At 42.6% G+C, this 57,671-nt stretch carries 45 protein-coding genes, 4 tRNA genes and 1 pseudogene (1 of these 50 running past the window's edge); 27 read left to right on the top strand and 23 right to left on the bottom strand.

Translation table 11 applies throughout. From position 1 onward, the window contains the following. From ACQKCP_RS06355 to cysM, 4 genes are all read right to left on the bottom strand, one after another. Window positions 1–134 carry the beginning of a RelA/SpoT family protein gene (locus ACQKCP_RS06355; protein WP_427611708.1) on the bottom strand. Its footprint begins 2,404 nt before the window's first position, so the window shows 134 of its 2,538 coding nt (coding positions 1–134); it begins with the start codon at window positions 132–134; its stop codon lies beyond the left edge, outside the window. A 422-nt stretch (window positions 135–556) separates the two neighbouring features. After that, window positions 557–2,128: a 23S rRNA (uracil(1939)-C(5))-methyltransferase RlmD gene (gene rlmD / locus ACQKCP_RS06350; protein ID WP_427611707.1), complete on the bottom strand. Its 1,572-nt coding sequence runs from the start codon at window positions 2,126–2,128 to the stop codon at window positions 557–559. A gap of 62 nt (window positions 2,129–2,190) precedes the next feature. Continuing rightward, complete coding sequence (locus ACQKCP_RS06345; RefSeq protein ID WP_427611706.1) at window positions 2,191–3,015, bottom strand: 3'-5' exonuclease; 825 nt, start codon at window positions 3,013–3,015, stop codon at window positions 2,191–2,193. Window positions 3,016–3,163: 148 nt separating this feature from the next. Next, on the bottom strand, window positions 3,164–4,135 hold the full coding sequence (cysM, locus tag ACQKCP_RS06340; RefSeq protein WP_427611705.1) for a cysteine synthase CysM: 972 nt from the start codon (window positions 4,133–4,135) through the stop codon (window positions 3,164–3,166). 591 nt (window positions 4,136–4,726) lie between these two features. Between cysM and ACQKCP_RS06335 the strand changes: the two genes are divergently transcribed. The 10 genes from ACQKCP_RS06335 to tsf all read left to right on the top strand — a co-directional run bounded on the left by ACQKCP_RS06335 (window position 4,727) and on the right by tsf (window position 18,317). After that, entirely contained in the window at window positions 4,727–8,344 is a 3,618-nt protein-coding gene (locus ACQKCP_RS06335; protein WP_427611704.1) for an ATP-binding protein, read from the top strand. Between the two features lie 223 nt (window positions 8,345–8,567). Next, complete coding sequence (locus ACQKCP_RS06330; protein ID WP_134292623.1) at window positions 8,568–9,380, top strand: crotonase/enoyl-CoA hydratase family protein; 813 nt, start codon at window positions 8,568–8,570, stop codon at window positions 9,378–9,380. Between the two features lie 355 nt (window positions 9,381–9,735). After that, the gene (locus tag ACQKCP_RS06325) at window positions 9,736–10,995 is read left to right on the top strand and encodes a multidrug effflux MFS transporter (protein ID WP_191114724.1); all 1,260 of its coding nucleotides are present in this window, start codon (window positions 9,736–9,738) and stop codon (window positions 10,993–10,995) included. 357 nt (window positions 10,996–11,352) lie between these two features. Then, entirely contained in the window at window positions 11,353–12,222 is an 870-nt protein-coding gene (locus ACQKCP_RS06320) for a substrate-binding periplasmic protein (protein WP_427611703.1), read from the top strand. A gap of 12 nt (window positions 12,223–12,234) precedes the next feature. Further along, window positions 12,235–14,415: an ATP-binding protein gene (locus tag ACQKCP_RS06315; RefSeq protein ID WP_427611702.1), complete on the top strand. Its 2,181-nt coding sequence runs from the start codon at window positions 12,235–12,237 to the stop codon at window positions 14,413–14,415. A gap of 61 nt (window positions 14,416–14,476) precedes the next feature. Next, entirely contained in the window at window positions 14,477–14,839 is a 363-nt protein-coding gene (locus tag ACQKCP_RS06310; RefSeq protein ID WP_057758425.1) for a response regulator, read from the top strand. Window positions 14,840–14,869: 30 nt separating this feature from the next. Then, window positions 14,870–15,319 carry a chemotaxis protein CheX gene (locus ACQKCP_RS06305; protein WP_057758427.1) on the top strand — a complete coding sequence of 150 codons (450 nt, stop codon included), beginning with the start codon at window positions 14,870–14,872 and terminating at the stop codon, window positions 15,317–15,319. A 35-nt stretch (window positions 15,320–15,354) separates the two neighbouring features. Beyond that, window positions 15,355–15,804 (top strand): chemotaxis protein CheX, encoded by a 450-nt coding sequence (locus tag ACQKCP_RS06300; RefSeq protein WP_057758429.1) that lies wholly within the window; start codon window positions 15,355–15,357, stop codon window positions 15,802–15,804. A 465-nt stretch (window positions 15,805–16,269) separates the two neighbouring features. After that, on the top strand, window positions 16,270–17,061 hold the full coding sequence (gene rpsB / locus ACQKCP_RS06295; protein WP_057758431.1) for a 30S ribosomal protein S2: 792 nt from the start codon (window positions 16,270–16,272) through the stop codon (window positions 17,059–17,061). 374 nt (window positions 17,062–17,435) lie between these two features. Further along, a complete protein-coding gene (tsf, locus tag ACQKCP_RS06290) occupies window positions 17,436–18,317 on the top strand; it encodes a translation elongation factor Ts (RefSeq protein WP_057758434.1) in 882 nt (293 codons plus the stop codon). Between the two features lie 171 nt (window positions 18,318–18,488). On the opposite strand, the gene ACQKCP_RS06285 is transcribed toward tsf, so the two are convergent. The 4 genes from ACQKCP_RS06285 to hflX all read right to left on the bottom strand — a co-directional run bounded on the left by ACQKCP_RS06285 (window position 18,489) and on the right by hflX (window position 22,726). Further along, window positions 18,489–19,295, bottom strand: coding sequence for a lytic transglycosylase domain-containing protein (locus ACQKCP_RS06285; RefSeq protein ID WP_165597959.1), 807 nt, complete (start codon window positions 19,293–19,295; stop codon window positions 18,489–18,491). A 486-nt stretch (window positions 19,296–19,781) separates the two neighbouring features. After that, window positions 19,782–20,471, bottom strand: coding sequence for an LrgB family protein (locus tag ACQKCP_RS06280; protein WP_427611701.1), 690 nt, complete (start codon window positions 20,469–20,471; stop codon window positions 19,782–19,784). 16 nt (window positions 20,472–20,487) lie between these two features. Then, window positions 20,488–20,922 (bottom strand): CidA/LrgA family protein, encoded by a 435-nt coding sequence (locus ACQKCP_RS06275; RefSeq protein ID WP_427611700.1) that lies wholly within the window; start codon window positions 20,920–20,922, stop codon window positions 20,488–20,490. 376 nt (window positions 20,923–21,298) lie between these two features. After that, the gene (gene hflX / locus ACQKCP_RS06270; protein ID WP_057758442.1) at window positions 21,299–22,726 is read right to left on the bottom strand and encodes a ribosome rescue GTPase HflX; all 1,428 of its coding nucleotides are present in this window, start codon (window positions 22,724–22,726) and stop codon (window positions 21,299–21,301) included. A 306-nt stretch (window positions 22,727–23,032) separates the two neighbouring features. Between hflX and ACQKCP_RS06265 the strand changes: the two genes are divergently transcribed. Next, window positions 23,033–23,833 (top strand): lysophospholipid acyltransferase family protein, encoded by an 801-nt coding sequence (locus ACQKCP_RS06265; RefSeq protein ID WP_057758444.1) that lies wholly within the window; start codon window positions 23,033–23,035, stop codon window positions 23,831–23,833. Window positions 23,834–24,006: 173 nt separating this feature from the next. Here ACQKCP_RS06265 and ACQKCP_RS06260 read toward each other — a convergent pair whose 3' ends face one another. Both ACQKCP_RS06260 and ACQKCP_RS06255 read right to left on the bottom strand, forming a co-directional pair. Then, the gene (locus ACQKCP_RS06260) at window positions 24,007–25,047 is read right to left on the bottom strand and encodes an aldo/keto reductase (protein WP_427611699.1); all 1,041 of its coding nucleotides are present in this window, start codon (window positions 25,045–25,047) and stop codon (window positions 24,007–24,009) included. A gap of 65 nt (window positions 25,048–25,112) precedes the next feature. Then, entirely contained in the window at window positions 25,113–25,610 is a 498-nt protein-coding gene (locus ACQKCP_RS06255) for an FKBP-type peptidyl-prolyl cis-trans isomerase (protein ID WP_057758447.1), read from the bottom strand. Between the two features lie 183 nt (window positions 25,611–25,793). Here ACQKCP_RS06255 and ACQKCP_RS06250 point away from each other — a divergent pair, with 183 nt between their 5' ends. Further along, on the top strand, window positions 25,794–26,462 hold the full coding sequence (locus tag ACQKCP_RS06250) for a DUF1294 domain-containing protein (RefSeq protein WP_427611698.1): 669 nt from the start codon (window positions 25,794–25,796) through the stop codon (window positions 26,460–26,462). A gap of 139 nt (window positions 26,463–26,601) precedes the next feature. Here the strand turns inward: ACQKCP_RS06250 and lspA are convergent, their stop codons facing one another. From lspA to ACQKCP_RS06230, 4 genes are all read right to left on the bottom strand, one after another. Beyond that, entirely contained in the window at window positions 26,602–27,246 is a 645-nt protein-coding gene (gene lspA, locus ACQKCP_RS06245; RefSeq protein WP_427611697.1) for a signal peptidase II, read from the bottom strand. Next, window positions 27,239–30,100, bottom strand: coding sequence for an isoleucine--tRNA ligase (gene ileS, locus ACQKCP_RS06240; protein ID WP_427611696.1), 2,862 nt, complete (start codon window positions 30,098–30,100; stop codon window positions 27,239–27,241). Before ileS ends, lspA begins: the two co-directional genes overlap by 8 nt. A gap of 450 nt (window positions 30,101–30,550) precedes the next feature. Further along, entirely contained in the window at window positions 30,551–31,090 is a 540-nt protein-coding gene (locus ACQKCP_RS06235) for a protein disulfide oxidoreductase (RefSeq protein ID WP_427611695.1), read from the bottom strand. A gap of 206 nt (window positions 31,091–31,296) precedes the next feature. After that, window positions 31,297–32,934 (bottom strand): carbon-nitrogen hydrolase family protein, encoded by a 1,638-nt coding sequence (locus ACQKCP_RS06230; RefSeq protein WP_102094613.1) that lies wholly within the window; start codon window positions 32,932–32,934, stop codon window positions 31,297–31,299. A 537-nt stretch (window positions 32,935–33,471) separates the two neighbouring features. Here ACQKCP_RS06230 and ACQKCP_RS06225 point away from each other — a divergent pair. Beyond that, window positions 33,472–34,101, top strand: coding sequence for a BLUF domain-containing protein (locus ACQKCP_RS06225; protein ID WP_114701153.1), 630 nt, complete (start codon window positions 33,472–33,474; stop codon window positions 34,099–34,101). An 89-nt stretch (window positions 34,102–34,190) separates the two neighbouring features. On the opposite strand, the gene ACQKCP_RS06220 is transcribed toward ACQKCP_RS06225, so the two are convergent. Then, window positions 34,191–35,627, bottom strand: coding sequence for an FAD-binding oxidoreductase (locus ACQKCP_RS06220; protein WP_427611694.1), 1,437 nt, complete (start codon window positions 35,625–35,627; stop codon window positions 34,191–34,193). A gap of 336 nt (window positions 35,628–35,963) precedes the next feature. Between ACQKCP_RS06220 and serA the strand changes: the two genes are divergently transcribed. Then, entirely contained in the window at window positions 35,964–37,190 is a 1,227-nt protein-coding gene (gene serA / locus ACQKCP_RS06215) for a phosphoglycerate dehydrogenase (protein ID WP_427611693.1), read from the top strand. Between the two features lie 149 nt (window positions 37,191–37,339). On the opposite strand, the gene ACQKCP_RS06210 is transcribed toward serA, so the two are convergent. After that, window positions 37,340–38,398, bottom strand: a complete 1,059-nt coding sequence (locus ACQKCP_RS06210) for a rhodanese-related sulfurtransferase (RefSeq protein WP_427611692.1) — start codon at window positions 38,396–38,398, stop codon at window positions 37,340–37,342. A gap of 326 nt (window positions 38,399–38,724) precedes the next feature. Between ACQKCP_RS06210 and ACQKCP_RS06205 the strand changes: the two genes are divergently transcribed. Continuing rightward, entirely contained in the window at window positions 38,725–39,123 is a 399-nt protein-coding gene (locus ACQKCP_RS06205; RefSeq protein WP_427611691.1) for a hypothetical protein, read from the top strand. 65 nt (window positions 39,124–39,188) lie between these two features. On the opposite strand, the gene ACQKCP_RS06200 is transcribed toward ACQKCP_RS06205, so the two are convergent. From ACQKCP_RS06200 to metX, 3 genes are all read right to left on the bottom strand, one after another. Beyond that, on the bottom strand, window positions 39,189–39,770 hold the full coding sequence (locus ACQKCP_RS06200) for a tetratricopeptide repeat protein (protein ID WP_057758462.1): 582 nt from the start codon (window positions 39,768–39,770) through the stop codon (window positions 39,189–39,191). A 413-nt stretch (window positions 39,771–40,183) separates the two neighbouring features. After that, a complete protein-coding gene (gene metW, locus ACQKCP_RS06195) occupies window positions 40,184–40,792 on the bottom strand; it encodes a methionine biosynthesis protein MetW (protein WP_057758464.1) in 609 nt (202 codons plus the stop codon). Beyond that, complete coding sequence (metX, locus tag ACQKCP_RS06190) at window positions 40,789–42,153, bottom strand: homoserine O-acetyltransferase MetX (protein WP_427612027.1); 1,365 nt, start codon at window positions 42,151–42,153, stop codon at window positions 40,789–40,791. Before metX ends, metW begins: the two co-directional genes overlap by 4 nt. 489 nt (window positions 42,154–42,642) lie before the next feature. Between metX and hemH the strand changes: the two genes are divergently transcribed. After that, window positions 42,643–43,662, top strand: coding sequence for a ferrochelatase (gene hemH, locus ACQKCP_RS06185; RefSeq protein ID WP_102090514.1), 1,020 nt, complete (start codon window positions 42,643–42,645; stop codon window positions 43,660–43,662). Window positions 43,663–43,775: 113 nt separating this feature from the next. Here hemH and ACQKCP_RS06180 read toward each other — a convergent pair whose 3' ends face one another. The 4 genes from ACQKCP_RS06180 to ACQKCP_RS06165 all read right to left on the bottom strand — a co-directional run bounded on the left by ACQKCP_RS06180 (window position 43,776) and on the right by ACQKCP_RS06165 (window position 48,938). Then, window positions 43,776–44,159, bottom strand: coding sequence for a hypothetical protein (locus tag ACQKCP_RS06180; protein WP_102094622.1), 384 nt, complete (start codon window positions 44,157–44,159; stop codon window positions 43,776–43,778). A 287-nt stretch (window positions 44,160–44,446) separates the two neighbouring features. After that, window positions 44,447–44,905 (bottom strand): hypothetical protein, encoded by a 459-nt coding sequence (locus tag ACQKCP_RS06175; RefSeq protein WP_290178122.1) that lies wholly within the window; start codon window positions 44,903–44,905, stop codon window positions 44,447–44,449. A 375-nt stretch (window positions 44,906–45,280) separates the two neighbouring features. After that, entirely contained in the window at window positions 45,281–48,259 is a 2,979-nt protein-coding gene (gene polA / locus ACQKCP_RS06170) for a DNA polymerase I (protein WP_427611690.1), read from the bottom strand. A gap of 265 nt (window positions 48,260–48,524) precedes the next feature. Then, window positions 48,525–48,938, bottom strand: coding sequence for an Ohr family peroxiredoxin (locus tag ACQKCP_RS06165; protein ID WP_057758473.1), 414 nt, complete (start codon window positions 48,936–48,938; stop codon window positions 48,525–48,527). Window positions 48,939–49,206: 268 nt separating this feature from the next. On the opposite strand from ACQKCP_RS06165, the gene ACQKCP_RS06160 reads away from it, so the two are divergent. The 11 genes and pseudogenes from ACQKCP_RS06160 to ACQKCP_RS06110 form a co-directional block, all read left to right on the top strand. Continuing rightward, complete coding sequence (locus tag ACQKCP_RS06160) at window positions 49,207–50,109, top strand: hypothetical protein (RefSeq protein WP_427611689.1); 903 nt, start codon at window positions 49,207–49,209, stop codon at window positions 50,107–50,109. Window positions 50,110–50,314: 205 nt separating this feature from the next. Beyond that, window positions 50,315–51,910 (top strand): peptide chain release factor 3, encoded by a 1,596-nt coding sequence (locus ACQKCP_RS06155; RefSeq protein WP_057758477.1) that lies wholly within the window; start codon window positions 50,315–50,317, stop codon window positions 51,908–51,910. 202 nt (window positions 51,911–52,112) lie between these two features. After that, a complete protein-coding gene (locus ACQKCP_RS06150) occupies window positions 52,113–52,964 on the top strand; it encodes an RsiV family protein (protein ID WP_427611688.1) in 852 nt (283 codons plus the stop codon). A gap of 157 nt (window positions 52,965–53,121) precedes the next feature. Continuing rightward, a complete protein-coding gene (locus ACQKCP_RS06145; protein WP_427611687.1) occupies window positions 53,122–54,366 on the top strand; it encodes an FHA domain-containing protein in 1,245 nt (414 codons plus the stop codon). 174 nt (window positions 54,367–54,540) lie between these two features. Then, window positions 54,541–56,037 (top strand): anthranilate synthase component I, encoded by a 1,497-nt coding sequence (gene trpE / locus ACQKCP_RS06140; protein ID WP_427611685.1) that lies wholly within the window; start codon window positions 54,541–54,543, stop codon window positions 56,035–56,037. A gap of 192 nt (window positions 56,038–56,229) precedes the next feature. Further along, window positions 56,230–56,305: transfer RNA gene (locus tag ACQKCP_RS06135), tRNA-Thr, on the top strand. Window positions 56,306–56,372: 67 nt separating this feature from the next. Next, a tRNA-Tyr gene (locus tag ACQKCP_RS06130) sits at window positions 56,373–56,456 on the top strand. 84 nt (window positions 56,457–56,540) lie between these two features. After that, window positions 56,541–56,614: transfer RNA gene (locus ACQKCP_RS06125), tRNA-Gly, on the top strand. A gap of 103 nt (window positions 56,615–56,717) precedes the next feature. Continuing rightward, window positions 56,718–56,792: transfer RNA gene (locus ACQKCP_RS06120), tRNA-Thr, on the top strand. A gap of 209 nt (window positions 56,793–57,001) precedes the next feature. Then, window positions 57,002–57,319 (top strand): DUF6122 family protein, encoded by a 318-nt coding sequence (locus ACQKCP_RS06115; RefSeq protein ID WP_427611684.1) that lies wholly within the window; start codon window positions 57,002–57,004, stop codon window positions 57,317–57,319. A gap of 278 nt (window positions 57,320–57,597) precedes the next feature. Continuing rightward, a pseudogene (locus ACQKCP_RS06110) lies at window positions 57,598–57,671 on the top strand (hypothetical protein); the annotation flags it as partial.

Genomic DNA, 57,671 nt, shown 5'->3' with positions numbered 1-57,671 from the left:
AGGGGGATTTGGGCATAGCTATTGGCTGACTGGTGAGAGCGTTGGCTCGCCACCAGTTGCGCCGCAAGTGTTGCACTATCGGCCTGCGTGGTCTGTCCATCCACCAGCGGTAATCCTTCACGAATTTTTACCATAGCCGACTCCTCTTAGCTATTTTGAATTGATTATAACCTCATCTACTATGCACACACTCTGAATTAACGATCCATAAAGTGTCAGCTATAAACCAATACAACTGCTAAAAATGTTATTTTTAGCAGCTATAAAATGCGCGTAAAATATATAAAGCTATGAGTGCAAATGCTTGCTATGTAGCGATTGGAAACATCATCAAAAACATAGGAAGATTGTTTACTATTATCTCATTTTAAAGTGACAAATCAAGCGAGCCTCTGTACGGCTGTGGTCAATTACGCTAAATAATGGCTATTTATTAGCACAAACTTATCAAAGCTTTGAGTTATCTTAGATAATTGTAATAATGCTTAATTGTCTCTTTAATCAGGTTAAACTATCAGTCGTTATTAACTATTAATCATTTTGAAGATTAATAGTGTTAAACCGCTACTTTTTCAAAGCGAGCGATAGATTCAACATGACCCGTATGGCAGAACATATCCATCACGCCAGCATGAGTCAGACGATAGCCTTGTTCTAACAATGCTTTTGTATCACGGGCAAGGGTGGCTGGATTACAAGAGACATAAACAATGCGTTCAGCATTAAATTTTGGCAAATATTGCATAATCTCCCAAGCACCAGAGCGCGGCGGATCAATCAACAGTGCATCAAAGCCTTGGTTGGCCCATGGCTTATCAGTACAGTCTTGAGTCAAATCTTGACTATAAAACTCAGTATTGTTGATACCGTTGCGACGGGCATTGTCAGCAGCACGTTCGGTCATGGCCTCACTGCCTTCGACACCGACTACTGAGCCTGTCTCACCAACGAGGCGCGCTAGTGGCAAGCTAAAGTTACCCAAACCACTGAATAAATCTAGTACGCGTTCACCTGCTTTTAAATCCAACAAGTCACAGGCAAGCTTGGTCATCTGACGGTTCACAGATAAATTTACTTGGGTAAAGTCAGTAGGGATAAATTCAAAAGTCAGATCATACTCTGGCAATTGATAATATAAACGACCAAATTGCTCGCTCAAATCATCAGTATCTGTCAACGCAATACGTTGGATGCTATCAACACCTTTCGACTGCAAATACAGCTGCCAATTACGCGCTGCGAAAAACACTTTTAGTTTGTCTATATCAGCGTCTGACAACGGTTCTAAGTTACGTACGATGAGCGCAACTGGCTGATTGCCATCAGGTAGTTCTGGCAGTTGCTCACCCATTGCAAGCTCAAGCTGGGCAATTTTGTCACGGCTCTCTAGGGTACTAATAAGCGTTTTTAGGTTTTCAATCTCGAAACCAATACGCGAATCTAAGATATGACATTCATTTAGCTCTGCCAAGAAGTTACTTGAACGCTCGCGGAAGCCGACAAGCGCAGTTTCTTTTTTGACGACATAGCGCACGCCCAAACGTGCTTTGGTACGATAGCCAAGACGATCACCGACCACAGGAGGGAGCCAATTGTCAGGTTCCGCGTTGGCTTGGTGCATTAGCATTTCAGCCAATACTGACTGCTTAAAGTTTATTTGTCCATCTGGCTGCCAGTGCTGCAAGTTACAACCACCGCAAGTACCGAAATGCGGGCAGGGTGGTACAGCACGTTCAGGGTTTGGGTTGGCAGTAATGCTAATGGCATCGCCTTCTTCAAAGCTAGCACGGCTGTTGGTTATTTTTACTAAAGCGCTTTCACCTGGTAGAGCAAAGCTAACAAAGATTTTTTTGCCATGTTTGTCTTCAGCATGACCTTCCGCAACATCAAAACCATTACCATAGACAGCAACACCGCGACCATCATGTGATAAGCCATCAATATTAAATGGAATTGGCTCTGCATCTTTTAGACGACGACGTGTCTTTGATGATGGCTTTGATTTTTTCTTACTCGGCGGAATGACAATCGTTTGGGTGTCGTTTGTTTGAGCTTCATTCGTTTGAGCATTACTGTTTTGCGCTGCCATATCAGATGCTGTAGATGTTTTTGAATCGGTGGGTTGCATAAACCTGCCTTAATAATAAATAACTAGAAGAGGGGAATAAAAAACTACTAATAATACGATTTCTATAATTTGGGTGCAGATGACCAGTCAGCGATAAACTCTTGATGTCGCGGACTACCGTCCGCTTGGGTATACTTTGCCAGATAGTCATAGCTCTGCTGCTGCCAAGCATCAAAATCTTGTGAAGACAACTGTCCTGTTAGACGTAACCAGCGTAAATAAATAAGCCAAGTGTTCATAACATCAGACTCACAGTATATAGATAGGGTCTGCCAGTCACTGCTACTAACAAGCGCGCCGACCATGCTGCCATCTACCTCAGTTTTACCAGGTAATCCGTACAGACTTGCGACGATATCCATCGCTTCACGGCGGCTAGCACCGTACTGGCTAAACCGATCCATTAAGTCTAGATGGCGCGTATGAAAGCGATTAACATAGTTATCAAAGCGCATGTTTTTAATACGCTCGCCTTCTTCGAACAGCCATGGTGCTGACAAATCATACTGCATGGCACGATATATCAGTACAGGTATGTCAAAGCCTGAGCCATTCCAACTAATAAGTTGCGGTAGTGTCTCAATGTCGTTAAAGGCTCTAAAGAATTTGGCTAGGATTTCTTTTTCACTAAATTTATCGGCAGTCAAAGAAAATAGCGATAACTTACCATCCTTGATATACAGAGCTGAGATACAGACGATGCGCTGTAGTGGCAAGCGCATGAAATCATGCCCTGCCTCTTGTGTACGTATCGCTGTCAGCGCACTTAACGCATCCGCATCATTAAGATCGGCCAATTGCGGATAGATACGGCGTGCTGCATCGACATCAGCGACAGTCTCGATATCGAAAACTAAGATAGGGTCGGATGGTAGCGCCTGTGACATAGATAATCCTGACTATTTATGAGCTTATAGTTAATTCATTATAAAAGAATAACAGCGTTAGCATTGCTTGAAGTATTACGTTTACATCTGCACTTGGTCGCTTTGCACTTCTTTTAAATTAACGATACTAAATGGTATTTCTTATGCATTAATTAACTTCTGCGCTGCTGTTATCCGTATTACTATCGTCAACGTTATATAAACCTGTTGACAAATAACGATCGCCACGATCGCAGACAATAAAGGCAATAACAGCATTAGGATTTGCTTTTGCCACTTGGGTCGCTGCCCATGCAGCTGCGCCCGAAGATACTCCCGCAAAAATACCTTCAGTTTTCGCTAATTTACGCATATAGACTTCAGCAATACGCTGATCGATATCCATCACTTCATCAATCAAATCTGCATCAAAAATACCTGGCATATAAGCAGCAGGCCAACGGCGAATGCCAGCAATAGAGGCTTCTTCGTCAGGCTGTAGGCCGATGATTTTGACGTCTGGATTTTGCTCTTTTAGGTAGCGTGATACACCGGTAATCGTACCTGTCGTGCCCATCGAGCTAATAAAATGCGTAATTTTACCTTCGGTCTGTGCCCATAGCTCAGGGCCTGTAGTCAGGTAATGTGCTTGGCTATTATCAGGATTATTAAACTGATCCAATACAACCCCTTTGCCATCTGCTTGCATCTGCAATGCCAAATCACGCGCAGCTTCCATACCTTCGTCTACTTCAATCAGCGTTGCGCCATAAGCAATCATGGCATCTTTACGCTCTTGGGTAGAGTTGGTCGGCATCAGCAATGTTATCGGGTAGCCACGCATCGCAGCGACCATGGCTAATGCAATACCAGTATTGCCACTAGTGGCTTCAATCAACATATCACCAGGCTTGATATCACCGCGTTGTTCTGCTTGATAAATCATATTAAAAGCAGGACGATCTTTTACGGAACCCGCTGGATTATTACCTTCAAGCTTAGCTAATACTGTGGCGCCATTGGCAATGTGCTCTTGCTCAGGCAGACGTTGAAGTTTTACCAGTGGCGTTTGACCAACGCAATCAGCGAGGGTAGTGATTTGAGTAATAAAGTTAGCATTTGACATGGCCGTAGTGGACATAAAGTATCCTTTTATATTTTTTAAATATGTTTTTAGTTGCTTGTTTTTGATGGAAGCGCTGTTTTTATTGTTTGATCATAATTTTAGACAGTCGCTTGGTATATAGGTTTACGGTGATAAGCGAGCTAAAAACGAAAGGCATTAGAGTGCGCTCTCATATGTTATGACTATGAGCGATATATTGTGGTAAATAAAAAGTGGCTTTATTATATCATTTTGTTTTCAGCTGCGCTTATCGCATCAAGGATTAATAGTCACTATATCAGGTCAATGTCAATGTTACGTTGAAGATTGCAAAAGTAGGACCATTGCTTAAAGCCATATTCTCTTTAACATAGAGTGGTTGGCACTTTAATTACAACGTTGTTCATCACATGGAATGCCTAACCAGAACTTATAGAATCCTGTTAAGATAATCTTGAGCTGTATAGTAGTTGCCTCGTCAAAATCAGTTACTTTATTAATGATTAATAACTTCATTAAGAGTAGCGTCTTACCCAGATGCTCTGATATGACGCGCTGTAAGTAACATTAACACTGACATCATTACGAAAATTCACGGCAAGAACCTTAGTAGAGAGTAGACCTAGCATGGCATATAAAAAACGTTTCGATACCAGTAGTGCTTATGGTCAGCTGATCATACTGGTGTTTTTGCCTATCTGTGTGTTGGCAGCAGTAGGCGGTATTTTGGTATTTCACGAAACCATGCGTGCGAGCGACTCGGAGCAAGAAGTATTGGCCGAAGCGGTACTTATTCGCTATACACCAGTCATAGCTGAACTGATTCCTGAGCTGCTAGAACAAGAGCGCCAACAAGTAGGGAGTAGTGCTGAGAGGACCCAGCAAGCGGCGATGACGACGCTAGAAGGTATCCAAGATAAGCTTGGACGTATGCAGTCCGAGCAGCATGTACAGCGCATTGCTATTATTAATGAAGGCAATCAAATACTGGCAACAGTCGGTTATGGTCTCAATGAAGAATGGCCTCTAATCAGTGATTCCGCAAGCTTTTTGTCACAACGTCCAACGCCTGTAGGCACAGCGTATGGCAGTGTATTGGGAGAGTTTGAAGGGCAGACATTGTGGTTGCTCGTCGATATGGATAATGAGCCGCTTTATATTGCACGCTACCGTATTGCGATGGCATTAGTGATTACAGGCTTGTTTACTATCTTGATTCTACTACTGAGCCTAAATATCTATTCGAAACGTTGGATTGCTCCTATTTATGAGCTGCGTTTGCAGTTGCAACGTACTCATGTCGATAATTTATACCAACCTGTACCAGTAGAGTCAGATGGTGAACTGAATTTATTACAGCAAGATCTAGTCAGAACATTGCGCCGCTTACATAGAAGCTTTCAAGAGCTCAAAGACCATGCCGAGCAGACTGAGGATGATTTACGTTTGGCATTTGATGAGATGGAGATGCAAAACATCTCTATTCGAAATGCACGCGATGCAGCGATTTCAACCAGCCAAGCAAAATCTGCGTTTTTAGCCAATATCAGTCATGAACTGCGTACACCATTGAACAGTATCGATGGTTTCATTAATTTGCTGGCACGTCACGGTGAGCTGAATCCTGAGCAGGACTTGTATGTACAGACCATACGTAAGTCATCAGCACATCTGCTCGCTTTGGTAAATGATGTCTTAGATTTTTCTAAGATTGAAGCAGGTAAGCTAGTGCTGGATCGCCATGAGTTTGACCTTTACGACACTATCTATGATGTGGTCGATATGTTATCTCCTGTCTCTGCGGAGAAGGGTTTGCGCATGGCGGTGCTTTTTTACAATGATGTGCCGATGCGTATCAATGGCGATGCGTTACGTCTTAAGCAAGTATTGACCAATATCGTTGGTAATGCCATTAAGTTTACCGATAGTGGTGATGTGGTGGTGCGTGTGAGCTTAGATGACCACCGTGATAATTATCTGATGATTAGCGTGCAAGATAGCGGAAAAGGTATTTCTCTGGCAGATCAAAAAATGCTGTTCCAAAGCTTTAGCCAAGGCGACCCATCAATCACACGTCAGTATGGCGGTACAGGGTTGGGTCTGGTTATCTCCAAACAGTTAACACGCTTGATGGGCGGTGATATTGGATTTCATGATAATGCTCAAGAGAATATTGCCAACCAAGGCGCGACTTTTTGGTTTCGCATGCCAGCCCATGTCGATGTGCTAGAGGCAGCCACAGGTCAAACGATTGAATTACCAGTATTAGCGCCACTGGCGAGCGAGACCGATGAATTTAATGTGTTGGTTTGGATCAATCATACCGCTTCGATACAAGTACTCAAGGCCAGCCTGCAATATTTACCGATTAAATTGACTCAAGCCAACTCATTACCGGGTGTACTTGAGTCATTAAAAGAGCATGGTAACTATTGGGATTGGGTCATCGTTGATGATGACACGCAAGACGATATGATGGCGCTTCTTAAGCAAATTCGTCTGCATTATCAAGGCAAGCTTGCTGTGTTTGGCTATCAAGTGGCGGCCGATCAAGCGCTACTCAACCGCTATCATGCCAACATACTGTATGAGCCATTAGACAAAAGACAGCTGTATGCAATGCTCGATACTCAAAGCCGTAGTACGCCGCAAAGCCTGCAAGAACCACGCTGGAAAGGGGTCACGGTACTGGCAGTTGACGACCATTTGCCTAATTTACTAGTGCTTGATGCTCTATTGAGCGAGCTAGGGATTCAGGTAGTCACTGCGAGCAGTGGGTTTGATGCTATCGAGATTATCAGTAAACAACAAACCAAAAACATCAAAACTGCCAAGAGTGATAAGCAAAGCCTATCGAATAAAACGCAACTCTCTAAAGCAGAAACGCGTGATGAGATAAACAAGAAAACAAACAGCGCGTTCTATCATGAGGACACGAGCGCTGACGATAAAGCAGCTACGCAAGACAAAGACAATATTGATTTGATATTTATGGATATTCAAATGCCACGTATGTCAGGACATGAGGCGGCCAAGCAGATTCGAAATATCGAAAATGCGGATAGTCGTATCCCTATTATTGCTCTGACAGCTCATGGGTTGGCAGATGAACGTGACAAACTTATAGCCAGCGGTATCAACGACTATGTCGGCAAACCTATTAGCCAACCTCAGTTATTGCAAGTGCTACAGAAATGGCTTGGTCGTAAGAGTACCGCACCACAATTGACCGCGCTGCCCGATACAGATTTGCAAAGCTTTGGCTTACAGCATCCTGATTTGCAGAGTGATAATGTACAAGATGCTAATGTACAAGGTGCTAACGTAAAGGATACCGACTCATCAGAGGCTGAACTAACTGCTATAGACTCGCTGCGCGGTTACTCAATCAATGACAATCATTTATCAAATGACTTGCTCTCTAACAATGTAAATGGGCAAGAGACTCAAGCCAGTTCAGACAGCCCAACCGCTACTTATCCAATAATAAGAGGAGACGGGGTAGATCGTAACAGTACTTCTGTCAGTAGCGAGCCGAAAATTACCCGTCCACTATCCCTGAAAAAAATTCGTGATGACTATCTGCGCGATAGCCAGCCTCGTGAAAACTATAGACGAGATACTGCGCGTGATATTCAGCCACGCTATGAGAGCTTACGTCTACAAAAACAAGGTCAGTCGCCACTACTACAATCACCAGAAAAATCTATCGACAACTCTCAAGATAAAAGCCCTCAAGACCAAAGCTTTCAAGATAGAACAGCTCACGATAATACGACTTTACATGAGCAAATTAATAATGACCTTAGTAACAACAATATCAGCAAAAGTGATACCTCAAACATTTTAGATTGGCAAGATGCGCTCACTCGTTCAGCGAACAAACCTGAATTGGCGGCCAAGCTTATTATCATGATGATCGATACTATCAATGATGAAAAACAGGCGCTTATTCAGGCATGGGAAGCTCATGATCGTAACATGTTGGCACAAATTGCCCATCGTATATTGGGCGGTAGTCGATATACGGGTGTACCACAATTGCGTCAGGCTAGCCAAGATTTGGAAGATAAGTGTCTGCTGAATGTACAGCATACGACACCTGTGCAATTTGCAATGATTGAGCCTTATTATGAGGCATTATTAACGGCGCTAGACAACTTGCAAAAGGTGGATTTATCTTCTTATCCGCAGCTTAATTATCATCGCTTGAGCGAAAATGACATGACGTGGAAAATGATATAAGTTGAATATGAGGAAAGAAGGTCAGAATCATTCAGATTCAGAGAGCGATAGGTAATTTTGTTGGATTTGCTTATCGCTATCAACTAAACACTCTATATCTGCTGTATATGAAACTGACAGTAGTATCGTGGCAGTCAGTTATTACTACGGTACAACAAAGACAAGCCTGCTAATATTGTGAATATCAGCACCATATTTATTTTATTCATTAATAAGGATTGTTATGAACGCGATTGCAAGTTACCAGTATGAGACCTTACAAGTTAGTATTACAGACAACATACTGACGGTTACCTTAAATCGTCCACATAAAAAAAATGCCATGAGCTTTCAGGTAATCAATGAGCTGATTAAGCTGGCAGGTCGTATTAGCAAGGACAGAACCATACGCGCAGTCATTCTAAATGGGGCAGAGGGGACGTTTTGTGCAGGGATCGACTTAGGGGACTTAAATCATCCAAAGAATACAGCATTTGCGCTTTGGGAGTTGATTAAGCCATGGCAAAGTGCGTTCCAACGGGTGTGCTTGGTATGGCGTGATCTACCAGTACCTGTCATAGCAGTATTGGAAGGGTATTGTATCGGCGCTGGGTTGCAGTTGGCGTTGGCTTGTGACATACGTGTCAGTCACCCTGATTGTCAGTTATCTATTATGGAAGCTAAGTGGGGCCTAGTGCCAGATATGGGACTGACCCAATCAGCATTTGGGGTTCTACGAGAAGATACTCTAAAAGAACTCGCCATGAGCGCTCGTATCATCGATGCTAATGAAGGCAAAGAGTTAGGCTTGATTAGTCATTGTAGTGAAGCGCCTCTTGAACAAGCACAAAAGCTTGCTGCCGAATTCGCAGAGCGCTCTCCTGATGCGGTACTAGCAAGTAAACGCGTGATAAATGCGATGTATGATCAACCTGCGAAGACTTTATATAAAGAAAAAGCATGGCAGCTTAAAATGATGCTTGGTCGTAATCGTAAGCTTGCCCTCAGAAAAGCAAAGCAGGCCAGCACCTTATTTGGCAAACGTCAATTCCGCTAAATTTTTGCTATCAGTAAATTTTCTAGTGTTATTTTCGTTTGATTCATTCTGATAAAAGAAATTGCTACCTAAGAAAACCAGACATATTTTGATAAATTACTTTGATGGGTTTTAATTGTTAACGGTTGTTTCACCATTATCTTACGGCCATTGAAATGTAAGCAGATAGCACGATATAGCATTGTCTGCTTGCACCGATGTGGGTAAAGATGCACTATTGTTGTTAAAGGTATCTATTTTGATTATTGGATAAGCCAGTAAAATGACAAAAGCCTACCTAACAACATGTGCAAGCAATTAAACGTCGAAAAATAAAATATTAAAAATAATAGCCACTATATAAAACGGTCTAAATATGTCTGCTTCAAAACCCTCCCTTCCAAACAAACCTATCGCTTCTGAGCGAGTGCGCTCTGCTGATTTGCCTGTTGCATGGATTATGATGCTTGGGCTGATGGTTGCGGTAGGCCCATTATCGATTGATATGTATCTGCCAGCATTGCCATCGATGGCCGATGATTTCGGTGTTTCAACGGCCTTTATGGCCAACTCCGTTCCTGCATACTTTTTAGGTTTGGTATTTGGGCAGCTATTTTACGGCCCATTCAGTGACCGTGTCGGCCGTGTCAAACCTTTATATATAGGTATGACGTTATACGTTATCGCTTCTATTCTTTGTGCGACTACTGATAATGAGTACGTGCTTTTTGCAGGCCGGACCTTACAAGCACTGGGCGCGTGCGTCGGTGCAGTAGTTACTCGTGCTGCAATTCGAGATCGCCTCACTGCCAAACAAACGGCAAAAGCTTTTTCCATCATGATTTTAGTGATGGGCTTAGCACCCATATTGGCACCATCGCTTGGCGCGCTATTCTTACAGTTTTTTGATTGGCACTCTATCTTTTGGTTCTTAGCTGCATTTGGCGCTCTAAACTTGCTACTGACTAAGTTTTTCTTTTTTGAAACTTTAACCGAGGAAAATCGTAACGTACGCCCTGCAAGAGAAGTGCTCAGTCAATATTGGGATTTATTAAAAGACCCGACTTTTAACTATCCAGCAATTGGTGGCGGATTGTTAATGGGAGCAATGTTTGTCTATATCAGCTCGGCTTCAGAGCTAATTATGGATACTTATGGCGTCTCAGCGACACATTTCGCTTGGTTATTCGGAATGAATGCGGCAGGTTTTGTAGGTTTGACTCAGCTGAACCAATGGCTTACCAATCGCTTTCGAATACTAAGTATTTTACGCTTTGGGGCAATGATGCAGGTTATCTCTGCGGGTTTGCTATTCGTGATTGGCTTGCTTTTAGGGACGGATGCTTGGTTACCACTAGTGCTGGCTTGTATTTTCTTTTGTATCGCAGGATTGGGTCTAACCCAGCCCAATGCTTCTGCAATTGCGCTCGCCTTTCAGAAACGCCGTGCTGGTATGGCAAGCGCACTACAAGGCTCGCTGATGTTTTCAGTCGGTATATTCGGCGGTTTATTATTGAACTTGTTTCCAGTCAACCCAGTTCTCAAAGTTGGTATTGCCCTATTCTCACTAATGAGTTTCGGTTCTTTCCTGATTTGGAAAATTGATCGTAATCTAAATTTGGACGATGCAGAGTAACAGCGTTTCTATTTTAAGTTAACTGTATTTTAAAAAGCACTCATGCGCTCACAGCGTATGAGTGCTTTTTTGTGCGTTTTATTTATTTTTATTCAAAGCCAAATTAAATTTTATAGGCGTTTTATATGATGGAATTTATTGATTATAAACGAGTATATGTTGTTCAGAATTATATGCATAATTTGATATATATAACTACTAGTAGATGATGACCAAACATAATTATTGCAATCGTAAAATTAGGTAAGTATTATCTAACGTAACTTTCTGTAAGTGAATATGTATAGACATTGCTTAACCTTGCTAGATTGTCAATTAATTAAAATGTAAAACAACGTTAGGTTTCAAGGATAGATTATGAAGCAGTTATATAGAGCGTTACCGATTTTGTTGAGTGTTGGCCTATTTGGCTGTAGTAATTCTGCTACTCAAGAAAATGCAAACGCACCAGTAAAGGAAAACACAGATAGCTTTGTAAGTAAGTTACCTGATACAGCGCCAACCATAAAGGTGGCTACAACAGGCACGATGCCACCGTTCTCGTTTCAAGATGACTATGGCAATATGCAAGGTATTGATATTGATTCAATTCGTGCTATCGGTGAAGAACAAGGTTTCAAAGTCGAGTTCTACAAGGAAACTTGGCAGAACATGTTTGACACAGTAGAGTCTGGTGGACGTGATCTAGCCATCTCAGGTATTTCTTATAAAGATGACCGCGCTGTCAAATATGGTCTTTCTGCTCCTTATTTCTTTAACCCATCATCAATTATGTACAAAAACACTGACTTGAAAATCAATCGTATAGACGATTTGCAAGGCATGCATGTTGCAGCAATGGAAGGCTCAAAGCAAGAAGACCAGCTCAGAGCGATGGGTAAATATAGCGAACTGACGACTCGAAGCACTGCTTATTTATTATTTGAAGATTTGATGCAGGACAAAGTCGATGTCATTTTGCATGACTTACCGATCCTACAGTTCACCGCGAAAAACCATCCAGAGTATGACGTTACTATCGTCGCTTATGAGGGCGAAGACAACCCATCAGCACAGCAGGTTATTTTGATGGCGAAAGGCAATAATGACTTAATTCGTAAAGTGGATGAAGGTATTGCAAAGCTCAAACAAAAAGGAACGTTTAAAGAGATTGAGAATCGTTGGTTAGGCGCAGCAGAGACTGCTGAAAAGAGTGATTCTGATACTAATACTAAGCAAGTGAACTAAGGAATTCTGAAGATGGCAACCGTACCTAATGTCGACAATAAGCGCTATCAAGGTCTGATTATTTCAATTGCACTATTTTTATCTCTAATCGGTGCTTTGCTAGCGTTCACGTTTTATACCTCAAACTTATTAGAAAGAAACACCGCTTTAATTGACCAAACCAACCAAGTTGCAAACAGTGCACAGGCGGTAATTAAAGATCTTTTCGACTTGGACAGCAGTTATGGTGAGGATACTAAGTCTCCACACATACAACGAGCATTAAGTCGTTTAGAGCAAAACACAACGTTGATTACCAACTCTATTGCAGCGATTGAGCAAGGTGGCACGATCACAGATGAAGAAGGTAATAGCTACGATTTACCAAAAATTGATAGCAACGCACAAACCAACATCGCCGCTGCCAATGAGCAATGGAAAGCGCTAGAGCCCAAAATTCAAGCATACTTAAAAGATGCTGATAACGTTATGGTGCCTTCTGCTGATGAATTGACTCAAGCAGTTGAGCAGGCTAAAACATCAAGTTTGTTTATTAACGATTCTTTAGATAGTCTGACAAAAGATGTATTTAATAGTGCAGAACGTCAAGCAACTACCATTCGTCTTATTCAGGTACTTGGTGTTGCCGCTATCTTTACCTACTTTCTAATCTTCGTATTCTTCTTTGTACGTCGTCTACGTGAGACGGATGCTGAAGCACTTGCCGCTCGCCAAGAAACGCAAGAAATTATGGAAACAGTGAATACGGGTCTTTTCCTACTGGATAAAGACTTGAATATTGGTCAACAGCATTCTCGAGCGCTGAACAATATCATCGGCTCTGATAGCTTGGCAGGGGAAAACTTTACCAATGTCTTGCGTGGTCGTATCTCTGATAAAGACCTCAAGACCACACAGCAATTCATTGAGCAGCTCTATAACCCTCGCGTTAAAGAAAAACTGGTAGATTCACTTAACCCGTTAAATAAGGTTATGCTGCATAACCTGTCTGAAGACAAGAGTCTTGATAATCGCTTCTTGGATTTTAAATTCTCACGTGTTTATGACAATAAAGACATTGCTCGTATTTTGGTCAACGTGAATGATGTATCAGATGCAGTCTACTTAGAACAGCGCCTAGAAAAAGAGCGTTCGCAAAACGATATGCAGATTGAGATGTTAACGACTATCTTGAATGTAAATCCGAAGATTATTAATGAGTTTATTGGTAATACCCAAGCGCATATCGAGAAGATTAATAACATCTTGAAAAATCCTGGTAGCTCACAATACGAGCTTGAAGGCAAATTAAAAGCTATTTATCGTGAAATGCATAGCTTAAAAGGTGAAGCATCAGCACTAAAACTACACAGCTTTACGAAGATTGCTTCTGATGCTGAAGACAAGTTACATGCATTGCAAAACCAAGGTCAGTTGTCTGGTAATGATTTCTTACCATTGGCAGTACATTTGGATGATTTGCTTAGCTTATCGAACACGATTGCGACGTTGGGTGAGCGTATCAACCGCTCAGCACCGACAGCAGCTAAGTCGTCAACCGTACAAGCGCCAATTGCTACTCAAAGTCCAGTAGCAGACCATGCAGCTAGCAATGCTGACTTTGATGGTGGGCTAGATATCGACTTAGACAATGAAGCAGATGACGATTTATTGTCTTTCTACAATGAATTTACAAAAGAGATTGCTGCAAGACAGGGCAAGCAAGTACAGCTAAAAAGTACGACGCTAACCCAAACCAGCATTCCGGAAAATCTGGCAAAGCCAATCAAAGAAATCAGTATTCAGTTGCTGCGTAATGCGGTAGTCCATGGTATCGAGTCGCCAAGTGTGCGTCATACTACTGGCAAAACTGACGTTGGGACTATTGACTTGGAAGTGCAAGACAACGGTTCAAACTTTATGCTGGTTGTGCAAGACGATGGACAAGGTATCAACTATGACAACATCCGTAATAAACTGATTGAAGAAGGTCGTTTCGGTACGGAAGAGGCAAATCAGCTTAGCAAAGGTGACTTGCTCAAACAGCTGTTCTCTTCTGGATTCTCTACCAAAGAGCATGCAGATGAAGACGGTGGTCGCGGTGTCGGACTTGATATCATCAAAGCAAAAGTAAAAGAGTATGATGGCAAGCTTAACGTAAATAGCGAACTAGGTCAGATGACACGGTTTGTCATTACTTTACCTAAAGCTTAATCAAAATAGTAATTATATTGTCAGGGACGACAAGCACTTCATTAAAGGTAGTAGATAAGTTATGCATAAGTTAATGATTGTTGATGATTCAAATATTATTAGAAACCGTATTCAGCGCGCATACGATTCAGGAAAATTCATGTTAGTTGCGACAGCGACTAGCGGTGTTCAAGCCATCGAAAAGTTCAATGTCCATCGTCCTGATGTGATCACTATGGACCTAACCATGCCACAAATGGATGGGCTAGAGTGTATTGAAAAAATCATCGCGATCGATCCTGAAGTACGCATTTTAGTGGTATCAGCGTTATCGGACAAAGCCACCGGCATTGAAGCACTGTCGTTAGGTGCTAGCGGATTTTTGTGCAAGCCTTTTTCAGAAGAGGAGCTTGTAGAGTCTTTGTATGAGCTGATGCAAGACTAATACCATTCATCGACCAAAGCAGATGTCATTATGAAAGAGCAAAAGCTACAGATTTTTTTAAGTATTATTAGTAATTATTTTGACCAATTTGGGGGAGAAGAGCTAATTGCTGATACCCCTTACTTACTAGAAAACAAACAGCCAAAAGTCCACGATTATACGGGCGTGATTGGTATATCTGGTGGCCAAAAAGGCGTGGTGTATTTTTCGGCGACGCGTGACTTGCTGTCTTCAATATTAGACAGCATGGGCGAAACCGATAAAAGTGAAGAGAACTATGTAGATCTGGCTGGGGAAGTGGCTAATACCATCGCAGGTAATGCACGTAAAGAGTTTGGCTCAGAGTTTCATATCTCTGTACCATTTGTGTTCAAAGGTGCGCCGCAAAGTATTGTGTTGCCGAACGATGAGCGTTCTTTTATCATCCCCATCACTTGGCATTCTCAAGTAGGCGAGATTGTGGTTTGTTTGCAAGATTAATGCTGCCACGTAATACAGATGGATATTAATATATTATGGTTAAAGTAGAAAAATTGGGTGTATTTCTAAGCTCGATCAATGCGTTTTTTGCGCAAATCGATGGCTCAGAAGTGTCAATTGATACCCCTTACTTGAACAACAACAAAAGCGCGATTGGCTTTGATTATAGCGGTGTCATTAAGATATCAGGGCCTTTAGAAGGCTGCGTCTATGTCAGTGCACCAAGCGTGATGTTGCGAGAAGTCATCAAAGTGATGGGCGAGCCTGACTCTTCAATCACCATGATGAAAGATTTGTTGGGTGAAATGGCCAATACAATCTCAGGTAACGCTCGGACAGAGTTTGGTTCAGAGTTTATTATCTCTCCGCCGCACATTGTGGAGAGTGCGCCAAGCGTGTCTTATTTACCTAAAGATCGTCAAAGCTATATCACACCATTTACGTGGCGTGGTTACAAGGCGGTCATTGGTATTTGCATTGCATAAGTTATAGTCACTCCTCTATAAACGAGTGATAACTATAAAAGAGCGACGGTATTAACCTTGCTTGAAAAATAGCTATTAAAAAGACAATCATGAAAAAAGCGATGCAAATGTGTCGCTTTTTTTTGTTTTATTATCGCCATAGTTTGTTTTTATCTTATTGATACGCTACAAACAAACTGCTGGAGATTCCAAGACGTTATGTGATAAAATACAGCGCAGCTATTTTTTATAATTCACTTTATAGTTTAGATTTGGGCATTTGCTTCGATCTAGCGATAGCTTCTTTTTTTTAACCAACCAATGACACACACATCATGGCAAAAAATTGCTGGGTGTTTGGCGACTTGATTAATTTGTGATCTGTTAGTGCTTTACTAATGAAAACTAACCGGTAGCAGATGCGTGTCGCTAAATAGGCTGTTTTTGTGATGTGGAGGCATAACCCAACCAATAGGATATATTCTCATGGCTACAAAGAATCCAACCAAAATCGAAATGCGCGACTTACTACAAGCAGGCGCTCACTTTGGTCACCAAACACGTTTTTGGAACCCAAAAATGGGTCCATACATCTTTGGCGCACGTAACAAAATCCATATCATCAACTTAGAGCACACCGTAAAAGCGTTCAACGAAGCGTTGACTTACGTAAATGGCCTAGCTGCTAAGAAAAACAAAGTATTATTTGTTGGTACTAAACGCGCTGCAAGCGGTATCGTACGTGAGCAAGCAGCTCGCGCTGGCATGCCATACGTTGACCATCGCTGGTTAGGTGGTATGTTGACTAACTGGAAAACTCTACGTCAGTCAATCAACCGTCTAAAAGAGCTAGAAAAACAAGCAGAAGACGGTACTTTCGCTAAGCTAACTAAACGCGAAGCGCTAGAGCGTACTCGCGATATGGAAAAACTTGAGCGTTCACTAGGTGGTATCAAAGACATGGGCGGCCTACCTGACGCTATCTTCGTAGTAGACGTAGATCACGAAGCTATCGCTATCAAAGAAGCCAAGAACTTGGGTATCCCAGTTATCGGTATCGTTGATACTAACTCTAGCCCAGACAACGTTGATTACATCATCCCAGCTAACGATGATGCTATCCGTGCTGTGACTTTGTATGTAACTTCTATGGCTGATGCTATCATCGCTGGTAAAGAATACGCACAAACTCAAGCTGGTGGTAAAGCTGAGCAAGCACCTGCTGCAACTGAAGAAGCGCCAGCTGCAGAAGAAGCTGCTGCAACTCCAGCAGAATAAGTAGCTGACTTAAAAAGTTTAACTTTGTAAGGATGTCTTGATAGTGTATCTATCAGCATCCATATAATGTTTTGAACAGCATATAAGCTCATAATAGGCATGATGTAGTTTTACTCGTCATGCCTTGTTATTGAATAAAGCCTTATTAATAATGCCATGCGTAGAGTGAGCAGCTATTGAGCGAGTATTATCGTTCCTACTGGTCATATCGCTATATTGTAGAGATGTTATTTGTTTGACATCATTGATGGCTATATTAGTAATCGTTCAAGACGAGCTGTCTGCTAGATTTTAAGTAATACCAAGATATCGAATAGAAATACAGCATTTAGAAATCCAGCACTCCTATACATAACTATACTAAGGTGACTCTTATGACAGAAGTAAAAGTATCTGCCAAAATGGTAAAAGAATTGCGTGACCGTACTGGTCTTGGCATGATGGAATGTAAAAAAGCGTTAGAAGAATCAAACGGTGATGTTGAAGTTGCCATTGATAACCTACGTAAATCTGGTCAAGCTAAAGCAGCTAAAAAAGCGGGTAACATCGCAGCTGACGGCGCTATCATCATCGCTCAAGGCGAAAACAAAGCATTCTTGTTAGAAGTTAACTGCCAGACTGACTTCGTTGCAAAAGATGACAGCTTCACTGCATTTGCAGAAAAAGTTGCTAACCTTGCACTAGAAAACAACGTAACTGACGTTGCTGCTATCTCTGAATTGTCTTATGGCGAAGGTCAGACTGTTGAAGAAGCACGTGTATCTCTAGTACAGAAAATCGGTGAAAACATCCAGATTCGCCGTGTTGAAACACTTGAAGGTGCTAACATCGCTGCATACCGTCATGGTCTACGTATCGGTGTAGTTGTATCTTTTGAAGGTGGCGACGCTGACACTGGTAAAAACCTTGCTATGCATATCGCTGCATTCAACCCTGTTGCTGTAGATGACGAAGATGTTGCTGCTGACGTATTGGCACGCGAAAAAGACATCATCGAAGCAAAAGCTCGTGAGTCTGGCAAGCCTGACAACATCGTTGAAAAAATGATCGAAGGTGGCCTACGTAAGTACCTAGACGAAGTAACTTTACTACGTCAGCCATACGTTATGGACAACGACAAGAAAGTTGGCGAAGTCCTAAAAGCTGAAGGCGTAAAAGTACTTGGCTTCAAACGTCTAGAAGTTGGTGAAGGCATCGAGAAGAAGCAAGAAGACTTCGCTGCTGAAGTTGCTGCAACTCAGGCTGCTAACAAGTAAGTATCAAATAGTGTTGGAATAGGCTGTGAGTCCTTAATTGTGGCTTACAGTTTGGCTTTATCACTCTTAATGTATCATGACATCAAGCATCATGACATAAAGCGTCCAGACATAAAAAGGCCCATTAATTCGTTAATGGGCTTTTTTATGTCTGGCTTTTAGATAACTGGCTTAGCGTAAAGCCGCGTAGGCTGAGTTGGCATAGCTAGCACTATTCACATTGCTGCTAGTAGCATAACTGACATTTTGTAAGCCATTACTTGTACTGGTGCTACTGGTTTGATTGTTAGCACTGATACTCGCACCAAACAGTCCTGCATCGTTCTTATACAAGCTATGATAACGGCTCATCACTCTTTGAACATAGTTACGTGTTTCTTTGAATGGAGGGATGCCACCGTATTTATCGACATTGCCTTCACCAGCATTGTAGCCTGCGACAGCATGTTCGACATTATTGTTGAAGCGGCGCATGAGCCACGCGATATATTTGGCTGATCCTTCGATATTATCTGCAGGGTTCCAAGGGTTGCTGACATTGAAACGGCGCGCAGTCGCTGGCATCAACTGCATAAGCCCTTGTGCGCCTACTGGTGAGCGTGCGTTTGGATTGAAAGCTGATTCAGTGTGCATCATCGCTTTCATTAGGGCAGGGTCCACACCGTTGCGCTCAGCGGACGCACGAATGTAGCTGTCGTAAGAGTTGCGACTTCCGCTATTGCTAGCGGCGCTGCTACCATAGCTATCGCTACTTCCGTCATACATCTTAGAGTCTTTATAATAAGTTACTTTTACTTTTTTCGTAAACTTATCAAAATTTCCACTAGGATTGACATTGGTCAACAGTACTTGCCCACCTTTGTCTTTGTAGATATACATGTTGCCTGCATTGGCAGCGACAGAAAAGGTCGAAAGAGCAATAGCACTTAGTAAAAGGGGAGATAAGCAGCGAGTCATCAAAGTAGCCGTATTTATCATAGTAAAATCACTTTTTATCGAATAACAGCAAATTATTTTGCCTACATATGCATTGAATTAGGCGCTTAAGCGGTTACTGATTTTGCAGAATTATTTAGCCCACTGTGAGGACAGCAGCTGAGCAATTATCACTTTCAATAAGGAACCACTTGCAATAGATACAAAAAATAATAGTTGCTTACTATAACATATAATAACTTTTTGGCGCATCAGATTGACAAACTAAGTTGTAAAATCAGATTTCTATTATTAAATAACCTTAGATAAATCAATGTACTAACTTTTCTAAGTGACTTAATGAGCCATTTGTAGTCGGTTTTTTGAGTTGATAAATTTAGAAAAATAAAGTGTCTCAATTTTTTAAGAAATAATAATGACATTTGAATAGTCGAGGTGATTTTCAATCTAAAATTAACAGTAGATAAGCCTATTAATGGTTAGGTTTTTAAAAATATAAGAATAGTTTAGGTAGGGTTTTAGTGATGACTAGATACCGATAGCACTGATAAAGATAGGCACCCAAACCGCGGTAACCAACCCGTTCACTGCCAAGCCAAATGCAGCATAACGTCCGGCTGTATGACTGATTTGCCAAGCTTCTACAGTACCAAACGCGTGAGCTGCTAACCCCAGTGCTAGACCTTTGGCTCGGTCGTCATTGATACCGCGGAACAAAAAGCGAGCGACCGTACCACCTATCAGACCTGAGACAATGATAATTAGGTTAGCCATTGCCAATGGTGCTTTGATTAAATCTGCAACACTCAGGCCAATCGGCGTAGTCACAGAACGGGTAGCGAAAGCCAATAGGGTCTCATGACTGAGCGAAAATAAATAGGCCAGTGACATAGGCAGTAATGCGCCAACAACACTAGCAATAGCGACAATTAGAGTGAGTTTTTTAACTGGTAAGCCTTTAAAGTTCATCGCCGCTAATGGCACAGCCAGAAGTACTGTGACATATCCCAATAGATGGTCAAATACAGGTTTTGCCGCGCTGTAATAGTTGGTGTAATCCCACTGCAGTACAAATAGGAAAAAAAGCACTAGGACAAGTGCGGTAATGACCATCGGTAACCATGACAATTTACGCGCTAATACACGTGCAATTACGTGTGCTGCTAATGTCAATAATATTGCGGCTAGGGTTGCCATAAATACGCTGTCAAAAGTCATAATATCTCTCCGCAGCTCACGGCTGTCCCTTTTGCTCAGTGGTAGTCGTACTATCAGTGTTTGCAGCATGATTGAGCCAACGATTGGCTAATAATGCTAGTCCCCACAGTGGTATGAGCGTACTAATAATCATCGTTATCATCACACCCAATAGCTCATCTCCTAGAGCAAATAGCAACAGGCCTGCACCAGCAGAAACTGGTAAAAAGGCAAAACCACTATCGACTAGTAAAGTATTACTGGCCTGTGTGAGCCAGCTCGGCAATCCCTTAAGCAATCGCCACGCCATCAAAATAACAAACATCGCAACCAAACCGACAATATTGGCCGCTTTTTCGATGCCTGCCATTTGACAGAGAACAACCGCCGTTTCTCGAACAACGATGACCATGGTCAACGTTAGAATTAACGCAAGCCATAGTGGGAGATGGGGAGAGTGAGTAGGCTTCATAAGCAATTCTGGCCAAGTCAGATATAAATGGATGGTGTACCAAACAAAGTATGTGATCACACCAAGAACACAACATAGAAAATGATGCTATGCATACTGATGGTAGCAATGATTCACTTTCGAGAGATTAGTGCTATCTATCAATATTTGTTGAATGTATAACAGGCGATTATATAGAGAGTGAGGCAACTAATAAAGCCTATGCACCGTGACTCGTCATATCCAAAAAAAATAGACGATATCAATGGATATCGTCTATTCTATTTTAACGTACTATATAAGGGTTTGTGGTCGAACAGTACGAATCAAACGTTCATTCGATTACTGCCGCAAATGACTCACTTTAACCATAGTTATTATTCTACAGAAACAACTATTATTTTTCTGAATCAGCTGTTTCTGAGTGTAATGCATCAAACTCGTCAAACGCTTTTTCTTCAGCCTCTGTCATAGTTGGCTCTTCAACGTCATCAACTTTCTCAAACTCTTCGAGTACTGGCATCAGTAGTGTTGCTTGTGCAAGCGGCAATACATCGATAGGTTTCAAGTTTGCTTGACCCAGTAGCTGTCTTAAGCGGTCACTTGGCAAACGAATCGTCAGACATTCACGACCTGTATCGTCATAGCTTTCTTCTTCAATAACACCTAGTTCATATAGAGTGTTTTTGAACTGTCCGGCATCATACGGCAAGGTCAAATCAAACGTCGTCAGCTTACCTGTCAACAATTGCTGTACGGCAAGCGTTAGCTCTTCCATGCCGAGGTTCTGTCTAGAAGAGACATAGACGCGGTTTGGCTGACCTTCGCTAGCATAGCCGATATGAGCAGGCTCATCAGTCAAATCAATCTTGTTATAGACATTGAGCACAGGTACATCGTTATCGATTTCTGCCAATACTTCTTTGACCGCCTGAATCTGCTCGTGCATGTCTTCGCTAGAAGAATCAATGACGTGCAATAACAAATCTGCTTCTAGTGTTTCTTCTAGAGTTGCATGAAAAGACTCAACCAACTCATGCGGCAGATGACGGACAAAACCAACCGTATCGACTAAGACGACACGACCAACTCCCTGCCAGTCTAAACGACGCAGAGTAGGGTCTAACGTCGCAAATAGTTTATCAGCAGCATAAATATTTTCATCGACCAAACGGTTGAACAAAGTAGATTTGCCCGCATTGGTATAGCCGACCAGTGAGATGGTCGGTACATCAGATTTCTGTCTACGGGCGCGACCTTGCGCACGAGTCTGACGGACTTTTTCTAGTTTGCTCTTTAGCTGATTGACGCGAGTCTGTAGTAGACGGCGATCGGTCTCAAGCTGAGTCTCACCCGGTCCACGCAGACCAATACCACCTTTTTGACGTTCCAAATGCGTCCAACCACGTACCAGACGCGTTGATAGATGGTTAAGCTGAGCCAGTTCTACTTGCAACTTACCTTCGTAGGTACGGGCACGCTGCGCAAAAATATCCAAAATTAAACCAGTACGATCCAACACGCGGCACTTCACTAACGCTTCGATATTACGCTCTTGTGACGGTGATAAGCTGTGGTTAAACAGTACGATATCTGCTTCGTGTTCGCGTACCAACTCTGCGATTTCTTCTGCTTTTCCGCTACCAACGAAGTATTTGGCGTCAGGGCGTGAGCGTGATCCAGTGACTAGTGCCAAACGATCGGCACCTGCTGAATCAGCCAACAGCTCAAATTCACTAAGATCGTCAGGATCTTGAATTTGGCGGATGTCTAAATGTACTAAAATGGCGCGTTCGCCACCTTCATGTCTTTCAAAATAATCCAAAGAGTATCACCTATTTAATAAAGTAAATGTCTCGCTATAATCAGCTCAATAAGCTTTAACATAGCGTTCATATGTTTATCTATATATGGTCTTATCACTTGATATTAAAGCGTATTAGCATAATTAGCGATGGTTTTATGTTACAGCGTTTGCTGCGGATAATTTTTTATAAATCTGCTTTATTACCCGTTTGTATAAAAGTCGGTAATCACTGAGTGAACAAGCTATCACTGAGTGTGCGAACTTTGTTATACTGGGCTCGTTTTTTGACTATTAAACACCCGTTATTTAATCATGAGGGCGAAGATGAGCCAAGCTAAATCAAGCTTTTCACTCAGACGACAGTTAAGCCGAGGCCGTCAGGTTGCTGGTATGACCACGACCATGGTCGGCGGCATACGCGCGGCGAAGCGTATTGGTGCATTCAAGCAGCCACCACGCGAGACCCTACCACGTTATATCCAGACATTCTGCCGCAAGATGGCAGGCTCTTTTGGGGTAAAAGTAGTAGAAGTGGAACCTGTAGAGCAGTTCCATGGCTTGTGGGTATCGAATCACGTGTCATGGATGGATATCCCTGTCGTTGGTACTGTGAGCCCAGCGTTCTTTTTATCAAAGGCTGAAATCGGTGAATGGCCTGTATTTGGCAAACTTGCCCATGCCGCAGGGACGCTTTTCATCGAGCGTGGTTCCGGTGATGCAAGCTCAGTATCGGCGCAGATTGCTGACTTTTTAGCCAAAGGTTTTTCGATTATTTTCTTTCCTGAGGCGACCACTACCAGTGGTAAAAAAGTAAAGCGCATTCATGGAACATTGCTGCAAGCAGCCATTGACGCTGATGTGCCTATCAGACCGATTATCATCGCTTATGTCAATAAAGATGGCACACTAAGCGACGCATTGCCATACTATGGTAAGCTGACAATGAAAGAAAGCATGAAGAAAGTGCTCGATAGCAAAAACGTGACCGCTTACGTGTTGCCACTCGCGCCTATAGATCCAGAGGGTCGTAATAAAAGCGAGCTGACCAATTTATTGCAAGCACGCATGAACGAAGGATTGGCTGAGCTGCACTCAAGAGTCCTTAGCGCACCAGTTGAAGATTGATTATTTACAGTTGAACTAGTTAGAGTTGAGCTATTGTAGTTAATCTCAGCCAGTTAATAAAAGGGCGCAAATCGAAACGATTTGCGCCCTTTTTTATGGAAGTTTTAATAGAGCGAACTTAATATTATTTATTCAGCAGGCTCTATTAACATCCAATCTCTATAAAAGACCAACTATGGCGATGGATTAGGTTGCTGTGTGTGCACCGCTTCAATCGCTTCTAAGACATCTGCCGTTAGCTCCACATTAACACTGTCGATGTTTGATTTGAGTTGCTCGGTCGTCGTCGCCCCAATGATGTTACTGGTGACAAAGTGACGAGAGTTCACAAAAGCCAATGACATCTGCGCCATGTCCAGACCTGCATCTGCAGCTATCTTGGCATATTGTTCAGTGGCTGATTTGGCTTGCTCATTCACATAACGACCGAAACGATCATACATAGTCAGACGTGCGCCAGTTGGACGCTTGCCATCAAGGTATTTGCCAGACAACACACCAAAACCAAGCGGTGAATACGCAAGTAGACCAACGTTTTCACGATGGGCAATCTCAGCCATACCGACTTCGTATAAACGGTTCAATAAGCTATATGGGTTTTGCACGGTAAGTGGTGGAATTAGGCTGTTTTTATCTGCTTCCCATAGATAACGCATGAGTCCCCACGCGGTATCATTCGATAAGCCATAAGCACGAATACGACCTTTTTTGATTTCATCATTTAAGGCCTGAATGGTCTCTAAAAACGGGGTTAAATCGTCTAATGACTGGGTTGCCATCTCTTCATCATAGCCACGCTGACCAAAGAAATTCGCTTGACGTTCTGGCCAATGCAGCTGATAGATATCGATATAGTCTGTCTGTAGACGTTCCAAATTCCCGTCAATAGCACTGCTGATGTGCTCGGCGTTAAAGCGCGTTTGACCGTCACGCAAAAAGTTCATTGGCGATATTTTACTAGCGAGAATAACTTTGTCACGCTGTTTGGTCTTGTTAAACCAAGTGCCCATAAAGCGCTCAGTATCACCCTGTTTGTCTTTGTCTGGTGGTGACGGGTACATCTCTGCGGTATCCCAAAAGTTCACACCTTCACTGAGTGCCATGTCCATTTGCTCATGTGCTTCGGACTCAGTATTTTGCTGTCCCCATGTCATCGTGCCTAGACAGATTTTAGATACTTTTTCATCGAGTTGCGGTAACGTTTGATACTGCATATAAGTCTCCCTTTTGACTGTTTTTTATCAATATTTATTTTTAGATGAGTTGTATTTATTGATGTTTACATCAATTTGATACCAGTGACACCGGGTGGTGTGACTTTAAAGATTTTCACTTTGAATAATACGTCTTGTCCTGCCAATGGGTGGTTAAAGTCTACTTCGACTTGGTCTTCATCGATGGCACTAATCGTACCGGGCAAGGTGTTTTTACCTTTGTCTTCGAACTCAACCATCATGCCAATTTCTGGATTGTCAGCGACTAGCGCAAACTGAGTACGGCTAAAATGTTGGATGTTTTCAGGATTCCACTCACCAAATGCTTGCTCTGGCTCAAGGTGTGCGGTGCGAGTATCACCGGCGCGTAGATTCATCAGTACTTGCTCAAAGCCAGGTAACAAGCTCTCATCACCAATGGTCAAAGACACAGGTGCATCACGATTAAAAGTTGAGTCGATGATGGTGCCGTTTTCTAGTGAAACTTCAAAGTGCAGCTTAACGAGGCTACCATGAGCGATACGAGTGTCTTCGTTTGGGTTAATAAATTGAGATTGAGTCATAATAAAAAGCCATCGGTTGCTAGAATAAAAGAATAGAAAATAATGCGTTTGATTACAGTGTTTTTAATTGCAGTATTATAGTGTAAGAAATAATAAGCCATCTAAGACCAGATGTAAGCGTCAATAATGTAACGCAGATAGTGTACTATAATTGGCAATTCTAAAAGATATGAGGTGTCGGTAGTGAATAAACAACAAGGCACTGTCAAAAAATGGCAGGATGATAAAGGGTTTGGCTTTATTGAAACTGAAGCAGGCGAGTCTGTCTTCTTTCATATAAGTGAGTTTAAGGCTCAGCGCCGTCCTGATATCGGTGAGGCAGTGGTCTTTAGCATTGGACAAGATGCGGAGGGGCGCAAGCGAGCCAAGCAAGTACAAGAGCTTGGGTTTGTACAGCAAAAGATAGCACAAAAAAATCAGCAGATCCGTCAGCGCAATCAGAAACGGAGCCATCAAGCGGAATTTGAAGCGGGCCAAAAGAAACGCTCATTTCTTGGACTGGCTTTTTATGGCGTTTTAGTTTTATTAGCAGCGACAGATAAACTGAGCTGGCTAGTGGTCAGCTGGTACGTTGTGCTAGGGATTATTACTTATGGCATGTATGCTAAAGACAAAGCTGCTGCGCAAAGTGGCGACTGGCGTACGCCTGAGTCTACATTGCATATACTAAGCGCGCTTGGCGGTTGGGTAGGCGCGCTATTGGCTCAGACGTATCTGCGTCACAAATCACAAAAGCCTGAGTTTCGAGTGACTTATTATTTGACCGTCGTTGTGAACATGGCAGGCTTGCTGTTTTTATTGGCAGGTGGTGGCTTAGAGACTGTCACTGATTTACTATCAGAGTTTCTATAAATAATAGCATTCACGATTAGCAGTATTGCTACGTGTATGACGAAAGCACTAAAACGATCGACAAAAAAAAGGTGGGTTACGATTACATAACCTACCTTTTTCATTTATAAATTGAATTAATATCTCTAGCTATAAACGGTTATGACCGTGGTATTTCACGCTTTTTTTCTAAAAACAGCATATCGATGACAATCAATAATACACCAATAGAAATACCGATATCTGCGATATTGAAAATCGGATAATGCCAAACATCAGCATAATGCACATGGATAAAGTCAATCACATGACCATGTAATAAGCGGTCGATTAAGTTACCAACTGCACCGCCCAATACTAAGGCTAGGCCGAAAGATAGTAGCGTGGCTTTGCGCGGTGCTTTAATCAGATAGATGATTAGAAACAACGACATTAGTAACGCCAGTCCTGAAAAAAACCACTTCTGCCAGCCGCCAGCATCTGCCAAAAAGCTAAAAGCTGCGCCATAGTTATAAGCCAATGTCCAATTGAGAAATGGCTCAATCACCGGCACTGGATCATGAAAGGTCAGCTTAGTTTCTGCCAGCCATTTAGTCCATTGATCGATAATGACAACAACCAATGCCAATATATACCATACAAAAGCACGACTGCCATTTGCCACCATTTTCGGGGTCTTGGTCAGACGACTTCTAGGTGTAGTCGAGCTACCCGTGGTTGCATGAGCAGGCTTAGGCGAATGGTCAATCTCAACCTGCGGCTGCTGGTCATGCTGGCTTTCAGGTGAGTCTGTTGGGTTAGGCATAGTGACGTACCTCACCATCGCCACTAACATTGGTCACGCAGCGCGCGCATAGTTCAGGGTGTTCGCTATCTGTACCGATGTCATCACGAATGTGCCAGCAGCGTACGCACTTAGTACCAGTAGCCGCACTTACTTGTACCACTAAATCTACAGCCTCTTCGGTATTGGTATCGGTCACATCATCTGTCTGTGCGATGCTATCAGCAGGCGCTTCGCTCATTGGCTTTAGTGCAGCATTACTAGTAATTAGTACAAAACGAAGCTCTTCATCAAGCTTAGCTAAGCTCTCATGCATAGCACCGTCAGCGTATAGACTTACGTCAGCAGACAAGTTGGCATTGATGATTTTTTCGCCACGTGCAGTCTCGATATGTTTGTTCACCATGTCTTTTGCGAACATGATGCGCTGCCAGTCATCATTGCTAATAGCACTTAGCTCAAACGCTGGGAACTCATACCATTCTTGAGTAAATACATAGCCGCCTTTATCCGCATCACGTTGATTCAATACTTCCCAAGCCTCTTGTGCCGTAAATGAAAGGATTGGTGTAATCCAGCGAATCAGCGCATGAGTAATATGGTAGATAGCCGTCTGTGCAGAACGACGAGGCTGACCATCTGCCTGAGTAGTGTACTGGCGATCCTTAATAATATCTAGATAGAAGCTACCCAAGTCTTGCGAGCAAAACGCTGTCACGTGCTGAGTGACTTGGTGAAAGTCCATCGCATCGTAAGCGCTAATGATTTGCGCTTGTACGGTTTGTGCGCGCTCAATGATGAATTTATCAAGGCTAACCAATTCATTGATATCAATACTGTCGGTCGCTGGATTGAAGTCATCGGTATTGGCAAGCAAGAAACGTAAGGTATTACGGATGCGGCGATACATATCGATCGCACCTTTAAAGACCGTCTTACCTGCGCTCATCTCATAACGATAGTCACTTGAGGCAATCCATAGACGCAGCATATCCGCGCCTGTTTTATTGATTTCTTCTTGTGGGGTGATGATGTTGCCAAGTGACTTACTCATCTTGCGACCATTTTCGTCAACGACAAAGCCATGGGTCAATACTTGCTTAAACGGTGGACGCTCATACATCGCTTCTGACGTTAGCAGTGACGTCTGGAACCAGCCGCGATGTTGGTCAGAGCCTTCTAGATACATATCAGCTGGATTGGTCAGTTCATCACGTTGATCAAGTACCGCAAAATGCGTCGTGCCTGAGTCAAACCAAACGTCCAAGGTATCAGTCGCTTTGTCATAGTCAGCAGCTTCACTACCTAAGAAGTCTTCACAGCTAGCATCAAACCACGCTTCTACGCCGCCTTCATTGATTTTTTGCGCCGCAGTTTCCATCAGCTCAAGCGTGTTTGGATGCAGCTCGCCGGTTTCTTTGTGCGTAAAGAAGGTAATCGGCACGCCCCACGTACGCTGACGCGAGATACACCAATCAGGACGACCCGTCATCATTGATTCGATACGGTTTTGTCCCCACGCTGGCGTCCAACTTACTGATGGAATATCAGCAAGCGCGCGAGCACGTAAGCCTTTGGTTTCCATATTGATAAACCACTGAGGCGTAGCACGGAAAATAATTGGTGACTTATGACGCCAGCAATGTGGATAGCTATGCTCAATTTTGGTATGGCTGATTAAATGGCCGTTTTCATGTAGGGCAGCGATGATTTTTGGATTGGCTTTATAGATGTGCTCGCCTGCAAATACTGCAGCGCTATCTAAATAAACGCCCGTACCGCTTACTGGGTTTTCCACTGGTAAGTTGTATTTTAGACCCACGATGTAATCGTCTAGACCATGACCAGGTGCAGTATGTACAAGACCAGTACCACTATCGGTGGTGACGTGATCGCCCAAGATGAGTGGTACTTGTCGGTCTTCAATCAATGGATGCTGAGCGCTCAATCCTTCAAGCTCACTGCCTAATACGGTCGCTAGAATACCATTATTTTCTAGTTTGAGTTCGTTCAACGCCGTTTCAACAAGATCAGCTGCTAGTAGCAGGTTGCCTTTTTCGGTCGCAACCACGCTATAGTTATGCTCAGGATGTACTGAGATAGCTTGGTTGGCAGGTAGTGTCCATGGCGTAGTTGTCCAAATAACAGCAGCGATATTATCTGCGATATCAGCCAGTGCGGCTACTTTATCCGTACCGAGCACATCAAAGCTGACATAGATCGCGTCAGAGACTTTGTCTTGATATTCTACTTCTGCTTCTGCTAGGGCAGAGCTACAGTCCAAGCACCAGTTGACCGGCTTCATACCGCGAGTCACATGACCATTGTCATAGATTTTGGCAAGCGCGCGCACGATGTTAGCTTCTTGATGAAAGTTCATGGTCAGATAAGGATTGTCCCAATCACCAAACACACCCAAACGCTTGAAGTCTGCTTTTTGCAATTCAATTTGAGTACTCGCATATTCGCGGCATAGACCACGGAATTCGGTCGCAGAAACTTTTTGACCAACTTTACCGACCTTAGCTTCGACTTTTTGTTCGATTGGCAGACCATGACAATCCCAACCAGGGACATAAGGTGCATCAAATCCTGACAATGTTTTTGATTTTACAATAATATCTTTTAGTACTTTATTGACCGCGTGACCCAAGTGAATCTGACCGTTGGCGTATGGAGGACCATCGTGCAAAATATACTTGGTCGCACCAGCACGCGCCTGACGAATTTTACCGTACACGTCATCCGCTTCCCAAGCAGCTAACCAATCTGGCTCGCGTTTAGCAAGGTTTGCGCGCATCGCGAATGGCGTATCCGCAAGGTTCAGTGTGTCTTTGTAATCTTGGCTTGGTGTATCAGTGCTTTTATCAGTCATAGAAGGTATCTTTTTAAAAGGTAGGTTTGTGTGTCGGTTCAAAACCGGATACAAGGTTCGATGTTCAATGTAGTTCAATATAGTACTGATGGTTACGCGGTATTGATAATGCTTAATTACTAATAGTAGGTATATTGCTCATCATAGTTGGTTTATCAACCATCATGTCAATAAATACCCATTGTCGCTCATTAGTCGGTAAGTAGTTACGTCAATAATAAATGGTAACGAGACGATTGCAACATAAAATATGCTAGTAAAAATAATTCAAAAAAATATTTAGATCGGCAGCTATTATATGACAAAAAGGGTAGGGTAAAAAGAGCTGTGCGAGGTCAGCCCAATTTTGTCCAATATCAATTGTTTATCTGTGTTGTATATCCTCAGCACGGACGTAGCTATAATCTCCTTACATAATGATTTATTGAAACATAAAGTACGACTCAAGTGCTAAAAAACAGATGCTAACCATAAGCGCAGTTTCAATGACCATAAAGGCTGAATCCCTGTTAGTCCTTGTGTCATCTTACCATTCTCTAATACCACATAGGACGGTGTGACTTGTCCTTGCCAATCTGCAAAGATATTGCCTTGTTGATCATTTATGGTGGTGAAATCAAACCGATGTTGATCGAGGTAGCTGCGTAGCTCTTGATTTGAGCCTGACTGTACGGCAACAGTGACCACGGGATAATTATCTGCTGCTAACTTATTAATGGTGGGTGAGGTAAAGCTGCAGACTGAACACCACGTACCCCAAAAGTATACCAGCGTAGGCCGCTCATGACTCATCGCTGCCAAGTCGATAGTTCGCCCTTGATAATCGGTCAGTTGTAACTGAGGGTTGGCAGGCATGATAGGCTGTCGCCACCAATTGACCACGCTATAGATCACGACAAACATGAGACCATATAACATTATCGTTTTAAGTATCGAAATGATCTTTCGCTTCTTTGGCTTTACTTCTGTTTGCTCAGTATCAGTTGTCATGACATCTGCTTTTTAGTTTGTATATTGTTTTCAGTTATTTTCAAATGATGGCCTATCGTCACTACTTATCTTATCGTGATTGCCCATATGATCATTGCACAAAGAGTAGACAGTAGATAAAAATAAACGGCTGAAAATCAGCCGTATTATTTATAAAGTCTACTATAAGTGTGCGACGTCAACCGACCATAACTAACTACAATTAACTATGGCTTTTGTGCTCGGTTTTGTAATGGATCACCAATCAGTACGCTACCTGAATTTTCACGGCGCTGCTCATCACTTAACTTGCTCGCTGGCACTTTGGCTTTGCGCTTCCACTTTAAGCTGAACAAATCATCACGGCGGTCGATTAAGTTATGTACTGAGCCTTCATGACGAACGTGAGTCAGCTTGTCTAAGTTTACATCAGAGAAGAATACCATCTCTGTGTTGGCAGTGGTCTCTGCCATAATCGCATCATGCGGGAACGCAAAATCTGACGGTGAGAAAATCGACGACTGAGCGTACTGAATATCCAAACTCTCAACTTGCGGTAAGTTACCGACTGAACCACAAATCATCACATAACATTCGTTTTCGATAGCACGGGCTTGGGCGCAATGACGGACACGTAGATAGCCGTTTTTGGTGTCAGTCCAGAAAGGCACAAACAAGATATCCATGTCATCAAGTGCCATTAGACGTGCAAGCTCAGGGAACTCAACATCGTAGCAGACCAAGATACCGATACGACCCGCATCCGTGTCGAATACTTTGACTTCATCGCCACCTTCGATTACCCAAGCGCTGCGCTCATGCGGAGTAATATGAATCTTGCGTTGCTCTTCAACGGTACCGTCACGTCGGCACAGATAGCTGACATTGTATAAGGTATCGTCTTCGTCCAGTAACGGCATCGAACCGGTAATGACGTTGACGTTATAACTGACGGCTAAATGCGAGATTTCATTTTTGAACCACTCGGTATAACCCGCCAAAAATCGAATGGCAATATTTTGATCGGTTTCTTCGCATAGACCCATCAATGGCGCATTGAAAAATTCAGGTAAGCAGGCAAAGTCTGAGTTGTAGTCAGCCATGATATCGACAAAAAACTCAACCTGTTGCAGTAGTTCTTCAGGTGATTCGACTTCACGCATCTGCCACTGAATACCACCAATACGCACTTCAGACTTGCGAGTATTAGGCTTATAATCTTTAGGCTCGTAGTAGATATTTGCCCACTCAAGCAAGGTCGCAAAGCCTTTTGACTGTTTATCATCTGGCAGATAAGCGGTCAAAATACGTTTAACGATAAAGCCGTTAGACAGCTGGAAAGACAAAGCTGAGTCATGAATTTCACGGCTTTCAACGGCATCAATATATTCGCCTGGAGTCAGATCTTTATGGTTATGATAGTTAGGTATGCGTCCACCGGCTAAGATAGCGCGGAAATTCAACTGTCGGCATAGCTCCTTGCGTGCATCATACAGACGTCGACCGAGGCGGTAGCCGCGATAATCAGGGTCGATGAGTGCATCTAAACCATAAATGGCATCACCTTCTGGATTGTCTCTAATGATTTCTTTTTGCCCAATCAAATCATCATAGGTATGCGGATTTGAAAACTTGGCATAGTCAACGCGCATGGAGAGCACGATACCAATCAGCTGATCATGATCAAACAAAGCAATCTGACCTTCTGGAAAAGCATCGATTAAAGTATGAATGGTTGTCTTTGACCACGCGCCACCCAAGTTTACATAGACACGATCCATCAAGGCTTTTAATTGTGGATAATCTTTTTTCTTAATCTCAGCAATCGTGAGGTGAAAGTCATCTAGTTTTTCCATCTTACTCATAAGTTTCCTGTTTTAAATAGCCATTGAATGTAGTGTGATCAAATAATAGGGTCATAGCACATTGATGTGCCGATTTTTGTGCAAAAAAGTAATAAAAACATTCCAATAGGAAGATATTGTCGTTACAATAATTTATTGCCGTATTTACAATAGGTTATGTTGATATATTAGGCTGTTTTGCTCACTATATTTCGTAGTGATTTTGGCTAACGTATAGGATTAAAGGATAACGAACGCCGCATTCTGTAACACTTTATACCTATTGGGTTTGTGAGCGCCGATAAGCGCCTAACTCTGCATTATCATTGTACCTACAACTGCCTTGATATTTATTATCTCAATATAGAATCTAAATAATATCTATCAGCACCTTTTGTTTTGCTTGTTATCATAGCAAGCTGTAACGGTAATAACAGTCTCACGTAGTAAATATTTGCTACGTTTTTGTGAGTCAATTTTTTGGTTCAACTCAGGCATAGTATTGTGTTGCTTGTTTCGTTTAGCCGTATCTCATCGGCTTCTTAGGATTATTTTATTATGCCTTTAAATCATACCAATAGAATCATGAAGTGGGATGACATAGATGACTCCGCTTTGGTTCAGTTGGTTTATGTCAGTACGCTGACTCTTGGCTCGCGTTTGAGCACCTCCATCTTTGATGAAGTAGAAGGCCATGCACGTAACTACAATCAGCAGCATAACATCACAGGCACGCTATGCTACGGTAATGGTCATTTTCTGCAATGTATCGAAGGCAAAAAATCAGACGTATTTAATCTGCAAGAGCGTATCTTTGTAGATAGTCGCCATAAGAATGTAGAAGTATTGCTATTACAAGTTATCAATCATCGCAGCTTTGCCGACTGGCGTATGCGCTTGCTGTTTTTAGAGCGTTGGTTGTGGTCCCCCGCGACCAAGAAACAGGCCGTACAATTATCTCCGTTTTTACCATTTGCGCCGCACGGCTGGTCGTCTGATCGAACTGAACAGTTTTTGCAAATCATTAAAACTTTCGATAGTCCACCTCATATTAAGGCGGCAGGTATTACTTATAATGCATTGGGTAATATGGTGCGTCATATTGCGGCACCGCATCAGGCATTTCTGATTATTCAAGGGTTTTTGAGCATATTACTGGTCGTTGCGCTGATACTGTTATATTTATAGATTGTAGTTTTTGCGAATTATAAATCCAAAAAAAGACGCTAGCCTTTCGGGTTAGCGTCTTTTTTTGGGATAAGCGTTTAGCATGCTCATCACATATCAAAAATCTTACCACGGTTCATAATGTTGTTTGGATCAAAGACTTTTTTGACCTCTCGTAAATAATCAATCTCCGTCTCGCTGCGGCTATAGTGCAGATACGGCTTCTTCGTCATACCAACCCCATGCTCAGCAGACACTGAACCGCCATATTTCTGTACCGTCTCAAACACGTATTTATTGACGACCTGACACTCTGCAAAGAAATCGTCTTTATTCATATTCTCAGGTTTTAAGATATTCAGATGCAAATTACCATCGCCAATATGACCGAACCAACAGACTTCAAAGTCTGGATAGTTGCTGCTGACAATATGATCAATCTCTTCGATAAAGGTCGGTACGTGGCTTATCAGCACCGAGACATCGTTTTTATAAGGGGTAAAGACTGAGATGGTCTCAGAGATATACTCACGTAGTTTCCATAGCTCTGCTGCTTGCGTGAGGTTTTGACTCATCACCCCATCGACAACCCAACCTTGCTCCATACAATGTTCAAATATGGCCATGGCTTTGTCCATGATTGGCTCATAAGGCGCTTCAAACTCTAGCAGGGTATAAAACTTGGTACGGGATTCAAATGGCTCTTGTACTTGACCGTGTGCCATTAGCTTATCAATGGCTACATCGTCAAAGAACTCGAATGCTGTCAAATCAATCTGCGCTTGAAAGGCAGAGAGTACGTTCATCACATCGTTAAAGCTGTCCATGCCAAGCACCATGACGTTTAAGTCTTGTGGTTGACGTTCAAGCTTAATTTGCGCATGAGTGACAAGGCCAAGCGTGCCTTCACTACCGATGAATAATTGGCGCAGGTCATAACCGGTGGCATTCTTTACCATGCCGCGATTCAGTTGCAAGATATCGCCTTTACCCGTGACGACAGTCAGTCCCATAATCCATTGACGGGTCATGCCATAGCGGATGACTTTGATACCGCCAGCATTGGTACCGATATTGCCACCGATTTGACTAGAGCCTGCTGAGGCAAAGTCGACAGGGTAATATAGGTCTTTGGATTCAGCGAATTCTTGCAACTGCTGGGTGACGACACCGGCTTCGACTTCAACTATTCGATCGGCAGGATAGAACTGTCCAATCTGGTTCATTTTATCCATACTAACGACTATCTCGCCATTAGCAGCCACGGCACCAGCAGACAGGCCTGTACGACCGCCACTTGGGGTGAGGACGACATTGTGCTCATTGGCCAGTAGTACGATAGTCTGTACTTGTTCAGTGGTCTTTGGAAAGACGATGGCAGAGGCAGCAGGGGCAAAGTGCTTGGTCCAGTCTTTACCCCAATGCTCTAAACTCTCAGCATCAGTTTTGATTTGGGTCGGATCGAAATCATGGGTATCAGTGAGCGTGCTCAAGATGGTTTGCACGGCATTGGTTTCGGATGTAGGCTGAGCGGTAGTTGGCGTCATGGTCAAATCTCAATATTAGCGTAAGCACGATGCTGGGACTGCTTATTATATAGCGAAATAACTATAAATTCAGTGATGAGTCAGCTCGTAGAGGTAATAAGTGGATGATATTTTTTACCTATAAGAAGAGGTAAGTAATAAATAATTGATTCGAGCGGTTTTAAACAGAATAATTCACTATAGCATAAAAATTTTTCAGGCTTGATAACCAATAATTCATCTAATCTGCTAACATCGACCTCAAATTTTGTGTAAGATATCGGGACTGTTTTCGTTTCCTCCATCATAGATTATCCAACAGGTAATCTTATAAAACAATTATAGGACAGTTCTCATATGGCGTTATCACTACAAAAAGACAAAATCCGGTTTTTATTGCTTGAAGGTCTACATGACAATGCCCTAAAAGTATTGGAAGGAGCTGGTTACCACAACATCGAGAATATCAGTCACGCCTTAGATCAAGACGAGCTGATTGAAAAGATCAAAGATGCTCACTTTATCGGTATTCGTTCGCGCACTCAGTTGACGCATGAAGTACTTGAGCATGCACACAAGCTTATCGGCATTGGTTGCTTTTGTATTGGTACCAACCAAGTAGATCTAGACGCCGCTCGTGATCTTGGTATCCCTGTTTTTAACGCGCCATTCTCGAACACCCGTTCGGTAGCTGAGCTAGTATTGGCCGAAGCCATTATGCTGTACCGCGGTATTCCTGAAAAAAATGCAACTGTACATCGCGGCGGCTGGGGTAAGTCTGCGACTAACTCACACGAAGTGCGCGGCAAGACTATCGGTATCGTCGGTTATGGTTCTATCGGCTCGCAGCTGTCTGTCTTGGCAGAAAGCTTTGGTATGAAAGTCATCTATCATGATGCCGTGACCAAGTTGCCACTAGGCAATGCGGTACAAGTTGGTAGCTTAGAAGAGCTATTATCAACGGCTGATATCGTGACATTGCATGTACCTGATGTACCAAGCACTCGCTATATGATGAAAGCTGAGCAGTTCGCTCAGATGAAAGAAGGCAGCTACTTTATCAATGCGGCTCGCGGTACGTGTGTTGAGATTGATGATCTGGCAGATGCGCTTGAGTCTGGTAGAATCTTGGGCGCGGCTATTGATGTGTTCCCAAAAGAGCCAAAATCAGCTGACGAAGAGTTTGAGTCACCACTACGTAAGTTTGATAATGTGATTTTGACGCCGCATATCGGTGGTTCAACCCAAGAAGCACAAGCTAATATCGGCCTTGAAGTCGCAGATAAGTTTGTTAGATACTCTGACCAAGGCGATACGGCGACTGCTGTGAACTTCCCAGAAGTTTCTATTCCGTTCAAAGAAAACTCGCATCGTCTGCTACATATCCACAAAAACGTACCAGGCGTACTGTCTCAGATCAACCGTCTATTTGCTGAAGCTGGCATTAACATCTTAGCACAGAGCCTTATGACAGAAGGTGATGTTGGTTATCTAGTGATGGATGTCGATTACAATGATTCGACCGCTGCACTAGACCAGTTAAAAGATGTAGAAGAGACTATCCGCGTACGTATCTTATTCTAATATAGTCAATCCGCTTTCAAATTGGATTAACTATATCAGTGCTAATAGTTTTGATAGTCACTAAAGATTTATCATAAAAAAAGAGAGGTTCTATTGATTAGAGCCTCTCTTTTTTATTTCACTTCTTTTCTATTGTACTAATGCTAAGTTTAATTGGCTTTCGTGTTGTTTGCAGCTTCTGCTTGTAGACGCGCTTCCGTCTTAGCGGCTTTACGTTTTTCGATTACATCCGTCACATCGCTACCGATATGGGCTTCACCACGCTTCTTCGCTAGTTGCATCTGATGCTCACGCTCACGGAAACGGGCTTTTTGCTCATCGGTTGCCTTGTCGATACAGTGTGGGCATGACTCACCTTTGATATAGGCAGGGCTTTGCATCTCCTCAGCGGTGATCGGCATACGGCAAGCAAAACACTGCTCGTAGCTGCCTTTTTCTAAGTTGTGGTTGACCGATACGCGGTTATCAAACACAAAGCAGTCGCCTTGCCACATAGAGTCGCTGGCAGGGACTTCTTCAAGGTATTTTAGGATGCCGCCTTCTAAATGATAGACCTCTTCAAACCCTTGCTCGCGTAAATAGGCAGTCGACTTCTCGCAGCGGATACCACCTGTACAGAACATCGCAACTTTTTTATGCTTGGTTGGATCGAGCTCTTTTGAGACGTATTCTGGAAACTCGCGAAACGTTTCAGTGTTTGGGTTGACTGCATTTTGGAAGGTGCCGATTTGCACTTCATAATCGTTACGCGTATCGATCAAGGTGACTTCAGGATCTGATATCAATGCGTTCCATTCGCTTGGTTTTACATAGCGACCAACGGATTCCAATGGGTCGATATTCTCGACACCCATGGTAACGATTTCTTTTTTTAGCTTCACCTTAGTGCGATAAAAAGGCTGTGCGTCAGTATAGGATTCTTTAAAAGTAAACGTACCAATTGCCTCAATACTACGTAGATAGTCAAGTACGGTATCGATACCTTGACGCGTACCAGAAATCGTACCATTAATGCCTTCACTTGCAAGTAACAATGTACCTTTTACATCGTTATCGAGCATAGTGTTTAGGATAGGCTCACGATATTGCTCAAAATCAGCAAAGCGCGTGAACTTATATAGTGCGGCAACGACGATATTGTTAGTCACACTATCGTATACAGGGGCTGAATTGTTGTCAGTTATCGCAGTTTCTTTGTTGATGCTCATGTCTTTCTCCTGCTGGCTAGGTCGCAAACCTAGTGCGTTGGGGTTAAAGTAACTTTTCAGTTTAAAGCATTAACAAAATTGTGGAATTGATTAATGCGCGCGTAGTGTAGCAAATTTTGCTAGAGTTTTGAAAGTAGAAATATCAGTGTTTTAGTAATATTAGTTCTACATTTTTTCCAAAAATTCGTTTTAACTGTGGTACTTTAAAAAGATTTAGCAAATAAAAATATAGCCCTTTTATTTGCAAACAATGTAAGACTGGCTATAAAAAAAACCTCCAGTGCTAGAGTCATATTAATTTTATTATAATATTAGGATTTGTAATTATGGTAGATCCAACTTTGTTATTAAAAGCATTAGTATTTCCAACTCAAACGCTTTATGAAGCTCTCAACATTCGCATTAAAGATTTCAGTGAGGATACGGAACAGTCTAAATTGAGTGTATTGGAAGAAGAGTCTGCCAAAGAGGATATCAGAGCACGCGTTTTACAGAACCAGGCTAAGGCTGCTCAAGAAATGGCTATTGCTAGAAGAATAGAAGATGCGGAAGAAGTTGAAATAGAGGAATATTACGACATATCAGGTGAAGGGCATGTGGGAGCTAAGGCTAGTAGCGAAGGTGTAAATTTAGGAGCTAGTGCTGAAGGAAGAAAGATAACTAAGAGAGTTATTAAGTTTAAAGGTAGTAAAACTATACAGCAAATTTACGATGCTGATCAATAAAGGGTTATAAAAAAATCCAGCTCAAAGGCTGGATTTTTACTATGCGCTAAATATCTAGTTAGAGTTTACTTACTCTGGAACCAAGTATCCGCTTTGCTACGAGCACTGGCGATGTCATCACTTGATAAGTTCAATGCCAACTGACCAATTTTACCGCGTGCTTTGTTACGGACTTTTTCGTCTAACATGCCATCACGGGCAGCCAAGTCATACCATTTATAGGCATCGACTAGATTTTTTTGCTTTTCATCTAATAGCGCAAGCGTGTAACTGGCACGGTTATCGCCACGCATTGCAGCTTTTTCTAACCACAGACGAGCTTGTTGTAAGTTAGGCTGAACACCTTCACCGCGCAAATACATGATGGCAAGATTCAACTGAGCAGGGGCAACACCTTGCTGAGCGGCTTTGGTATACCACTGGATTGCTTGTTGGGTATTTTGAGCAATACCTTCACCTTTTTGCAAACGCTTGGCCAGATAGAACTGAGCGTGATCGTTACCTTGAGCGGCACGACTAGACAATTCGCTCACAGGCATAAGCTCAAAACGTGAGGTATCAAGCGGTACGTTTGATATTAACTCAGCATTGGCTAAACCAGCACAAGAAAATAATGCAGTAAACAACGCAGCTTTTAATAATTTCATAGCAGCTCCAAAATTAGGCAGTTAATAAGCAAAAAGAATTGTACCGCTAAACATTGTCTCGCTAAAGACAGTCAGACGGCGATAACAATTAGGTGGAATCTTGCGATATGAACTTACCTAATCATTAGCAAAAGGGGGTTGTCATCTCTAAATCAGAGATTTCACCCTAACTGATTAGACAAACGGTCGTAATAGTGGGGTGGCTGACAATATTTTGCTAGCTTAACACCCAAACTTACGAAACTCAAATACTAATTACAAGGTCTCATAGACGTTTGTACCTGATTGTCCTTAACAAAATCAGACAGTTACTAAAAAATTATATTAAGTTAACAATCCATTAAGGTTAATACTAACTTATGTGGCGCTGTTTAACAGTCTATAAAATATAAAGACAGTTGAGAATTTAGCGGCTATTTCTTGGTCACTCGGTAGATAGCGACGTCTGCTAACAAGTTAGGCGCTTGTCTTATTAACGCTTTCATCAAAGGTGTATGACCTTTTTCAGAATCGCTAACCGCAAAACGGTTAATAATATGAATATCATGCTGCGCACATAACAGTTCAAAATCTTTGAAAGTACATAGGTGAATGTTTGGTGTGTTGTACCATTCGTAAGGCAGTGCTTCAGAGACAGGCATCATACCTTTTAGCCCTAAATGAATGCGGTTTTGCCAATGCGCAAAGTTAGGAAAGGTGATGACTGCTTCACGAGCAACTCTCAGCATATCAAGCAACAACTCATCAGGTGCTTTTACTGCTTGTAGGGCACGTGCCATGACGACCGTGTCAAAGCTGTTATCAGCAAAGCGCGCTAGACCATCGTTGAGGTCCTGCTCGACAATTGACAAGCCATTGCCAATTGCCTCATTGATTTTGTCTTCATCAATCTCTAGTCCGTAACCTGTCACGCCTAGTTTTTGCTGTAAGTGGGCAAGCAGCTCACCATTGCCACAACCTAAGTCCAGTACATGTGCTTGCGGCGCAATCCAGCGCTCTGCCAATTGGTGATCCATTCTCATGAGCGCTCTCCTGTGGCTGGGCGGCTAGGGGTAATAAATGGCGCAGTCAAAAATCCTTTAACCGCACCCATGTAGCGAGGAATATCAAACAAGAATGAGTCATGTCCGTGCGGCGCATCAATATTGATATAGCTGACTGGTTTGCCAGTGGCCATTAGAGCATCGACAATCTCTTGCGAGCGCTCAGGTGCAAAGCGCCAGTCAGTGGTAAATGACACGACTAGATACTGGCATCGTGTATGAGCAAAGGCTGCTTTGAGCGCAGAAAGCTCTTGCTGACGATCAGATTCAATATCTTCAATCGTCGTTACTGCATCTTCTAACTCACTCTGTGCATTCGCTTTACTAGATTCGACTGACGCCGCGATTGAGTCTTCTATTTGCACTGTCGACTCTGTAGTGTCTTTTGCTACGGTTGATGGGTAGTCGCGTATTGGATAGTCGCGCGTCGGATCAAAGTAATCTAAGGCTTTAGTCATGAGCAGATAAGTATTGGCATCGAAGTTTTCACTAAAGCGCTCGCCTTGATAGCGTAGATAACTTTCGACCTGAAACTCGACATCGTAGCCATACATGAATTTGCCAGATTTTAAATCACGACCAAATTTTGCTTTCATCGCGTCATCAGTTAGATAGGTAATATGACCAACCATACGCGCCAATATCAGTCCGCGACGAGGATAAGTACCTTCTTGTATATAGCGACCATCTTTAAAGTCAGGATCGGATAATATAGATTGGCGCGCTACTTCGTTAAAAGCGATATTTTGAGCAGATAGTTTTGGCGTACTGGCGATGACCACACAGCGCTTCAATCGCTCTGGATAATCAACAGACCATTGTAGCGCTTGCATACCGCCCATTGAGCCGCCGACAATGGCGTGCCAAACGTCAATGCCTAAACGATCTGAGAGCATTGCTTGGGTTTTTACCCAGTCTTTGATGGTGATCAGCGGAAAATCAGGGCCATACACTTGTGGCTCATCGCTGCTATTTGCATCAAGGCTGTCCGAACTAACACTATCCGAATCAACACTATCAGGGTTAATAGTGGTAGGCCCTGTTGAACCAAAACAGCTGCCGATATTATTGACACACACCACATAGAACTGATTGGTATCGATGGCTTTGTTGGGGCCAATCATATTGTCCCACCAGCCTGCTTTTTTGTCATCAGTACTATGGAAGCCAGCTGCATGATGATTGCCCGATAACGCGTGGCAAATTAGAATCGCATTTGATTTGTCGCTATTGAGCGTACCGTAAGTTTCTACCATCAAGTCAAAAGAGGGCAGGGTACGGTTGCATTCTAACGTTAAGGGCTCAGCGAAATGAAAATTCTGAGGCGTAACGACACCCACAGACCCTGCAGCACTATCGGTATTGGCTGAGCCATTAGGGTGAGGTTGTGAATTAGGATGCTGGTCACTGGTATTATCAGAGCGTGCGTTCAAAGCTACCTCGCAAGACTACAATCATCAATAAAATAAAAGCAAAATGGCACGTTGCTAACAGGCTATTTTAGCTACACGGTTTTTATAAACTGGGCCTGTCTATTGTATGGTGATGCGCGTTGGAGTACAACCGTCGAGCGCGCCTTTCGAGCGTATCGATCGTAGTTTTTATGGAACATACTTTATAAATGAATAACGAGTAAGTCGCCAGCATCAAGTAATCAAGAGTCAATAAATAGCAACTGCGTATCAAATTGTATAGGTGCGCTTTTAGCCCGCGTCATTAATGGATAAAATGCTACACTGATGAGGTGTTAATTCAACTATGTCTTAACAGTATCGTCTCTTATTATTTTGACCTCACCCTTAATAACTTACTGCTAATAAAGTGCTGCTATGAAACCTAAATTGCCCCCACGTATTGCCGTTTTGTTAGTGAATCTTGGTACACCAGATGAGCCAACGGCACCTGCCGTACGTCGCTACCTTAAACAGTTTTTGTCAGACCCACGAGTGATTGAGATTCCCAAATTCCTGTGGGCTATTATTCTGAATCTATTTGTCTTGCCAAGTCGTCCTAAGCGCGTAGCAAAGGCTTACGCCAGTATCTGGGAAGGTGACTCACCGATTCGTAAAATACTAAAAAGCCAAGTTGAGCTATTAGAGCCACGTTTGGCCGATAGTGTGGCACCCTTTCGTGTCTCTGTGCACCCTGCGATGAGCTATGGTAATCCGGGTTTGCCTGACGTCATGGACGCGCTACGTGGTGAAGGGGTTGATCACTTTGTCATTCTGCCATTGTTCCCGCAGTACTCTGCTTCTTCAGGCGGTGCCGTATATGATGCGCTGACGAAGTGGACGCTCAAGCAACGCAACTTGCCAAATTATACGATTGTCAAAGACTACTTTGCCCATCCACTATATATTCAAGCTTTGGCCAACTCTATTCGCCGTTTTCAAGAGAAGCATGGCAAGCCTGAAAAGTTGATGTTTAGTTTTCATGGAATCCCGCAGCCTTATGCCGATAAAGGCGATCCTTATCCTAAACGTTGTAAATGTACCGCTGCACAAGTGGCGCATGAACTTGGCCTAACAGAAGATGAGTGGATTATCAGCTTTCAGTCCCGCTTTGGTAAGCAAGAGTGGGTCAAGCCATATACCGATGTGGTGTTGGAAGATTGGGGTAAGTCAGGTGTGCGCTCGGTACAGGTGATTAGTCCGGCGTTTTCAGCAGACTGTCTAGAGACACTAGAAGAGCTAGCCATTGAAAACCGTGATAACTTCCTTAATGCTGGCGGGCAAGAGTATCATTATATCCCTGCATTAAACCTTGATGAGACACATATTGAATTACTTGAAGCGTTGAGCTTACCTTTGGTAAAAGGTTGGGCTGGCACGTTAGATGGCTGGGTTTAGTTAGTCGAGCGTATTTGTATTGGTGAGTTGAATAGTAGAATAAAAAAGCACGCTTAATATAGTTAAGCGTGCTTTTCTGGTTTAGAAGGGTAGGTCAACAATCGTATTAAGTGCTAAAAATCATCATCGTTGCTACGTTCGGCCGCTTCTCTATCCACAATATCCATCGCATCTGGATAATCACTGTCATCAAGGTTGTCTTGAACTAAAATCTCATCGACACGAGACTCATCGATATTTTGACGATGCGCAGGTGTTAGTCCTTGGGTCGCATCACTACCGACTTCTGAATTATTGAATCCCGCACTATTATCGATCACATCATCGTTATCGATGGTATGCAGCATAGGATTGTCCAAATCAACCAATTGGTTGTCTTGTTCATCCTGATTATTGTTATCTAAATTATCTAAGTTATCGACGTTGTCATTATTGTCACGACGATTACCGTCAATATGATCCATCTCTTCTGGTAGTGGGTTTTTTGAGTTTTCCATGAGTAATTCCTTATTGTAGTTATTAGATGTCGCCATCATTAGAAGTAAGATATCGCGCTGACTTGTTAAAGCATCGCTCATTGCAATGTAAATAATATGCTTCTCAGTTTGTACGCTTAATCAACTTTTCACTAGTAGTAAGGTGTGACAGGATGTTCAAAAAATGTAAGACGATGATTAGAACACAAAACGGCTACTCAAGATGAGTAGCCGTAATTATTTATAAAATTTCTACTAAATCTTTGTAAGATAGCCAGATCGCTACATAAATAATCGAACTTATAGTTTTAATTATTGGCGTGGTCGAACTTATAATTTAACTTCTGTACCAGACATGACTCATAGTCAGCCAGTTTAAATCGCCATAAATAGGTCAAGGCAATACCATAAATTGCAGTCTCAGCCAGCTCTTCGACAATTTCACCAAATGTATGCGGGAACATAATAGCGTTCTCGCCCATGTACTGAATGATAGCCAGTACAGTAACGCTAAGATAGAGCGAAACTGGCACGTTTTTTAGCACTGCCCATAGGTAATGCCTCGAGTAGACTAGCAACCCAAGCGCGACGAGATAGATAACGGTAAGGACGCTGTCCTCCCACCAGTCATAAGATTGACCAAGCATCGAAAAGTCGCTTGGAACCAGTAAGTCTGGTAGATAGTTCAACTCTCGACGAATGACAGAGACAAATATAAGTACGGCTGCTAGCCAAAAAGCCTTAATTTGTTTGACATGACTTTTCATAACATATTGTGAACTGCGCAATAGGCATATTATCAAAAGTATAATGCCAGGGACTTCAATGATGCCATCTGAACTCAAAATAACTGGCTCCTGCGTATCAAAAAGAATGTGTTAAAAACAAAAAAGTGAGCCCAAAGGCTCACTTTAAAGCAAAAAATATTGAATAATTAGGGTTTAATAGATGACCTATTATAAACCCCGTACCTAGATATTACTGTTATGAAATATAACTAACTGGTCATAAGTGATTGTTAATATAAACAATATATAATGACTTATTGTAGTATCAGTTATCAAAAACTGTCATATCTGCAAGATATATAAATAGTCGTGCCTTACATGCTTGATTAAATGGCAGTTAATGGCAGTTTATGTCTAGTGCGCCTCATCCCAGTTCTGACCGCTATCAGTCTCGACTAATAAGGGTACTGCAAAGTCGACGTTCCAACCTTTTTCTACTGCTGTAGTCGTCAATACATCTTGCATAGCATCAGTAATCAGCTGGCTAACTTCGTCTACTTTATCGGCATCTACTTCGAACACCAATTCATCGTGAACCTGTAGCAGCATTTTGGCTTGTTCTTTTGGCAGTACTTTATCAACGGCAATCATAGCAAGCTTGATTAAATCAGCAGCAGAGCCTTGTAGTGGCGCGTTAATCGCTGCGCGCTCAGCACCTTGCTTGACCATACGATTACTATGATTGATATCAGGCGTATAGAGCTTACGGCCCAATATTGTTTCGACATAGCCTTGCTCGTAGGCGCTGGCACGCGTATTGATCATATAGTTTTTGACGCCTGGATAGCGCTCAAAGTACATATCGATATAGTCTTGTGCCTCGCCGCGGCTCATCTGTAGCTGCTTGGCAAGTCCAAAGGCACTCATCCCGTATAGCAGACCAAAGTTAATGGCTTTAGCATTACGACGCTCGGTTGAAGTGACGTCTGCGACATCCTTACCAAGTACTTCGGCAGCGGTGGCCGCGTGAATATCTAATCCTTCGTTGAAGGCGTGGGTTAGGTTTTTATCACCTGAGAAGTGCGCCATTAAACGTAATTCAATTTGTGAATAATCGGCGGCCAAAATAACGCGGCCTTCTGGCGCGATAAAGGCTTGACGAATCAAGCGACCAGTCGCAGTACGAATCGGGATGTTTTGTAAGTTAGGATCTGTCGATGACAAACGACCAGTGCTCGTTAATGCCTGATGGTAGCTAGTGTGTACACGGTCGGTTTCGCTATCCGCGACATTATCCAGCGCATCAGTATAGGTGCTTTTGAGCTTAGATAATCCGCGATACTCTAGCGTAATATCGACCAATGGATGATCGATTTTTGATAGTACCGCCTCACCAGTCGAGTATTGACCAGACTTGGTTTTTTTACCACCAGCGACGCCTAGCTTTTCGAATAGCATCTCACCAAGCTGCTTAGGAGAGCCAAGATTGAACTCTTCACCAGCTACTTCATAAGCGCGTTTTTCTAAGGCGATAATTTCTTCATCGAAGCGTTTTGATAGCTCGTTCAAGAATGAACGTTTAATCAAAATGCCATGCGCTTCCATTTGGCAAAGTATCTCTGCCGTTGGAATTTCTAGCTCGTGTAGTAATTTGGCATTATTGGCATCGTTAGCCAGCTCAACGCTGAACACGTCAAATAATTGATAGGTGATATCGGCATCTTCACACGCATAGTCGCTCGCGATATCGATGGCCACTTGGTCAAAGGTAACTTGCTTAGCGCCTTTACCTGCCACATCTTCAAAGCTGATGGTTTGCGTTTGTAGATAATGACGTGCCAAATCGTCCATACCGTGGCGAGTGGCTGCTGCATTGATGACATAGCTGGCAAGCATGGTGTCCATTGCCCAGTTATTTGGCTGCTCATGTATGGTGCCGACTAGATCGATATCATAGTGAGCGAGGATGTGCGCATCATACTTTAGATGCTGACCGATTTTACCGATATTTGGGTTCTCTAGTACAGGTTTTAAGCGAGCTAAAACTGTATCGCGATCAAGTTGCTTGGCAGTTAGCTCATCACCTTCTAGGCTATGCGTAAGCGGAATGTAATAGGCTTCGTGTGCTTGCAACGCGAAAGATAAACCGACAATTTGTGCATCACGCCAATGAACGCTAGTGGTTTCGGTATCAATGACAAAGTGCGGAGCAGTTTCTAACAACTCGACCAAGCTATCAAACGCTGGCTCGTCGAGTACAGTGTGCCACGCTTTATCATGGTTAGCGCTGTCTTTGATGCTGTCGCTCTTGGTTGATTGGAGCGATTTTGCCACCTGTGCCTGTGACTCAGTATTGGCTTGGCTATCAGCAACACTTTTAGAGCCATTAGCAGGGTGATTCGGGTGATCAAGCGATGCCAGCTCATTTCTAAACTCAAGCTCATTATATAAGTCGCGCAATTCGTCTATATGCGCACAAGGGTCAGTATTGATTTTTAGGTCATTCCAATCTTGACCGATGGCTAAGTTGGTAACGATGGTAGCCAGCTTTCTATTAAAAGGAATATCGTCGGCGTGTTCAATTAGACCTTTCGCTCCGCGACCTTTGATAAAGCCAATATGCTTAAGCATATTTTCGATATCACCGTACTCAACGAGTAGGTCTTTAGCAGTCTTTTTACCGATACCAGGTACGCCTTTGATACCATCAGAGGCATCACCCATTAGCGTTAAAAAATCGATCATTTGATTTGGGTTAATACCAAATTTATCGATTACTGCTGGTGTATCCGTGACTTTACCTGTAAAGCTGTCTTCTAGTATCACGCAGTCATTGACCAGCTGCATCATGTCTTTATCACCTGTTGAGATGACTACATGATGGCCTTGTTCGACAGCGCGATGGGCAAGTGTACCGATGATATCATCGGCCTCTGCACCCTCGATACGCAACAGTGGAATACCTAAGGCAGTGACCAAACGATGAATATAAGGAATTTGCTCTACCAGCTCGATATCGATGGGTGGACGAGCGGCTTTATAATCAGCAGACATATGATGGCGAAAAGTTGGTGATTTGGTATCGAAGCAGACAGCCATATGAGTAGGGTGATAGCGACGCATCAATTTTAGTAGTGCGTTGAGTGTACCGCGTATCGCATTGGTGATTAAGCCCTGCGAGTTTTGCATGGTTTTTGGTAAGGCGTGATAAGTGCGGAACAGATAATAGGAGCCATCAACCAAAATAAAAGGCGGCTGATCTTTGTCTACATGACTGGTATCCATCAGCGCCACGTTAGGCATGGTATCGAAGTTCGGTAATGCTTTTGGGTCAAGCGCTTGGTGAGAGTTGTGGTCGTTATCGGTAGTATTGTCGGCTATGTCATCAGTCATAAAAGTCACTTATCAGCTATTAGATAAAAATATATACGCTTATTATAACGATAAAATCAGCGCGTGCCGAACTGCTTAACCGTTACGAGATGTTCTATCGTGTTCTTTTTCATTGAAATCTACACTGAGTTTTCGATATTCCATTTCTACAATAAATAAATTGCTAAAAACAAAAAAGAACCCAGATAAACTGAGTTCTTTTAGAAGGGAATAACTATCGACTACTTGTCATTCAATAGACGTTGATAACGAGTCTCTGAATACGTTATTTTACTTCTGAAGAGACTTCGACATCGATGTTACCGCTGGTCGCTTTCGAATATGGGCATACTTCATGCGCTTTTTCGACCAATTTTTGAATCTCGTCAGCAGATAGGTCTGTATTGTCAGCGATAACGTGGATTTTTACGGCAAGCTTATATTCGTGGTTGTCACCTTGTAATAAGTCTACAGAGGTCTCAACAGTTGAGCCAAATGTTGCGCTTTCCATTTTTTTGACTACGCCTAAAGCGCCATCAAAACAAGCACCATAACCCATAGCGAGCAATTGCTCAGGATTATTACCTTTTTCATTACCGCCTGGTGGTACCATATTGATTTCAAGATCACTATCGCTTAAGGTTGCTGTACCCATGCGTCCGCCAGTAACAGTAGATTTGGTAGAATATAGAGATTTCATGACACATCCTTTATTGTGAGTTTTTATGTTTATATTTAAGTGGTAAATCTTAATATGAAACTTAGCATAACAAATCGCTCACGCAGCTCAGTGCATAGAGAGTAAATATATACTGCTAGTTTGTAAATGGGATTTCGGACACAGTTTTATTCGTTTTTAGATTTACAAGCTTATCGTACAGTCGTCAAAGAGGTACAATAGCGGTAATGAGCCATATATACGTTATCAGTACAGATAACAGAAATCTGAATCATAAGGACATTGTTTGATGAATAGATGGATTGCGATACCTAGTGTTTGCTTTTTGACGACGCTTGCTTTGATGGGGTGCGAAGAAGAAGACGGCGCTTATGGGACGGCTAGTAGCGAGATTACATTGACAAGCTTTGCTAATAGTTATGATAGCAAAGCCAATGCTACGGCAATTGCGCGAATTGATGAAACGTATCGTACTGGTGCGCGCGAGATCAAAACAACCAATCTCATCAACAGTTATAGCAATCAAAGCCTGAATGATTTAGACAGAACCGTGCTAGCAGATGACTTCGAGGGTCGACTTGAAAATAAAGACATCGAGGTTAATAATCGGACGGTCAAACGTCCCATTTATGAAAAAAACACCAACAACCAGCTAGACTACCAAACCACTTATAAGACGCTTAACTTATCAGGGCTGCGTGCGAACAGCTATGTTGCTAGTACAAACGTGAACAATAGATACGGTATTATTACCGACTTAAACAACTATTCTGAAATTCCGACCAATGTTGCTTTTCCTGAAGGGTCGGTTTGTTATATCCCTGTGGTAACCAGTGAGCGTTCGTTTTTGGCATTTAATGAGAAAAACAAGACTGGTTACGCCTCAATAGAGAGATGGATTGAAGTGGCCAAAACCCGCTTTAGTGCGGATAGAGATCATAGAACTTCTCAGTTCGGCGTTGGCGTAGGCAATCAGCAACAAGCCGCGCAAGTTATGTTTTTTGAATACGATGATCAGCCTGCTTATGAATATAGCGGTGTTGAGTACGGAAAGGACGTCTATGAGGCAAACTATGTCGCCAAAGGTAGCACCGACCCGAATACAGACAGCCGTTTTGACGTAGTTGATTGTACAATTGTTAATGAGGTGGCTGGCGACTTCTTGGCTGAGCAAATCGAACGCTACTATTGAGATGAATTGATGGTTATTAGTCGTGCTAATTAAGCAAGATGATCGCAATTAAAAAGCCCAAAAACACGCTTCGTTTAAATAACGGGGCGTGTTTTTTTATACGCTAATTCTGCACCCTGATGCTAAATCCGCTACAATACGCCCATTATTTATTTTATTTATTTAGAGTCACTTCTAAATCACATAACTGTTGAAGCTGAAAATTATGAGCGTAGATCCAAAGAAATTAAACAAAGAAGTTGCTAAGCGCCGCACCTTTGCCATTATCTCGCATCCCGATGCGGGTAAGACCACCATGACCGAAAAGCTCCTATTATGGGGTCAAGCGATTCAGGTAGTGGGCGAAGTAAAAGGCCGTAAGACGGATCGTCATGCAACCTCAGATTGGATGAGCATGGAGCAAGAGCGTGGTATCTCGATTACGACGTCTGTCATGCAGTTTCCGTATAAAGACCATATGGTCAACCTACTAGATACCCCAGGTCACGCCGACTTTAGTGAAGATACTTACCGTACTTTGACCGCAGTAGATAGTGCGCTGATGATGGTCGATGGTGCAAAAGGTGTCGAAGAACGAACCATCAAGCTGATGGAAGTATGTCGTATGCGCGATACGCCTATCATCTCATTCGTCAACAAGCTAGATCGTCAGATTCGTGAGCCGCTTGAGTTGCTTAGCGAAATCGAAGCCGTTCTAAAAATCAAATGTATCCCAGTGACTTGGCCTATCGGTATGGGTCAAGACTTCATTGGCGTCTATCATTTGACCGAAAATAAAACTTACTTTTATGAAAAAGGTAATGGCGGCAAGATGACGGTCTCTGAGACTCGAGAAGGCTACGATTATCCAGATATCCGTGAGCGTCTAGGACAGCTAATGTTTGACGCTTTCGAAGAGTCGCTTGAGCTGGTACAGATGGCGCTAGAAGAGTTCAGTGTTGAAGCATTTTTGGCTGGCGAGATGACACCAGTATTGTTTGGTACAGCATTGGGTAACTTTGGGGTAAACATGGTACTTGATACCTTGGTCAAATATGCACCGCCGCCAAAAGCCCATCCAACGACTGAGCGTGAAGTATCAGCCACCGAGACAGATTTTACAGGCTTCGTTTTTAAGATTCAGGCTAATATGGATCCGCGTCATCGTGACCGTATTGCGTTCTTGCGAGTGTGCTCTGGTAAGTACGAGAAGGGTATGAAAATGAAGCATGTACGTCTGGGTAAAGACGTACGTATCGCCGATGCTCTAACCTTTTTAGCAGGTGACCGAGAGGCGCTAGAAGAAGCCTATCCAGGTGATATCATTGGTTTGCATAACCATGGCACCATCTCTATCGGTGACAGTTTCACTGAAGGCGAAGAGTTGAGCTTTACGGGTATTCCGCATTTTGCCCCTGAATTGTTCCGCCGTGTGGTACTAAAAGATCCGCTTAAATCAAAAGCCCTGCAAAAAGGTCTTCAACAATTAAGTGAAGAGGGCGCAACGCAGGTCTTTATGCCGCAGATTAATAATGATTTGGTTTTGGGTGCGGTCGGTGTCCTACAGTTTGAGGTGGTCGCGCATCGTCTAAAAGAAGAGTATAAAGTTCAGTGTACCTTTGAGCCAGTATCGATAGCTACAGTACGTTGGATTCATTGTGATGACGAAGTAGCATTGGCGAAATTTAAGAAAAAAGCCCATGACCAGTTATCATTAGATGGCGGCGGTTATCTGACTTACCTTGCGCCGTCACGCGTTAATCTACAGCTGATGCAAGACCGCTACCCAGAAGTGACCTTTAGTAGCACTCGCGAACATTAAATTTATTTATACGCTTATATCGTTTATTGATTAAGACACGCCAGCCGTGTCTTTTTTATTGCCTGTGTTTACGACTCAAATAGTGAGAGTCAGATAACCGTTCGCTTACACCACCTCAAAAACGTGAACAGTCTTCCTACAATACATTGCAATTGTTACGGTAGAATATTGAATGGCATTTTATATTTGTAAAAGAGGACATATGCACACTACGACTCAAACTGATGATAAATCTATATCGGCTGATCTATTTTCGATAAAGGTAAGCCAGAGACGTTCAATTGCTATGTTGACTGGCAGCCTATTATTAAGTGCCGTTAGTATGTCGGTAAATGCAGGAAGCTTTCTTAGTAGCACTGAATATCTACCGTATCGACTACCCAGTAATATACAAGAGACATGTGACAAGCGTGATAACTGTCCAGAGATTGAAGTTAAATATCTTAAAAGCAGTCAAAACTGGATAGATGAGATTGCCAATGCCCGTATCGATAACTTAGTCGTCAATAGTCAAATGACAGAGTCAGCACCTATCAAGGGTAAAAGCAGCGAAAAAGAAGTTACGGATGCTCTTGATAGCTTTGTGAGCTCGCAATTCCAAGATATGCCTGATGATGTGTCGTGGGGTTATAATCTGATGGTAGCGCTTCATTACTTAGGTCATGTCGATGACTTTGAACTGTTTGAGATTAGCTCCTATGTCTATACTGGCGGTGCACATGGTATGCCTTATAGCGAGTACCTAGTGTTTGACCCAAGTACCAAAAAGCAGGTCACGCTTGACGACATGCTTATCTCAGGGCAAAAACCTCGTTTTGAGGCGCTTGCCTATGATGCGTATAAAGGATGGGTTAAAACGGTTGCTGAAGACGTGAGCAGTTATGAGAAAAACTGGCCATTTACGTTGAGCGATAATGTGACTTTGACAGATACAGGCGTTAGCATTCGTTATCAGCATTATTCTATCGGTCCATATGCTTACGGTATGCCTGTCCTTAATATCCCGTATAGTAAGCTCGACAAAGTTATAAAGCCTCACTTTATACCAAAGTAAATGCTGTATGGTGTTTGAGGAAAGTACTTAATAAACCGTACTAGGCAAATATTATTAAAGAAATAGCGACAATACTTATCATAAATTGGCAGTAATATTTTAGAGTTATTATTTTTAGCATCATTGGATATTCAATAGAAAAATAAGGAGTTATAACATGACAAACGAGACAGATAGTATGAATACGGCAGCAAGTACAACTTGGCAGCTAAATGCATTGACGGAAGCGCTAGGTGACCTGACACTGACAGTTAGTGATAGCTTATCTATAGGTCGTGGTAGTGATAACGACGTAGTGCTAGGTAGTAAGCAGGTTTCTCGCAACCATGCAGTGCTCAGTGTGCTAGATGGTCAGTTGTATGTGAAGGACTTAGATTCTTCTAATGGCACGTTTATCAATGAGCAACGTATCGAAGGCAATAAATCTAGTCATTTAAAAGTAGATGATACGCTTGGCTTTGCAAGTTTTAGCTTTCAAGTACAGGCATCTGCTGCGCCAGTAGTCACAGAAGAGCCAGTAGCAGATACACATGAAAATGCTGACACAGCTGCCGTGCCAGAAACTCCTGCTAGTGAGCCTGTGACCGAAGAGCAAATAGTTGAGGAAAGCGTTCTTGAAGAAGATCTAATCAAAGAGCAAACAGGTAATAAGCCAGTGATTAAAGAAACTGGTATTGAAGAAATGTTACCTGCTAAAGATGATACTGTACCTGTAGAACCTTTACCTGTAGAACCTTTACCTGTAGAACCTTTACCTGTAGAACCTTTACCTGTAGATACCGGCTTAGATATGACCGAAGACTCAGTCACTCCTGCGCATGAAACCGTTGAACCAGTTATTGAAGAGCCGGCTTTTGAAGAACCAGCTATTGAAGAGCTAGCTACTGAACAAGCCGTTGCTACAGAGCCAGTTGTCAAAGAAACAGGTATCGATGAAGTGCTATCTGACGCGGATGCAGCATCGCCTACGCCAGTAGAAGAAACGCCAGTTGCCACAGAGGTAGTAACTGACGCATCTGTACCTACGGCAACTGAAGCAGAGGCTGTGACGTCTACAGAGCCATTACAGGCAGCATTTACTGATAGCGCACCAGTGGTAGAAGAGCCAGCAGTCCAAGACGAACACGACAAAACAACAAAAACAGAGTTACAAGAAGAAGCTGACCCTGAAGTTTTAAAAGCCAAACAAGCAGCTAGTGCACAGTTTTCAGGCACGGCTAATTTAGGGCAGCCGCGCGATCTTGGTACCGAAGGCAATAATGCGATGGATCAAGAAATCAGCAACCCTGCTCATGCAGGTCATGTAGAGAAAAAAGCGAGCGGCGGCTGGTTCATATGGGTATTTGTGACCATTCTAATTATCGGTTTGGCCTTATGGTTGTTTAATATGGGCGGTGCATAATTCAACTCTACACTAAGTCTTTGTCGTAATTTTTGACAGAGGCCCTTGTGTGCGTACCGTTTTTTAAACAAATAACTCATTATAGCGTCGATATTTTAGCGAATATTGGCGCTATATTTTATAGAGCAGCTTATAGTTTTGTTATTGCCTATAAGGTGCTAAGAGAGCGCTATTATGATGACTTTTGAAGAATATCAAGCTTTTAGAGATAGGGGCTTTAGTCACGCACCGCTGGTAAAAAAGCGTCTGATGGATGCGCAGACTCCCGTATCTGTATTCTCCAAAGTACGTGATCTAAATGGCTCTGCCTATCTGTTTGAGTCTGTGGTAGGCGGTGAGCGCTGGGCGCGATACTCCATGATTGGATTGGGTAGTGATCTGATTTTACAGTACGCTGATGGCAATATGACGACTAAAAGAAACGATCATATTGATACAGAGTCAGTAGAGAATCCCTTTGATTACCTGCGTGAGCTGATGGCGCAATATCAAATGCCAACCGCTGAAGATGTGCCGACGATGCCGAGCTTTAGTGGCGGTCTAGTCGGTTACTTTGGATATGATATGGTACGTGTTATTGAGCCAAGTGTCGGCTTATCTGATGCGCCCAATCCAATGTCGATGCCAGATATGTGGCTGATGCTTTCGATGAGCGTGATTGTATTTGATAATTTAGAGAATACGCTATCAATCATCGTCTATGCTGATTGCCAGTCTGAGGATGGCTACAGTTCAGCTATTCGCGAGCTAGAACAAATCGAGGAAAAGCTAGCAGAACCGTCTAACTTGCGCGCACCTGTAATGCCTACGCCTAAATTTATATCGCAAACAGGTGCTGAAAAATACTGTAGTGATGTCGATAAAATAAAGGATTACATTGCCACAGGTGACGTCATGCAAGTAGTGCCAGCGCAGCGCTTGACAGCGGACTATACAGGCGACTCTCTAGCCGTCTATCGTGCGCTTCGCTACCTAAACCCTTCACCGTATCTGTTTTTAGTGCATGGCTATACACTCGATGATCACAAACGCTTTGATATTATCGGTGCTTCTCCTGAAATCCTATCCCGTATCGAAAATGGCAAAGTAACGGTAAGGCCGTTGGCAGGGACACGGCGACGTGGCCGAGATGAGGCTGAAGACCTAGCGCTCGAGCAAGAGCTGCTAAATGATGAGAAGGAAACGGCCGAGCATCTGATGCTCATTGATTTGGGTCGCAATGATATTGGCCGCGTTTGCGAGTATGGCAGTGTCAAAGTCACAGAAAAGATGTTTATAGAGCGCTACTCACAAGTGATGCATATTGCATCCAATGTTGAGGGTACGATACGAGCTGACAAAGATGCACTAGATGTGTTTTGTGCCACTTTCCCAGCTGGTACGCTATCGGGTGCACCCAAAATCCGCGCTATGCAAATTATCGATGAGATAGAACCAGTACGTCGAACGGTGTTTGGTGGCTCAGTTGGTTATCTAGGTTGGAATGGTAATATGGACACGGCCATTGCTATCCGTACTGCGGTGATGCGCCGTGGTGAGATACATATTCAAGCCGGAGCAGGGGTTGTTGCTGATTCTGTTCCAGAAAAAGAATGGGATGAAACCAATAAAAAAGCATTAGCACTAATAAAAGCGGTAGAAATGGCCTGTAATGGCTTGCGTATTCGCTAATTAAATGGCCGGTGATATGACAAAAATAAAGGCTGCAAGTAAAAAGCCAATTTATTGCCATATTTTTATTTATAAAAAAACCAGCTTAATCAGTAACTTAAATATTTATATCAAATTAATTTAAAAAAAGATGAAAAAGTACTTGCGCATCTCAAAAAATTTGATAGAATAGCCACCACTTTAAGAGAACAAGCCGACTTAGCTCAGTTGGTAGAGCAACTGACTTGTAATCAGTAGGTCGCCAGTTCGATCCCGGCAGTCGGCACCATCTCTCTTAAAGTAGCTTTTTATGAATTTGTCTTAAATGTAAGTCATTTTTGTTCAAAGCAACCTAAGGTGGGGTTGGGGAGCGGTCAAACCCAACAGACTGTAAATCTGTCGCGAAAGCTTCGAAGGTTCGAATCCTTCCCCCACCACCATATTTTCTAAAGTTTGTCATAGCGCCAAGCATACTCTCTATATCTCATAACTCTCAATTAGAGTTATCCTGAATAAGAGTAAATGCGGGTGTGGTATAATGGTAACACCTTAGCCTTCCAAGCTAATGACGCGGGTTCGATTCCCGCCACCCGCTCCATATATACACCATCGCAAAGCATAACAATAAATCATCACGAGAGTCAGTAATTATTGCTGCATCGTGATATTTTTTTTAGTGCAACTCAAAGGTTTTAACATACGCTCATATAGCTCAGCGGTAGAGCACTCCCTTGGTAAGGGAGAGGTCTCGAGTTCAATTCTCGATATGAGCTCCATTTATTGTTTATACCTTTTATGCTTGTTTTGCTATTTATATAACTTTGCGTCGATATCGAAATTATAGAATATTGAAATATATAACAGTAGTGCGGTAGACAATGATTCAAAGGTGACACTGAGGTGTTGCCTTTTAGTGCTGTCAGTATATTAATAAATATTGGTTTTGATGGTCTTATATAGAGAAGACTAAAACTAATAGGTCAGTATGCAGACATTAATACATTATTTTTTGCATTTTGGTTTTCCTCTTTTTATCGCGATTGCGTTTTTTAAAAAAGAGTGGAAAAAAGCATATCTGATTTTGCTTGCGACTATGTTGGTTGATATAGATCATCTGGTAGCAAACCCAATATTTCAAGCAAGTAGATGTAGCATTAATTTCCATCCGCTACATACTTATTATGCGATGCTAGTGTATTTTGTTTTACTCTTTCTTCGTAAGCCTCTTAATATCATTGGAATAGGATTGCTGTTCCATATGTTAACGGATTTTACGGATTGTTTGATGATGTCGGTCAGCTAATATCGCGACCTTGCATATCAAGATAATTATACGGTTATAAGAAAGATTACAATCAATCGAGCTGTATATCTACTAGTTAGAGAAAAGTTGATTTCAATTGAGAGATGTATGACTATTTAAGACAAGTCAGCGTATAATAACGGATACAAGAATTAGTTCGGAGCATTGTTTAAGCAGTGGTTCGTGCGGTTGATAGCTAGGTTTATGATGATTTAATTCTATTATGAGCCATTAAACAGCTTTTTATTGATCATTCACCAAAAAAAGAGGAAATACCCATGGCAAAGGCCAAGTTTGAACGTAACAAGCCACACGTCAACGTCGGTACAATCGGACACGTTGACCATGGTAA

Source organism: Psychrobacter sp. NPDC078631, assembly GCF_050268165.1.
Classification (GTDB): Bacteria; Pseudomonadota; Gammaproteobacteria; order Pseudomonadales; family Moraxellaceae; genus Psychrobacter.
This window is presented reverse-complemented; position numbering and strand designations above follow the sequence as displayed.

What these genes read in the sequence shown, in the direction of transcription:
- rlmD (WP_427611707.1), bottom strand. Translation starts at nt 2,128, where the DNA reads ATGCAACCCACCGATTCAAAAACATCTACAGCATCTGATATGGCAGCG.
- ACQKCP_RS06345 (WP_427611706.1), bottom strand. Translation starts at nt 3,015, where the DNA reads ATGTCACAGGCGCTACCATCCGACCCTATCTTAGTTTTCGATATCGAG.
- cysM (WP_427611705.1), bottom strand. Translation starts at nt 4,135, where the DNA reads ATGTCCACTACGGCCATGTCAAATGCTAACTTTATTACTCAAATCACT.
- ACQKCP_RS06335 (WP_427611704.1), top strand. Translation starts at nt 4,727, where the DNA reads ATGGCATATAAAAAACGTTTCGATACCAGTAGTGCTTATGGTCAGCTG.
- ACQKCP_RS06330 (WP_134292623.1), top strand. Translation starts at nt 8,568, where the DNA reads ATGAACGCGATTGCAAGTTACCAGTATGAGACCTTACAAGTTAGTATT.
- ACQKCP_RS06325 (WP_191114724.1), top strand. Translation starts at nt 9,736, where the DNA reads ATGTCTGCTTCAAAACCCTCCCTTCCAAACAAACCTATCGCTTCTGAG.
- ACQKCP_RS06320 (WP_427611703.1), top strand. Translation starts at nt 11,353, where the DNA reads ATGAAGCAGTTATATAGAGCGTTACCGATTTTGTTGAGTGTTGGCCTA.
- ACQKCP_RS06315 (WP_427611702.1), top strand. Translation starts at nt 12,235, where the DNA reads ATGGCAACCGTACCTAATGTCGACAATAAGCGCTATCAAGGTCTGATT.
- ACQKCP_RS06310 (WP_057758425.1), top strand. Translation starts at nt 14,477, where the DNA reads ATGCATAAGTTAATGATTGTTGATGATTCAAATATTATTAGAAACCGT.
- ACQKCP_RS06305 (WP_057758427.1), top strand. Translation starts at nt 14,870, where the DNA reads ATGAAAGAGCAAAAGCTACAGATTTTTTTAAGTATTATTAGTAATTAT.
- ACQKCP_RS06300 (WP_057758429.1), top strand. Translation starts at nt 15,355, where the DNA reads ATGGTTAAAGTAGAAAAATTGGGTGTATTTCTAAGCTCGATCAATGCG.
- rpsB (WP_057758431.1), top strand. Translation starts at nt 16,270, where the DNA reads ATGGCTACAAAGAATCCAACCAAAATCGAAATGCGCGACTTACTACAA.
- tsf (WP_057758434.1), top strand. Translation starts at nt 17,436, where the DNA reads ATGACAGAAGTAAAAGTATCTGCCAAAATGGTAAAAGAATTGCGTGAC.
- ACQKCP_RS06285 (WP_165597959.1), bottom strand. Translation starts at nt 19,295, where the DNA reads ATGATAAATACGGCTACTTTGATGACTCGCTGCTTATCTCCCCTTTTA.
- ACQKCP_RS06280 (WP_427611701.1), bottom strand. Translation starts at nt 20,471, where the DNA reads ATGACTTTTGACAGCGTATTTATGGCAACCCTAGCCGCAATATTATTG.
- ACQKCP_RS06275 (WP_427611700.1), bottom strand. Translation starts at nt 20,922, where the DNA reads ATGAAGCCTACTCACTCTCCCCATCTCCCACTATGGCTTGCGTTAATT.
- ACQKCP_RS06265 (WP_057758444.1), top strand. Translation starts at nt 23,033, where the DNA reads ATGAGCCAAGCTAAATCAAGCTTTTCACTCAGACGACAGTTAAGCCGA.
- ACQKCP_RS06260 (WP_427611699.1), bottom strand. Translation starts at nt 25,047, where the DNA reads ATGCAGTATCAAACGTTACCGCAACTCGATGAAAAAGTATCTAAAATC.
- ACQKCP_RS06255 (WP_057758447.1), bottom strand. Translation starts at nt 25,610, where the DNA reads ATGACTCAATCTCAATTTATTAACCCAAACGAAGACACTCGTATCGCT.
- lspA (WP_427611697.1), bottom strand. Translation starts at nt 27,246, where the DNA reads ATGCCTAACCCAACAGACTCACCTGAAAGCCAGCATGACCAGCAGCCG.
- ileS (WP_427611696.1), bottom strand. Translation starts at nt 30,100, where the DNA reads ATGACTGATAAAAGCACTGATACACCAAGCCAAGATTACAAAGACACA.
- ACQKCP_RS06235 (WP_427611695.1), bottom strand. Translation starts at nt 31,090, where the DNA reads ATGACAACTGATACTGAGCAAACAGAAGTAAAGCCAAAGAAGCGAAAG.
- ACQKCP_RS06230 (WP_102094613.1), bottom strand. Translation starts at nt 32,934, where the DNA reads ATGAGTAAGATGGAAAAACTAGATGACTTTCACCTCACGATTGCTGAG.
- ACQKCP_RS06225 (WP_114701153.1), top strand. Translation starts at nt 33,472, where the DNA reads ATGCCTTTAAATCATACCAATAGAATCATGAAGTGGGATGACATAGAT.
- ACQKCP_RS06220 (WP_427611694.1), bottom strand. Translation starts at nt 35,627, where the DNA reads ATGACGCCAACTACCGCTCAGCCTACATCCGAAACCAATGCCGTGCAA.
- serA (WP_427611693.1), top strand. Translation starts at nt 35,964, where the DNA reads ATGGCGTTATCACTACAAAAAGACAAAATCCGGTTTTTATTGCTTGAA.
- ACQKCP_RS06210 (WP_427611692.1), bottom strand. Translation starts at nt 38,398, where the DNA reads ATGAGCATCAACAAAGAAACTGCGATAACTGACAACAATTCAGCCCCT.
- ACQKCP_RS06205 (WP_427611691.1), top strand. Translation starts at nt 38,725, where the DNA reads ATGGTAGATCCAACTTTGTTATTAAAAGCATTAGTATTTCCAACTCAA.
- ACQKCP_RS06200 (WP_057758462.1), bottom strand. Translation starts at nt 39,770, where the DNA reads ATGAAATTATTAAAAGCTGCGTTGTTTACTGCATTATTTTCTTGTGCT.
- metW (WP_057758464.1), bottom strand. Translation starts at nt 40,792, where the DNA reads ATGAGAATGGATCACCAATTGGCAGAGCGCTGGATTGCGCCGCAAGCA.
- hemH (WP_102090514.1), top strand. Translation starts at nt 42,643, where the DNA reads ATGAAACCTAAATTGCCCCCACGTATTGCCGTTTTGTTAGTGAATCTT.
- ACQKCP_RS06180 (WP_102094622.1), bottom strand. Translation starts at nt 44,159, where the DNA reads ATGGAAAACTCAAAAAACCCACTACCAGAAGAGATGGATCATATTGAC.
- ACQKCP_RS06175 (WP_290178122.1), bottom strand. Translation starts at nt 44,905, where the DNA reads ATGAAAAGTCATGTCAAACAAATTAAGGCTTTTTGGCTAGCAGCCGTA.
- polA (WP_427611690.1), bottom strand. Translation starts at nt 48,259, where the DNA reads ATGACTGATGACATAGCCGACAATACTACCGATAACGACCACAACTCT.
- ACQKCP_RS06165 (WP_057758473.1), bottom strand. Translation starts at nt 48,938, where the DNA reads ATGAAATCTCTATATTCTACCAAATCTACTGTTACTGGCGGACGCATG.
- ACQKCP_RS06160 (WP_427611689.1), top strand. Translation starts at nt 49,207, where the DNA reads ATGAATAGATGGATTGCGATACCTAGTGTTTGCTTTTTGACGACGCTT.
- ACQKCP_RS06155 (WP_057758477.1), top strand. Translation starts at nt 50,315, where the DNA reads ATGAGCGTAGATCCAAAGAAATTAAACAAAGAAGTTGCTAAGCGCCGC.
- ACQKCP_RS06150 (WP_427611688.1), top strand. Translation starts at nt 52,113, where the DNA reads ATGCACACTACGACTCAAACTGATGATAAATCTATATCGGCTGATCTA.
- ACQKCP_RS06145 (WP_427611687.1), top strand. Translation starts at nt 53,122, where the DNA reads ATGACAAACGAGACAGATAGTATGAATACGGCAGCAAGTACAACTTGG.
- trpE (WP_427611685.1), top strand. Translation starts at nt 54,541, where the DNA reads ATGATGACTTTTGAAGAATATCAAGCTTTTAGAGATAGGGGCTTTAGT.
- ACQKCP_RS06115 (WP_427611684.1), top strand. Translation starts at nt 57,002, where the DNA reads ATGCAGACATTAATACATTATTTTTTGCATTTTGGTTTTCCTCTTTTT.